This window comes from Qipengyuania vulgaris (genome assembly GCF_009827325.1).
GTDB classification, from domain to species: domain Bacteria; phylum Pseudomonadota; class Alphaproteobacteria; order Sphingomonadales; family Sphingomonadaceae; genus Qipengyuania; species Qipengyuania vulgaris.
The window spans coordinates 111,731-168,863 of record NZ_WTYC01000002.1; the positions used below are offsets into that span (position 1 = coordinate 111,731).

The 57,133-nt window shown below is 57.7% G+C and carries 53 protein-coding genes, 2 tRNA genes and 1 other RNA gene (2 of these 56 cut by a window edge); 20 read left to right on the forward strand and 36 right to left on the reverse strand.

The window, feature by feature from the left end; all coding sequences use genetic code 11:
* The 5 genes from ccmE to GRI69_RS04890 all read right to left on the reverse strand — a co-directional run.
* Positions 1-308 carry the 5' portion of a cytochrome c maturation protein CcmE gene (ccmE, locus tag GRI69_RS04875; RefSeq protein WP_160727153.1) on the reverse strand. The gene continues 154 nt to the left of window position 1, outside the view, so the window shows 308 of its 462 coding nt (coding positions 1-308); its start codon is at positions 306-308; its stop codon lies off the left edge, out of view.
* Entirely contained in the window at positions 305-460 is a 156-nt protein-coding gene (locus GRI69_RS15725) for a hypothetical protein (protein WP_202391854.1), read from the reverse strand. Before GRI69_RS15725 ends, ccmE begins: the two co-directional genes overlap by 4 nt.
* Positions 460-1,182, reverse strand: coding sequence for a heme ABC transporter permease CcmC (ccmC, locus tag GRI69_RS04880; protein ID WP_160727154.1), 723 nt, complete (start codon positions 1,180-1,182; stop codon positions 460-462). The genes GRI69_RS15725 and ccmC overlap by 1 nt, the downstream gene beginning before the upstream one ends.
* A gap of 55 nt (positions 1,183-1,237) precedes the next feature.
* A complete protein-coding gene (locus GRI69_RS04885; RefSeq protein ID WP_160727155.1) occupies positions 1,238-2,302 on the reverse strand; it encodes a Leu/Phe/Val dehydrogenase in 1,065 nt (354 codons plus the stop codon).
* Between the two features lie 53 nt (positions 2,303-2,355).
* Positions 2,356-2,432, reverse strand: a tRNA-His gene (locus GRI69_RS04890).
* Positions 2,433-2,626: 194 nt separating this feature from the next.
* Here GRI69_RS04890 and GRI69_RS04895 point away from each other — a divergent pair.
* Positions 2,627-3,265 (forward strand): prolyl hydroxylase family protein, encoded by a 639-nt coding sequence (locus tag GRI69_RS04895; RefSeq protein ID WP_160727156.1) that lies wholly within the window; start codon positions 2,627-2,629, stop codon positions 3,263-3,265.
* On the forward strand, positions 3,262-3,579 hold the full coding sequence (locus tag GRI69_RS04900; protein WP_160727157.1) for a TraR/DksA family transcriptional regulator: 318 nt from the start codon (positions 3,262-3,264) through the stop codon (positions 3,577-3,579). Before GRI69_RS04895 ends, GRI69_RS04900 begins: the two co-directional genes overlap by 4 nt.
* A 61-nt stretch (positions 3,580-3,640) precedes the next feature.
* Here GRI69_RS04900 and rpmE read toward each other — a convergent pair whose 3' ends face one another.
* From rpmE to pyrH, 10 genes are all read right to left on the reverse strand, one after another.
* Positions 3,641-3,865, reverse strand: a complete 225-nt coding sequence (rpmE, locus tag GRI69_RS04905) for a 50S ribosomal protein L31 (protein ID WP_160727158.1) — start codon at positions 3,863-3,865, stop codon at positions 3,641-3,643.
* Between the two features lie 95 nt (positions 3,866-3,960).
* The gene (fabZ, locus tag GRI69_RS04910; RefSeq protein ID WP_160727159.1) at positions 3,961-4,413 is read right to left on the reverse strand and encodes a 3-hydroxyacyl-ACP dehydratase FabZ; all 453 of its coding nucleotides are present in this window, start codon (positions 4,411-4,413) and stop codon (positions 3,961-3,963) included.
* Positions 4,414-4,438: 25 nt separating this feature from the next.
* Positions 4,439-5,116: an OmpH family outer membrane protein gene (locus tag GRI69_RS04915; RefSeq protein ID WP_160727160.1), complete on the reverse strand. Its 678-nt coding sequence runs from the start codon at positions 5,114-5,116 to the stop codon at positions 4,439-4,441.
* Entirely contained in the window at positions 5,116-7,812 is a 2,697-nt protein-coding gene (gene bamA / locus GRI69_RS04920) for an outer membrane protein assembly factor BamA (protein ID WP_160727161.1), read from the reverse strand. Before bamA ends, GRI69_RS04915 begins: the two co-directional genes overlap by 1 nt.
* A gap of 138 nt (positions 7,813-7,950) precedes the next feature.
* Positions 7,951-9,084 carry an RIP metalloprotease RseP gene (gene rseP, locus GRI69_RS04925; protein WP_237452950.1) on the reverse strand — a complete coding sequence of 378 codons (1,134 nt, stop codon included), beginning with the start codon at positions 9,082-9,084 and terminating at the stop codon, positions 7,951-7,953.
* 1 nt (position 9,085) lies between these two features.
* Positions 9,086-10,234: a 1-deoxy-D-xylulose-5-phosphate reductoisomerase gene (dxr, locus tag GRI69_RS04930; protein ID WP_160727162.1), complete on the reverse strand. Its 1,149-nt coding sequence runs from the start codon at positions 10,232-10,234 to the stop codon at positions 9,086-9,088.
* A gap of 2 nt (positions 10,235-10,236) precedes the next feature.
* Positions 10,237-10,983: a phosphatidate cytidylyltransferase gene (locus GRI69_RS04935; RefSeq protein ID WP_237452951.1), complete on the reverse strand. Its 747-nt coding sequence runs from the start codon at positions 10,981-10,983 to the stop codon at positions 10,237-10,239.
* Positions 10,970-11,653 carry a polyprenyl diphosphate synthase gene (gene uppS / locus GRI69_RS04940; RefSeq protein WP_160727163.1) on the reverse strand — a complete coding sequence of 228 codons (684 nt, stop codon included), beginning with the start codon at positions 11,651-11,653 and terminating at the stop codon, positions 10,970-10,972. Before uppS ends, GRI69_RS04935 begins: the two co-directional genes overlap by 14 nt.
* Positions 11,654-11,679: 26 nt before the next feature.
* Positions 11,680-12,237, reverse strand: coding sequence for a ribosome recycling factor (gene frr / locus GRI69_RS04945; RefSeq protein WP_160727164.1), 558 nt, complete (start codon positions 12,235-12,237; stop codon positions 11,680-11,682).
* Positions 12,238-12,267: 30 nt separating this feature from the next.
* A complete protein-coding gene (gene pyrH, locus GRI69_RS04950; RefSeq protein ID WP_160727165.1) occupies positions 12,268-12,993 on the reverse strand; it encodes a UMP kinase in 726 nt (241 codons plus the stop codon).
* A 2,802-nt stretch (positions 12,994-15,795) separates the two neighbouring features.
* Between pyrH and GRI69_RS04960 the strand changes: the two genes are divergently transcribed.
* From GRI69_RS04960 to GRI69_RS04975, 4 genes are all read left to right on the forward strand, one after another.
* Positions 15,796-16,884 (forward strand): helix-turn-helix transcriptional regulator, encoded by a 1,089-nt coding sequence (locus tag GRI69_RS04960; RefSeq protein ID WP_160727167.1) that lies wholly within the window; start codon positions 15,796-15,798, stop codon positions 16,882-16,884.
* Between the two features lie 304 nt (positions 16,885-17,188).
* On the forward strand, positions 17,189-17,695 hold the full coding sequence (locus GRI69_RS04965) for a TonB family protein (RefSeq protein ID WP_160727168.1): 507 nt from the start codon (positions 17,189-17,191) through the stop codon (positions 17,693-17,695).
* Positions 17,696-18,183: 488 nt separating this feature from the next.
* Positions 18,184-18,660, forward strand: coding sequence for a type II RES/Xre toxin-antitoxin system antitoxin (gene parS, locus GRI69_RS04970; RefSeq protein WP_160727169.1), 477 nt, complete (start codon positions 18,184-18,186; stop codon positions 18,658-18,660).
* Positions 18,657-19,154, forward strand: a complete 498-nt coding sequence (locus GRI69_RS04975; RefSeq protein ID WP_160727170.1) for an RES family NAD+ phosphorylase — start codon at positions 18,657-18,659, stop codon at positions 19,152-19,154. Before parS ends, GRI69_RS04975 begins: the two co-directional genes overlap by 4 nt.
* A gap of 202 nt (positions 19,155-19,356) precedes the next feature.
* Here GRI69_RS04975 and GRI69_RS04980 read toward each other — a convergent pair whose 3' ends face one another.
* The 4 genes from GRI69_RS04980 to rpsB all read right to left on the reverse strand — a co-directional run bounded on the left by GRI69_RS04980 (position 19,357) and on the right by rpsB (position 22,318).
* Complete coding sequence (locus GRI69_RS04980) at positions 19,357-19,788, reverse strand: hypothetical protein (protein ID WP_160727171.1); 432 nt, start codon at positions 19,786-19,788, stop codon at positions 19,357-19,359.
* 142 nt (positions 19,789-19,930) lie between these two features.
* Positions 19,931-20,341: a hypothetical protein gene (locus GRI69_RS04985; RefSeq protein WP_160727172.1), complete on the reverse strand. Its 411-nt coding sequence runs from the start codon at positions 20,339-20,341 to the stop codon at positions 19,931-19,933.
* A gap of 185 nt (positions 20,342-20,526) precedes the next feature.
* The gene (tsf, locus tag GRI69_RS04990; RefSeq protein WP_160727173.1) at positions 20,527-21,453 is read right to left on the reverse strand and encodes a translation elongation factor Ts; all 927 of its coding nucleotides are present in this window, start codon (positions 21,451-21,453) and stop codon (positions 20,527-20,529) included.
* Between the two features lie 115 nt (positions 21,454-21,568).
* Positions 21,569-22,318, reverse strand: coding sequence for a 30S ribosomal protein S2 (gene rpsB, locus GRI69_RS04995; protein WP_160727174.1), 750 nt, complete (start codon positions 22,316-22,318; stop codon positions 21,569-21,571).
* Positions 22,319-22,667: 349 nt separating this feature from the next.
* Here rpsB and GRI69_RS05000 point away from each other — a divergent pair, with 349 nt between their 5' ends.
* Positions 22,668-22,919, forward strand: a complete 252-nt coding sequence (locus GRI69_RS05000) for a hypothetical protein (protein WP_160727175.1) — start codon at positions 22,668-22,670, stop codon at positions 22,917-22,919.
* On the opposite strand, the gene GRI69_RS05005 is transcribed toward GRI69_RS05000, so the two are convergent.
* Entirely contained in the window at positions 22,888-23,730 is an 843-nt protein-coding gene (locus GRI69_RS05005; protein ID WP_160727176.1) for a CDP-alcohol phosphatidyltransferase family protein, read from the reverse strand. The two genes, GRI69_RS05000 and GRI69_RS05005, sit on opposite strands and share 32 nt — an antisense overlap.
* Entirely contained in the window at positions 23,727-24,476 is a 750-nt protein-coding gene (locus GRI69_RS05010) for a phosphatidylserine decarboxylase (RefSeq protein ID WP_160727177.1), read from the reverse strand. The genes GRI69_RS05005 and GRI69_RS05010 overlap by 4 nt, the downstream gene beginning before the upstream one ends.
* 100 nt (positions 24,477-24,576) lie before the next feature.
* Between GRI69_RS05010 and GRI69_RS05015 the strand changes: the two genes are divergently transcribed.
* The gene (locus GRI69_RS05015) at positions 24,577-25,653 is read left to right on the forward strand and encodes a phosphatase PAP2 family protein (protein WP_160727178.1); all 1,077 of its coding nucleotides are present in this window, start codon (positions 24,577-24,579) and stop codon (positions 25,651-25,653) included.
* Here GRI69_RS05015 and GRI69_RS05020 read toward each other — a convergent pair.
* On the reverse strand, positions 25,614-26,756 hold the full coding sequence (locus tag GRI69_RS05020; RefSeq protein ID WP_160727179.1) for a beta-ketoacyl-ACP synthase III: 1,143 nt from the start codon (positions 26,754-26,756) through the stop codon (positions 25,614-25,616). The two genes, GRI69_RS05015 and GRI69_RS05020, sit on opposite strands and share 40 nt — an antisense overlap.
* A 471-nt stretch (positions 26,757-27,227) precedes the next feature.
* Here GRI69_RS05020 and GRI69_RS05025 point away from each other — a divergent pair, with 471 nt between their 5' ends.
* The gene (locus GRI69_RS05025; RefSeq protein ID WP_160727180.1) at positions 27,228-28,166 is read left to right on the forward strand and encodes a HEPN domain-containing protein; all 939 of its coding nucleotides are present in this window, start codon (positions 27,228-27,230) and stop codon (positions 28,164-28,166) included.
* Between the two features lie 14 nt (positions 28,167-28,180).
* Positions 28,181-28,696: a hypothetical protein gene (locus GRI69_RS05030; protein WP_160727181.1), complete on the forward strand. Its 516-nt coding sequence runs from the start codon at positions 28,181-28,183 to the stop codon at positions 28,694-28,696.
* Positions 28,697-28,745: 49 nt separating this feature from the next.
* On the opposite strand, the gene GRI69_RS05035 is transcribed toward GRI69_RS05030, so the two are convergent.
* Entirely contained in the window at positions 28,746-29,699 is a 954-nt protein-coding gene (locus GRI69_RS05035) for a hypothetical protein (RefSeq protein WP_237452952.1), read from the reverse strand.
* Positions 29,700-29,752: 53 nt separating this feature from the next.
* On the opposite strand from GRI69_RS05035, the gene GRI69_RS05040 reads away from it, so the two are divergent.
* Both GRI69_RS05040 and GRI69_RS05045 read left to right on the forward strand, forming a co-directional pair.
* Positions 29,753-30,631 carry a hypothetical protein gene (locus tag GRI69_RS05040; protein ID WP_160727183.1) on the forward strand — a complete coding sequence of 293 codons (879 nt, stop codon included), beginning with the start codon at positions 29,753-29,755 and terminating at the stop codon, positions 30,629-30,631.
* 396 nt (positions 30,632-31,027) lie between these two features.
* On the forward strand, positions 31,028-31,357 hold the full coding sequence (locus GRI69_RS05045; protein WP_237452953.1) for a helix-turn-helix domain-containing protein: 330 nt from the start codon (positions 31,028-31,030) through the stop codon (positions 31,355-31,357).
* Between the two features lie 80 nt (positions 31,358-31,437).
* Here GRI69_RS05045 and GRI69_RS05050 read toward each other — a convergent pair whose 3' ends face one another.
* The 4 genes from GRI69_RS05050 to GRI69_RS05065 form a co-directional block, all read right to left on the reverse strand.
* Positions 31,438-34,260 (reverse strand): TrlF family AAA-like ATPase, encoded by a 2,823-nt coding sequence (locus GRI69_RS05050; RefSeq protein WP_160727185.1) that lies wholly within the window; start codon positions 34,258-34,260, stop codon positions 31,438-31,440.
* A 135-nt stretch (positions 34,261-34,395) separates the two neighbouring features.
* Complete coding sequence (locus GRI69_RS05055; protein ID WP_160727186.1) at positions 34,396-35,466, reverse strand: restriction endonuclease; 1,071 nt, start codon at positions 35,464-35,466, stop codon at positions 34,396-34,398.
* A gap of 153 nt (positions 35,467-35,619) precedes the next feature.
* Positions 35,620-35,964: a hypothetical protein gene (locus GRI69_RS05060; protein ID WP_160727187.1), complete on the reverse strand. Its 345-nt coding sequence runs from the start codon at positions 35,962-35,964 to the stop codon at positions 35,620-35,622.
* Entirely contained in the window at positions 35,961-39,254 is a 3,294-nt protein-coding gene (locus GRI69_RS05065) for a DEAD/DEAH box helicase family protein (RefSeq protein WP_160727188.1), read from the reverse strand. Before GRI69_RS05065 ends, GRI69_RS05060 begins: the two co-directional genes overlap by 4 nt.
* A gap of 690 nt (positions 39,255-39,944) precedes the next feature.
* On the opposite strand from GRI69_RS05065, the gene GRI69_RS05070 reads away from it, so the two are divergent.
* From GRI69_RS05070 to GRI69_RS05095, 6 genes are all read left to right on the forward strand, one after another.
* A complete protein-coding gene (locus GRI69_RS05070; RefSeq protein ID WP_202391856.1) occupies positions 39,945-40,562 on the forward strand; it encodes a hypothetical protein in 618 nt (205 codons plus the stop codon).
* Between the two features lie 709 nt (positions 40,563-41,271).
* Positions 41,272-42,171, forward strand: coding sequence for a hypothetical protein (locus tag GRI69_RS05075; RefSeq protein WP_160727189.1), 900 nt, complete (start codon positions 41,272-41,274; stop codon positions 42,169-42,171).
* Positions 42,172-42,207: 36 nt separating this feature from the next.
* The gene (locus tag GRI69_RS05080; RefSeq protein ID WP_160727190.1) at positions 42,208-42,552 is read left to right on the forward strand and encodes a hypothetical protein; all 345 of its coding nucleotides are present in this window, start codon (positions 42,208-42,210) and stop codon (positions 42,550-42,552) included.
* Positions 42,553-43,045: 493 nt separating this feature from the next.
* On the forward strand, positions 43,046-43,924 hold the full coding sequence (locus GRI69_RS05085) for an MvdC/MvdD family ATP grasp protein (protein ID WP_237452955.1): 879 nt from the start codon (positions 43,046-43,048) through the stop codon (positions 43,922-43,924).
* Positions 43,925-43,932: 8 nt separating this feature from the next.
* Positions 43,933-45,195 carry an HlyD family secretion protein gene (locus tag GRI69_RS05090; RefSeq protein ID WP_160727192.1) on the forward strand — a complete coding sequence of 421 codons (1,263 nt, stop codon included), beginning with the start codon at positions 43,933-43,935 and terminating at the stop codon, positions 45,193-45,195.
* Positions 45,196-45,208: 13 nt separating this feature from the next.
* A complete protein-coding gene (locus GRI69_RS05095; RefSeq protein WP_160727193.1) occupies positions 45,209-47,320 on the forward strand; it encodes a peptidase domain-containing ABC transporter in 2,112 nt (703 codons plus the stop codon).
* A gap of 182 nt (positions 47,321-47,502) precedes the next feature.
* On the opposite strand, the gene GRI69_RS05100 is transcribed toward GRI69_RS05095, so the two are convergent.
* Both GRI69_RS05100 and GRI69_RS05105 read right to left on the reverse strand, forming a co-directional pair.
* Positions 47,503-48,714 carry a tyrosine-type recombinase/integrase gene (locus tag GRI69_RS05100; protein WP_160727194.1) on the reverse strand — a complete coding sequence of 404 codons (1,212 nt, stop codon included), beginning with the start codon at positions 48,712-48,714 and terminating at the stop codon, positions 47,503-47,505.
* A gap of 206 nt (positions 48,715-48,920) precedes the next feature.
* A tRNA-Tyr gene (locus GRI69_RS05105) sits at positions 48,921-49,006 on the reverse strand.
* Positions 49,007-49,162: 156 nt separating this feature from the next.
* On the opposite strand from GRI69_RS05105, the gene rlmB reads away from it, so the two are divergent.
* Together rlmB and GRI69_RS05115 are read left to right on the forward strand one after the other, a co-directional pair.
* Complete coding sequence (gene rlmB / locus GRI69_RS05110; RefSeq protein ID WP_160727195.1) at positions 49,163-49,954, forward strand: 23S rRNA (guanosine(2251)-2'-O)-methyltransferase RlmB; 792 nt, start codon at positions 49,163-49,165, stop codon at positions 49,952-49,954.
* Between the two features lie 25 nt (positions 49,955-49,979).
* The gene (locus GRI69_RS05115; RefSeq protein WP_160727196.1) at positions 49,980-50,828 is read left to right on the forward strand and encodes a hypothetical protein; all 849 of its coding nucleotides are present in this window, start codon (positions 49,980-49,982) and stop codon (positions 50,826-50,828) included.
* Between the two features lie 77 nt (positions 50,829-50,905).
* On the opposite strand, the gene GRI69_RS05120 is transcribed toward GRI69_RS05115, so the two are convergent.
* The 7 genes from GRI69_RS05120 to GRI69_RS05150 form a co-directional block, all read right to left on the reverse strand.
* Positions 50,906-51,178, reverse strand: coding sequence for an HU family DNA-binding protein (locus tag GRI69_RS05120; protein ID WP_160727197.1), 273 nt, complete (start codon positions 51,176-51,178; stop codon positions 50,906-50,908).
* Between the two features lie 211 nt (positions 51,179-51,389).
* The gene (gene lon / locus GRI69_RS05125) at positions 51,390-53,783 is read right to left on the reverse strand and encodes an endopeptidase La (RefSeq protein WP_160727198.1); all 2,394 of its coding nucleotides are present in this window, start codon (positions 53,781-53,783) and stop codon (positions 51,390-51,392) included.
* A 309-nt stretch (positions 53,784-54,092) separates the two neighbouring features.
* Positions 54,093-54,434: a YbaB/EbfC family nucleoid-associated protein gene (locus GRI69_RS05130; RefSeq protein WP_160727199.1), complete on the reverse strand. Its 342-nt coding sequence runs from the start codon at positions 54,432-54,434 to the stop codon at positions 54,093-54,095.
* Between the two features lie 10 nt (positions 54,435-54,444).
* A complete protein-coding gene (locus GRI69_RS05135) occupies positions 54,445-56,304 on the reverse strand; it encodes a DNA polymerase III subunit gamma/tau (RefSeq protein WP_160727200.1) in 1,860 nt (619 codons plus the stop codon).
* A gap of 43 nt (positions 56,305-56,347) precedes the next feature.
* Positions 56,348-56,821, reverse strand: coding sequence for a hypothetical protein (locus GRI69_RS05140; protein WP_160727201.1), 474 nt, complete (start codon positions 56,819-56,821; stop codon positions 56,348-56,350).
* Positions 56,822-56,828: 7 nt separating this feature from the next.
* An RNA gene (ffs, locus tag GRI69_RS05145) (signal recognition particle sRNA small type) lies at positions 56,829-56,923 on the reverse strand.
* Between the two features lie 34 nt (positions 56,924-56,957).
* A protein-coding gene (locus GRI69_RS05150; protein WP_160727202.1) for an ETC complex I subunit crosses the window boundary here: on the reverse strand, positions 56,958-57,133 show its 3' portion. 103 nt of this gene lie beyond the right edge of the window; 176 of the gene's 279 nt are visible here — the last part of the coding sequence; its start codon lies beyond the right edge, outside the window; it ends in the stop codon at positions 56,958-56,960.

Sequence of the window (57,133 nt, forward strand, 5' to 3'; positions counted from 1 at the left end):
ACGCCCGACCCTTCCACGAAAAGATCGGGAAGTATCCCGGCATAGCGCACCGGTATCGCCGAATTCTCGCGGCCGGTCACGGTGAAGGTCACGGTGATGCCGTCCGTCAAAGTCTGCAGGGAGTTCGGTGCCACCATCCCGCCCAGCCGGACCGCCTGCCCGACTTCAGGCGGGTCGGCCTCCATTTGCTCGGGAAGATAGAAATAGCTCGCCTGATTGCGCAGCGCGTAGGACGCCAGCAACGCCGCACCGATCAGCGCGGCGAGAGCAAGCACTACAAGGACAAGACGCTGGTGCTTGGCTTTCATCTATCCGCCTTCGAACCGGAACGCGCCTTGGCGCGGCGGGCTTCGGCGCGCTTCATCGCGATCCAGCTCCACGCGATCATGGCCAGCGTGCCGCCAACCCCGATGGCGTAAGCCAAATAGACGAAAGTCCACTGGTCCAGTGCCTCGCGCATCAGTCCATCTCCATTGCGCGGCGGCGCAGGCGAGCTTCCGCCTGTATGTCGGCCAGCAGCGCTCGCATACGCGCCAGCACCACGCCGCCGAAAATGAGCGAGAAACCGACGACCGCAACAAGCAGTGGGGCGAGGAATATGCCGTCGATCGAGCTATTGCCCAGTGTGATACTCGGCGGCTGGTGCAGCGAGTTCCACCACACGACGCTTCGGTTGATAATCGGAATGTTGATTGCACCCAGCAGGCCGAAAATCGCCGGGATCCGGGCTGACACGCCTTCCCGCTCGGCCGCTTGTGCCAGAGCGATATAGGCAACGTAGAGGAAAGCGAGCACCAGCATCGACGTAAGCCTGCCATCCCATACCCACCATGCCCCCCAGGTTGGACGCCCCCAGACGGAGCCGGTAGCAAGACAGATCAGCGTGAAGACCAGGCCCGGTACGGCTGCGCCCCGCGCGGCAAGCGCCGCGAGCGGGTGCCTCCACACAAGGAATACGAGACTGGAGATCGCAATCGCCGTCCAGCCTCCCATCCCAAGCCATGCTGTCGGGACGTGAATGAACAGGATACGCACGGTCTCGCCCATCAGCTGGTCGGGCGGAACCTGGGTGAAGCCCCAGACAAGCGCTCCGGCAGTCAGCACGAGTCCGCTCACCAACAGAATTGGTGTCAACCAGGCAGCAAGGGCCAGGAAGCGCTTGGGATTGGCGAAACCATGCATGTCGTAAGCCGTCGCTGGTGCCTATTGCAGCCCCAGCGCCCGCCCGCAAGGACGATCAGCGCCCGATGAGTTCCTGCGCCATCTTGTCGGCCACGACATCAGGCGAAACACCGGTCTTGTCGCTTTCCTGCCAGATCTGCTCAAGGCGGCCCGGGATCAGCGCAATCCGCTTGCGAACCTCGTTGATATCGCAGGGCGCCTTGTCCTTGCGGCAGAGATATTCGAGCGTAACAGAAATGATTCCGCCCGCATTGATCACGTAATCCGGCGCGTAAAGGATGCCGCGCTCGGCCAGCATCGGTCCATGTTCAAGACGCTTGAGCTGGTTGTTGGCTCCGCCAGCCACAATCTTGCAGTCGAGGCTTCCGATACCCTCTTCATCCAGAATAGCGCCGAGAGCATTGGGGCTGAAGACATCGCAGGGAACCGACATGATCGCTTCGGGAGCGACGCATTCGGCAGCGAGTTCCTTTGCCAGCGCGGCGCAGCGATCGGCATTGATATCCGACAGGGTAAGCTTCGCCCCGTCCTTGGCCAGCAGGCGGGCGACACCGCCGCCGACGCTGCCCGTGCCCTGGATCGCAACATGGACACCATCCATGCCGTCCTTGCCGAGCTTGTGCTTCACGGCGGCCTTTATGCCGAGGAAGATGCCAAGCGCCGTGAAGGGCCCGGGATCTCCGCCAGCGGCATCGTCACCCTCAACGGGCAGGCCGGAAACATATTGAGTGCGCTCCGCAACGGCAGCCATGTCCGCTTCGGAAATGCCTACGTCTTCGGCTGTCACATACTGACCGCCGAGTGCATCGACGACATCGGCGAAAGCGGCGAGCATTTCCGGGGTCTTGGTGCGGTTCTCGTCGGCGAGGATAACCGCTTTTCCGCCGCCCATCGGCAGCCCGGCCATGGCGTTCTTGTAGCTCATCCCGCGCGAGAGGCGCAGTGCGTCGCGCATCGCGGCATCGGGTTCAGCATAATGCCAGAAACGCGTGCCTCCGGCGCCCGGGCCGAGGTGGGTCGAATGGAGCGCGATGATTGCGGTCAGGCCGCTCTTCGGGTCGCGCACGAACTGCACGAGCTCGTGATCGTCGTAATCCGCTTCGGTCCAGAATGCCGTCATCGCAAGTCACCCCATTTGGCAGGTATTTCGTGACCCGGCGCGAAAGGAGAAAATGGGGCGATCGAGGGGTCTCGAACCCCCGACCTCCGGTACCACAAACCGGCGCTCTAACCAACTGAGCTACGATCGCCACACGCCCCCGGAACGCTGCCGGGAAGGCGGCACATATACGCGAAGAACGAGCCGTCAACCCGCCACGCGCAACGGCGTGCGCCTGTTGCATAACATGGGGAGAATGGGAAGTGAAAAAGCGATTTCGGGTTGGTACGCGCAACTATCTTGCGCGACTTGCGGAGCTATCGCGTCCGGCTATCGTGCCGATCCATGAACGGCCCCGGCGAATCTTCGAGCGAATTGTTGATGTCACGCGCAGGCGTCCAGCGATTGCCTTCCGACAAGATAGAGCTCCTCCAGCTGCGCAATTTCGCAAACCCCGGCTTGTGCCGACGCCTCATCGAACTGATCGAAAAAGACCGCCGTCCGTCTACCCTCGCAGACGCGGGAGACGACCGTTATTTCCGGACCAGCGAGACCTGCGATCTAGAACCGCAAGAACCTGCAGTTCGCGAAATGGAGGCCTTGCTTGCGGCATTGAACGGCATCGATCCCGCACATGGCGAGCCACTTCAGGGCCAGCGCTACGACGTCGGTCAGGAGTTCAAGCCGCATTGCGACTATTTCAACCGCAATGGGCTGGACTGGGATCGATATTGTTCGGTCGCAGGTCAGCGGACGTGGACGTTCATGGTCTATCTCAACGATGTCGATGCTGGCGGCGCGACCCGCTTCAAGGCTGTGAAGAAGACTTTCCAGCCGGAAACCGGAAAGCTGTTATGCTGGAACAACATGCGGCTCGACGGGACAGAGAACCCGAACACGATCCACCACGGAATGAAAGTACGCTCGGGAGTGAAATATGTTATAACCAAGTGGTATCGAGAACTGCCCTGGGGGTGGAAATGACCGACTACAGCGACCTGCAGCAACAACTTCGCCAGCGCCTCGCCGACCTGCTCGATCGCGCCGATGTCATCGAGGATGACCTGCGGCATCCGCTCGACGCCGATTCCAGCGAACAAGCGGTTGATCTCGCCGATGACGAAGCCCTTGAAGGCGTGGACATGATCTTGCGGCAGGAATTGGCCCAGGTGCGCCAGGCACTTCACCGAATAGAGAGCGGCACCTATGGAACCTGCGCAGCTTGCAGCAAACCGATTGCGCGTGCCCGCCTCGAAGCGCGTCCGATCGCGACGCTCTGTATCGACTGCGCCGCCTGACCTGAAATGGAAAAGGGCGGCCCCACGGGACCGCCCATCGAAAATCGTCTGCGCTCCAAGATTACTTCTTGAGCGAAAGACCGCCGAAGCGCTTGTTGAAGGCTGCAACGCGGCCACCTTCCTGAAGCTGCTGCTTGCCGCCGGTCCATGCCGGGTGACTGGTCGGGTCGATTTCAAGCGTCAGCGTGTCGCCTTCCTTGCCCCAAGTCGAACGCGTCTGGAATTCGCTGCCATCGGTCATCTTGACCGTGATCATGTGGTAATCGGGGTGACCTTCGGCCTTCATGATAAAACGTCCTTCTAGCTTCGGAGCGGTTCCGACCGATCCAGCTGTGTTGGGAAAGGCTGCGCCCTTAGCGGCGCTACCGTGGATTCGCAAGGCTATTCGGGTGCATCCGCGATCATGGCGGTGAAGCCCACTTCGCAGGTTAACTTGCCGTCGACCGAAGCCTCGCCCGAGAACTTGCATACGCGCGCGCGCTTCTGAACGAATTCGGCCTTGAGATCGAGCAAGACCCCCGGAGTTACCGGAGCGCGAAATTTCGCGTTCTCGATCGCCATGAAATAGACCAGCTTGCCCGATCCGGCGAGGCCGAGACTCTCGACCGCGAGCACACCGGCGGCCTGCGCCAGCGCTTCGATCTGGAGCACGCCTGGCATGATCGGCGAACCGGGGAAATGGCCCTGGAAGAAATCTTCGTTGAAGCTGACCGCCTTGACTGCGTGGATACGCTCGTCCGGCACGAGTTCTTTAACCCGGTCGACAAGCAGCAGGGGATAGCGATGCGGCAGGCGCTTCAGCACCTCGACGATGTCGAAACCGGTCTCGCTCATGTCCCCTGCTCCTGCGATGCTGCTTTTAGCGACCGGTCGGCTGCGCCGGTTGCTGCTGCGGGGCCGCAGCTTGCTGGCGTGAAGCGGCCACCATCAGGATCTGCTGAACCTGTTGGTAAACGCCGACGGCCTGCTGGCTCGGCTGCCAGTTCTGCGGCGGCGTTGTCTGGACCGATGGCACGCGGGTGTTGAGGGCCGCGACGACCTTCTGGTTGATATTCGCCGCCGGAGCCGACCAAGTCACCGCTTCTGGCGACAGAACGACCTGGATATTGTCCGCCGTGGTCACCGTCTGAAGAGCGGCGCTATATTGCTGGAGGATCTGCTCGATTGCATAGACGCGGGCCGATTCCACTTGGTTCTGAAGCTGTCCGATCTCGCGCTCGAGCGTCTGGATTTGCTGCGCCTGCGGGGCATTTTGAGCTGCCTGTTGTTCGGCCTGGTCGAGATTGCCGTCGCTATTCGTATCCAGTTGCTGAATCAGAGTCTGCGCCTGCTGCTGCTTCTGCTGAATCTGCGTGATCTGCGAGGCATACGTGGTGTTGATCTGCTGATAAGCTGCGCTGAACGCCGAGCTCCCAGCGATGGTCGCGGGAGGATTGACCACGGCAATAGTGCCGTTGACCTGTGCCACAGCGGGGCCGGCAACGAGCGCGGCACCAGCAAGGCTTGCAGCCGCGAAGGTTTTTGAGAGAAGTTTCATTAAAATTGCGTTCCTACATTGAAGGAAAGAGTCTTGGTGTCGTCTCCGCGCTGCTTGATAAGAGCATGGGATATATCGATCCTGAACGGACCGAAGGGCGAGTTCCAGTTCACTCCGACACCGACGGTGAGGCGAGGCGAAATACTGTCCCCGAGGAACAGCTCCTTGTAAAAATCGCCGATCAGCGGATCGTTCGGCGTTCCGTCCGGCGCAGTCGGATCGGTCACGTTGACGAATCCACCCGTCGGTTCGCCATCTTCATCTAGAATAGGCTGGGTAAAGAGCGGTTCGCCGGCCGAGTTGGTCAGCTGCCTGCCTTCGGGATTGTCGACCAGATTCGGCGCGTCGAGCGCGAAGAGCGAACCGACATCTGCCCAGATCGACGGCCTGAGGCCCATCTCGCGCGCGCCGGATCCGAGTGGGATTTCCAGCTCTGCACGGCCAAGATAATAGGCCCGGCCACCGAGGGCATCGGCGAAGCGCCGATTGTCCTGATTCTGCACGTCTTCGAGCGATTCGAGAATGCGGGGGCCCTCCGGATTGTCCGGATCGACGAGATAATTCAGCCGTACGATACGAGGGCCGACGCCGCGAATGTCGAAACCGCGGAATTGCGGCTCGCCCAAGAAGAAGCGGTCCGTAAGACGTACATCGTCGAATCCCGGCGTAGGATTGTCCTTGAGCGCTTCGATCCATCCACCTTCGGCATTGAGCGAAAAGATGAAGCCGCTGCCGAGGTTGAACCACTTGCCCATGCGCGACCGCATACGAAGGTACTTCACATCGCCGCCCAAGCCGGCAAATTCGCCCGTCAGGGAGATTGTCTCACCCCGCGTCGGTCGCAATCGGCTATCTAGTGTGTCATGATTGACGGTAAGCCCAAGGATCGAAGCTGTACGCTTGCCCACCGCTTCGCAAATAAAGCGCGAGGTGATACATTCCTCCACGCCGTCGCCATCCAGATCGGCAAAGTCGCTGCCCGCAATCGAGACGTTCTCGCGATTTAGGGTATAGCTGCCAATCAACGACATATACTCGCTGAGCGGCACACCGGCACGCAGCGAAAGGCCCGTGGTCGCCTGTTCGTAGGTCGAAAATCCGCTATTGAAGTAATCGTTATCGACCTCGCGGTGATAGACGTCCGCACCGAGCGAGATATTGCGGTCGAACACATAGGGTTCGGTAAAGCTGATCTGCGCCGACTTGGAATAGCCCGAATAGTTCAGGCTCAAGCCGACGGTCTGACCACGCCCGCGGAAGTTGCGCTGGCGGATCGAACCGGAAAGAATGAACCGCTCCAGCGACGAGAAACCGGCGGAAAGCTGGAGTTCGCCCGTCGGCTGCTCTTCGATATTGGCCTCCAGGATGACGCGGTCGGGCGCACTCCCTTCGACCTGCGTGATCTCGAAGTTCTCCTGAAAATAACCCAGCGACTTGATACGCGCTTCCGAGCGCTTGATGGCGAGGCTGTTGAAAGCATCGCCTTCCGCCACGCGGAATTCGCGGCGCACGACCTTGTCTTGCGTTAGCGTGTTGCCGTTTACGTCGATCCGTTCGACATAGACGCGCGGCGCCTCGCGCAGGACGAAGGTAACATCCATCGTGAGATCTTCGGGGTTGCGGCTGAATTGGGGCCGCACATCCGCGAAAGCGTAGCCGAAGGTCCCGGCCAGGTCGGTCATCTGTTCGACCGTATCTTCAACCAGCTTTGCGTTGTAGAAGTCACCCGTCTTCATAGCCAGGCGCTGGGTCAGTGCTTCACTGTCGAAATCGCGCAACTCGCTCTGCACCTCGACGTCACCGAATTTGTAACGCTCGCCCTCTTCCACCACATATGTGATGATAAAGTCCTCCTTGTCGGGCGTAAGCTCGGCCACAGCCGAAACGACGCGGAAGTCGGCATAGCCTTGCGTAAGGTAGAATGTGCGCAGATTCTGCTGGTCGAAAGCGAGCCGATCGGGATCGTAACTCGTGTTTGAGCTGAGGAAACTGAGTAGTCCTCCCGTTTCCTCAGTTACCATCTCGCTCTTGAGCTCGCCATCGTCGAACTGTTGGTTGCCGATGATGTTGATCTGGCGGACCTTCGATTTCGGCCCTTCCTCGATCTCAAACACGATATCGACGCGGTTCTGGCTGAGCTGCACCATCTGCGGCTCTACCGTCGCGGCGAAGCGGCCTTGCCGCTTGTAGAGCTCAATGATGCGCGCAACGTCGGCGCGAACCTTCGAACGGGTGAATATCTGGCGCGGCGCAAGCCGGATTTCCGGAACGATCTTGTCGCTCTTGATCCGCTCGTTGCCTTCAAGAAGGATGCGGTTGATCACCGGGTTTTCAACCACGGTGATGACGACATTGCCATCGTTGTTCGTAACGCTGACATTGGAAAACAATTCGGTCGCGTAAAGGTCCTTCAGGACCTCGTCGCCGGCAGCCTGCGTATAGGCATCGCCGGGGCGCAAACGGATGTACGACAGGATCGTCTGCGGCTCGAGACGCTGCGCACCCGATACGGCGATCGTGCGCACGACGTCCTGCTGCTGAACCGCTGCCGGCTGAGTGGCTTCCTCTTCTGCGGAAGTTTCCTGCGCCAGCGCCATTGTCGGCAGGCTGCCCATGATCGTTCCAGCAAGCAGGCCGGCCACGAGACGCGTGGTCCGCGTATTCCTATTGCCCGCGGCAATCGCAAATCCAGTCATCGACAAGGGGGTTCCCGTCCTTGAAATAGTACCTTGCCCGCCACATGCAGGCAGCCGATTGGCCCCCTGCCCGATGCGGGCTCCACGATCAAGCCGTGACGCGCCGCTTGAGGTTTGCGCAACACGGCCTGTCCCCGCCTAATTCCCGAAGAAGGGAAGTTTGGCGATATCGATGAAGGTGACGAAAACCATCAGTGCGAGCACAAGGGCCACACCGGCCCGGTAGGCCACCTCCGTAGAGCGGGGACCCAGCGGTTTACGGCGGATTGCTTCTGCCGCATAAAAAGCCAGGTGCCCGCCGTCGAGGGCGGGGATTGGCAGGAGGTTGATGAATGCCAAGTTAAGCGAGATCAGGGCGGCGAAATTGATGAAAGCGAGCGGCCCCATGCTCAGTTGCTCGCCTGCATATTTGCCGATCGTGACCGGTCCGCCGAGTTCCTTGACCGAGCGATCCCCGACGATGATCTGCTTGATGCCGGTGACCATCATGTCGACCAGATTGGCGGACTGCACGAAAGACAGGCTGACTGCTTCTCCAATCCCGACCGGTTCGAAAGCGAAGCCGGTGGAATAGATGCCGAGCCGCCCGACTCGCGAGGAATTGCCGAACCGATCGGTTTCCACGCTGTCGGCGATCGTGACGGGTATCGTCACCATTTCACCATCGCGATCGACGTTCACTTCGATCGTCTCGCCGGGGAACATCAGGACGCGGTCCTGGATGTCCTGGAACTGGCTGATCCTGTCGCCATCGATGGCGACGATCCGGTCGCCCTCCTCCAGTCCAGCCTCGCGCGCGGCGGATTGTTCTGCAAAACTCTGGATCACGTTGGTTTCGCTGGGATCGGCCGAAACCGGCTTCCCGAAGAACGCGAAGAAACTCGCGAAGATCGCCAGCGTGATGATGATGTTCATTGCCGGGCCGGCGAAAACTATCAGCGCCCGCTTCCACAGCTCAGCATGCTGGAAACTGCCGTCCCGCTCCTCGGGCGTAGCCTTGTCCGCCTCATCTCGATGGGGGATGCTGGCCGGGTCCATGTCGCCCTTGAACTGGACATAGCCGCCCAGCGGCAGGGCGCAGAGTTTCCAGCGCGTCCCGCGCTTGTCGGTCCAGCCGACCAGTTCCTTGCCGAAACCGACCGAAAAGGCCTGCGCTTTCACGCCGAACCACCGCCCGACGAGATAGTGGCCAAGCTCGTGCAACGTCACCAGCGGTCCCAGCAACAGGGGGAAGCCGACGATATACAACCAGAAGGGAATCGAACCGTCCAACTCAGGCAGTCTCCATTTGCGCCGTCGCCAGCCTGCGCGCCGCCTCGTCGATCACGAGCACGTCATCGAGCGATTTGGGCGCAGGCGGAAGGTTTCCGGCATTCAGTACGGCTTCCACCATTATCGGTATGCGGCTGAACTTTATCTTACCAGCGAGGAATGCCGCCACTGCGACCTCATTCGCGGCATTGAGCGTGGCCGGGGCTGACCCGCCTTCTTCCGCCGCCTGCCTCGCCAGCTTCGTCGCGGGGAAGCGTTCTTCATCGGGCGGGAAAAAGCTGAGTTCGCCGATACCCGCGAGGTCCAGCGATTCCATCGGCGTCTCCATCCGCGCAGGGAAGGCAAGGCACGAAGCGATCGGCACGCGCATGTCGGACGGCCCCAGCTGGGCCAGCGTGGAACCGTCGCGATATTCGACCATCGAATGGATCACGCTCTGCGGATGGACCACGATCCGCAGGCGGTCGAGACCGACCGGGAACAGGTGGTGCGCCTCGATCAGTTCGAGGCCCTTGTTGAACATGGTGGCGCTGTCGACGCTGATCTTGGCGCCCATGTCCCAGTTGGGGTGCGCGATGGCCTGTGCGGGGGTGACCGCGTCCAGATTTTCGACCAGTCGCAGCGGCCCGCCACTGGCAGTAAGCGTGATCGTCCGGACTTCGTCGATCCTGCCGCCCTGCAGGCATTGGAAGATCGCATTATGTTCGCTGTCGACCGGCAGCAGCGTCGCGCCGTGCTTCTCGACCGCCGCGGTCATCACCTCGCCGGCGGAGACCAGAGCCTCCTTGTTGGCGAGCGCCACTGTGCGTCCCCGTTCGATCGCGGCCATGACCGGACCCAGCCCCGCACAGCCGACGATCGCCGCCATCACGATGTCTGCGGGCCGCGCCGCGGCTTCGCACAGGGCTGTGCGCCCGGCTGCCACTTCCACATTCGAGCCAGCGAGCGCTTCCTTGAGTTCGGCGTAGCGGGATTCGTCGGCGATTACGGCAAGCCTGGCGCCGAATTCCCGGGCCAGCTTGGCGAGGTCAGCGACGTTGGAATTGGCCGTCAGCGCCTCGATCCGCCAGCCCTCCGGATTGCGCCGGACCAGATCGAGGGTGGATGCGCCGACCGATCCGGTCGCGCCGAGGATGGTGATGCTGCGCATAATTAGGGGTGGACCTGATACCACAGGATGCCCGCTGCCAGTACAACGGGAAGAATACCGTCGACACGGTCGAGCACGCCGCCATGGCCGGGAATGAGGTTGGAGCTGTCCTTCATGCGGGCACGCCGTTTGAGCCAGCTTTCGAAAAAGTCGCCGCATTGCGCCAGGACTGCCAATCCGGCACCCACGGCCACGGCGCCCAGCCCCATCGGCGAGAACGCCCGCTCACCGACATTGGAATAGAAGAAGCCCAGCGATACGAGCCCCGCTGCGGTCATCCCACCGAACAGGCCCGCCCAGGTTTTCGACGGACTGATGCGGGGCGCGATCTTCGGCCCGCCGATGCTGCGCCCGCTGAAATAGGCCCCGGTATCGGTTGCGATCACTACTGCAAGCACGCCCATGACCACCGTCATCGGGAAGCCCATGAGGATGAAGGCCGCGACAGCGATATAGCCGAGACCGAATATCAGCCCCGCGACCCGCCAGAGCGGCGATTCCGTGCCGCGCCAGACCAGCCGCGAGAATTCGAACAGGCTTGCCGCCGCCACCGTGCCGACAAACAGATCGAACCAGAATCCATCCAGCCAGGCAGCAAGACCGGCGACCGCCAGCATCACCAATGCCGATGCGACCCGCACCGGAAGATCGGATGTGCGGACCGACAGCGGCACCGCCATGTAGCGGAGCGCGCGGTCCCTCAGCACATCGCGCTTGCGCGATACCTGTCCGGCCTCACCTTCCCCCAAAACGTCTCTCCCTGCCCGCAAACTGGACCAGTGCATCCTGCAGGTGCTCCAGGGTGAAGTCGGGCCACAAAACCTCGGTGAAGATCATTTCCGCATAAGCGGATTGCCACAAGAGGAAATTCGACAGGCGCACCTCGCCGCTGGTGCGGATGAGCAGGTCCAGCGGCGGCAGGTCGGCGGTATAGAGGTTCGCCGCGATGCTTCGTTCGGTGACCTCGCCATTCGCCGCGGCCCTGGCTGCAGCCTGTGCGATTTCGCCCCGCGCGCCGTAATTAAGCGCGACCGCCAAAGTGCGCGAACCCTGCGCGGTCTTGGCCAGTGCATCCTCGAGCATCTTCACGATATCGGGCGCAAGCGATTGCCAATCGCCGATAATCTTCAGCCGCACGTCATTGGCGATGAATTCCGGCAGGTCGGATTTGATGAACTTGCGCATCAGATCCATCAGATCGTCGACCTCGTCTTCGGGCCGGTTCCAGTTCTCCGAAGAAAAAGCGTAGATCGTCAGGCACTCGATCGAGGTGTCCTTGAGGCCGCGCACCAGTTCGCGCACGGCTTCCACGCCCTTGCGGTGCCCCATGGCACGCGGCAAGTGCTTGCGCTTCGCCCAGCGACCATTGCCGTCCATGATGATGGCGACATGGCGCGCATGCTGGGTTGTTTCGGTCATTATCGAAAGACTATCCCAAAAGCCGGTTACTGGCTCAGGATTTCCTGTTCCTTCTTGGCGACCAGCTGGTCCGTCTCGGTCACGTATTGATCGGTCAGCTTCTGGACTTCGGTCTCGCCGCGCTTCTGGTCGTCTTCCGAGATTTCCTTCTTCTTCTCATCTTCCTTCAGCGCTTCCATACCGTCACGGCGAACGTTGCGGATCGCGATCTTGGCCTTCTCGCCATATTCGCCAGCGATCTTGGCGAGCTGCTTGCGGCGTTCCTCGGTCAGGTCGGGCATCGGCAGTCGCACGTTCTGGCCGTCGATCATCGGGTTGAGCCCCAGATTCGCCTTTGCGATGCCCTTCTCGACCGCAGTGACGTTGGCCTTGTCCCAGACCTGCACGCTCAGCATGCGCGGTTCGGGAGCCGACACGGTGGCGACCTGGTTCAGCGGCATCATCGAGCCGTAGACATCCACCACCACCGGATCGAGCAGGCTGGTGTTGGCGCGGCCCGTGCGCAGGCCCGAAAGATCGCCCTTCAGGCTGTCGATCGCGCCTTTCATCCGGCGTTCGATATCGGCTTTGTCGTATTTTGCCATGGTCGGCTTCCTCGTCTTTTCTGTCGTCTTTTATGCGGTGTGGTCGGTCACGATAGTCTGCACGCCCTCGTTCGAGAGTACGCGCGCCAGATTGCCCTTCTCGCGGATGGAGAAGACCACGATCGGAATATCATTGTCACGGCATAATGCCACGGCACTGGCGTCCATGACTCTGAGATTGTCCGCCAGAACCTTGCCGTAACTCACGGTTTCGTAACGCTTGGCGTCGGCATTGTGCTTGGGATCGCTGTCGTAGACGCCGTCGACGCTGGTTCCCTTTAGCAGCGCATCGCAGTTCATTTCCGCGGCCCGCAGAGCCGCGCCGCTGTCGGTGGTGAAATAGGGTGCGCCCACCCCGGCGGCAAAGATCACCACGCGGCCCTTTTCGAGATGGCGTTCGGCCCGGCGGCGGATCACGGGTTCGCACACCTGGTCCATCTGCACCGCGCTCTGCACGCGGGTCTGGACGCCAATCTGCTCGAGCGCGCTCTGCATCGCCAGTGCGTTCATCACCGTGGCGAGCATGCCCATGTAATCGGCCTGCGCACGGTCCATCCCCTGCGCCGCTCCGGCCATGCCGCGGAAGATGTTGCCGCCGCCGATGACCAGGCAGATTTCGAGGCCGGTTTCCTTGGCCGCCTTCACTTCCTGCGCCAACTCCAGCACGAAGGCCGGGTCGATCCCGAACTGCTGGTCCCCCATCAACACCTCGCCCGACAATTTCAGGAGGACGCGGTTCATCTTCGGGAGGGTCATGCGGGCTTGTCTCTATCTGCAGGGTTTGCGGCTCCTTAGCCATGAAGGGCTTAAGGCGCAAAGGGAAAGGCCGCGGGAGGGCGACGAGCACTTCGCAAGCGGCAAGCAGGCATGCAAAAACATCCGGCGGCGAGCCCGGACCGTAACGCCGGGGGAAGCACCTGCGCTCAAGCAGCCCGAAGGGCGGTAGCGCAAAGAAAAGGACGTGCTCTCAAGTAGCGCAAAGCGCGGTAGAGCAACAAAAAACAGATCACGCGGCCGGGCGAACCTTGCGCGAGGCGAGGCGTAGCCCCCGAGAGCGAGAATGACGGGGACCTTTTGCAGATTGCTCTGCTAAAGACCCCGCGGGCGGATGCCTGATCGGCGCGGTTCGGGTGGCGGCCCCGCCGGATCTTCATGCACTCAAGGCGGTCCGCCTCTGGCATCTGACGCGCACGATCAAAGCGACAAAAACGGGGTGGAATGCCGACTTCAGTAGCCAACCGCCATCAGTGTGCAGGCTCCGAACATTGGAGATAGATAAAAGTCTTCGTTTTGGGATCAAACTCGATCTGTAGGGCAGTGCAATCTCTTCCTGCTACAGCCGGATAGTCTTCAAACTTCACCCATCGGCGATTGCCCGGTTGAAGGTCGGCGACGGATGGGCACGCGACTGGCCAAGAGTTGCCGTCCAACTCAGCCTCCTCGCATCCGTAATCGATCGGTCTCCGCTCTTCTATTTTAGTTGTGTAAGCGGCGTGAATCGATCCGCTATATTCGGTGTAGTAACGGGCATAGCGTTGTATGGGTAACGCGCCCACTGGCAAGATTATAGAGCTTTCGATTTCATCCATCAGTGCTTCATGGCGACCTGACTGATTTGAAGCGCAAGCCGACAGTGGGATAAACAATAATGTCGCAAATACTGCTCGCATAACGCATGCTTCGCACGGGCCTCCCCCGTCCGCAACGTCGACGTTACGGGAAGGTGGTGAACACTGCGCTGGATCCAAACGGCAAGAGCGGGTTGGAGTGCGGACCTACCCTTTGTCGTAGAATGTATGCCCTCGGTTGACGGGCAAGAATGCTTTCAGAAAAGACGCCTGCAATACTTCTTCGGCTTCCAGTTCAAGCTCAGCGATACCATCACGCATCCACCCAGTTTGACTATCTAGATTAGTGAAAACGCTTTCGCAGGCCTTCCATGTAGCCGCCTGTCGGTCGGACGCGAGCACATATCTGTGGCAGTACAGGCCAGCTGGCTGACTTACGTCCCGGTCATCCTCAGATGGTTCGATAATCCATCGTAATCGTCCATGGACCAAGACGTAGAAACAAAGCATTCCTCAAACTCGCCCAATTCACCGACATCTGCAATGACGCTAGCTGTTAGGCTGCTTTTGGCCCAGACCCCGCACCGTTCTAACGCCACATTCTGGGTGGATTGCGGCCATTGTCCCGAGACTACACAGGACACTGTCGACCGCGCCCGCTGCGGCGGCAGAATGGCGGTGTGCTCTGAGTCGACTCAACGTCCAACGCACTAAGCGCGACGAATACACCGCTTGACCCAGCAAGAATGCCCAAGGACCGTTCCACGGCCGCGTAAGCGTTTCGGTTTGGAGCGGAGACGGTCATCCATGGAGCGATAGCGCGGTCATCAGTGGAGTAGTGACAGGTAATCCGCTCAACTTTGCTTTCGCACCACTTCCAATACGAAACGCACACGGTTTGAACGCAAGCGCGGTTCATGATCGCAGGGTCAAGTTCCGTCACATTATCCGACGACAACTGTATCTCGACCGTCCCTTCGCCAACCTGAGCAGTTGCCCAACGAGCTATTGAGTGTGGTTCACTTACACTGACACTATGCACGTCCGTCATGCACAGGCTTGCGATGATCAGGAGGCATGACATGCCCTATTGCTCGCACGATGCTCAGTTAGCTGCAATGCGTTGTCGCTAGAAAGGCAGTTTACGGTGAGCGTCGTGCCGGGCCGAAACGGCAAATTCGGGGTGGATAGGAGACAGTGGCTTGCTAAGCTGTTCTTATGAATAATCGGATCACGCTCACGATTTTGTTGTTGGCAGGCTTGGGGGTTAGCGGGTGTGTCCAGAAACAGTTGAGCGCGACATGTTACGATGGCTGGACTACGGATGAAGTGGGGACGTCCGAGGTATTCCAGCCTGCCGACGAAGAGAGAAATCGGATACTAGAAGCGATTGGTCCAGCATCGTCAGTGACGTGCTTTCACGCTCTTGCGCGGGGCGACATCAAAGTCGTGTTTAGTGATCGCTCAACTGCGACAGTTCGAAAAACCCCGGATGGGTACAAGCTTGTGGAACGAGGCAAGATAGTTTCGGTGGACTAGCTCTCTCGATGTTCGCAATGTGAACGCTAGCGCAGGGTCCGCTTCTGTCCTCACTAATGCGCAGCAAAAACGGCAAGTTCGGGGTGGGAAGCTTCCGGTCCGCTTTCAGGAGGCTAAGCCGCGAAAGCCGCCGTCGAGGCGAGTACCAAGCTCCGGCAGCAACGTGCCTTAGTTCCGGACAATAGGGTCGGTAAAGTACGAGCCCGAAAGCAGCCGCTTGGCTCTGATGGTACTTCCTCGCATCGAATGTCCTCGTTGAGGTCATCCCATGACGATGGGGCCAGGGCAGTTTTCGGGAGCGGCAAGTCTTTGACGACGAATAGTTTGAGAGTGTCGTCCGTCTAGGGCGCATGGCCATCGGTCTGTTGCCGTTAGAGATACATAACCAAATCGGTAGCTGATTTCTCGAAGTGAACGTATACAAACCGAGGGAGTGCTGTCGAGGAGCAGCATGATGAGCATAGATGAGGGGATTGCTGCCTTTATCGGTCGTATCTACGAAAATGCGTTCGATGCTGACGCGTGGGACGCATGTGCGCGGGAACTAATGCAGCTAACCAGCGCGCACTTCCTTTTTTTCTCTTCGATCGATGCTTTGAATCCGGGATTCAACTTTCTGAGGCCTTATGGGCCAGATGACGCCGCGATGGACAATGGCGTTCAGGAGTATACTCGCGATGGTTACTACCTCGACGACCCAACGCTCCATTTCGCACTGAGCAACCCAAATGCGCGATACTGTAGTAGTGATGATGTCATACCGATGGACGGCTATCTGGCCAGCCCGTACATTAAGTGGACGAAGAGCAGGTTCGGCTCGACACACTGGCTGGTCGGGTTCAGCAAAGAAAACGACGGCATTTCGTTCGCGGCATCGCTTCATGCGCATCATTCGGTCGGTCGGTTGCCGGAGCGCGACGAACGCCTGTTCAAGATATTATTCGAGCATATGGAGCGGGCGCTGAGACTTGCGGCCCGACCGCCTTCGCTGGTCAGTTTCAATGAGGCGATATTTTACGTAGACCGAGCAGGCAAGGTTTTGGAAATGAGCCCCGCAGGGGAAGCAATTCTTGCCGAAAACGATGGCCTTGCTCTCGTCTCGGGCTTGCTTGAAGCAGCTACTCTGACAGACACCCTGCGACTAGAGCGAGCAATACGCTCGGCAATCGATGCTCTCATGACAGGAGGTTCGGGGGGAGCCGTCCGATTGCCAAGGCCTTCTGGCTGTCGCGATCTATTGCTCGTGGTAAGCCCTTTTCCCCGCTCTCTGTCTCTTTCCGCCGCTTTCGAGCCAGCAGCGATAATCCGGATTAAACAGGCTGCACGTTCCTGCGCCGCTATGAGCGCCCATCAGGAATTGTTTGGCCTGACAGCACGCGAGACGGAGTTGGCCGGCATGCTTCTCCTCGGACACTCGCTCGAGAGCATCGCAAGTTGTCTGGAGATCTCCCTCAACACTGTCCGCGTTCATTTGCACGCGATCTTCAGGAAAACCGGCACGAATCGGCAGTCTGATTTAGTGCGTATGCTCATCACCTGATCCAGAGCCGCTGCCATAGGAAGATCGCACAAGAATTCAGAGTGCTAGAGGAGCCAACTTACGCACTAAAACTCGGTTAAGAGACCGGTGAGCGGTCGCAATGGAAGACACCGACCTAATCCGTTCAAACTATATGTAGCGGATCTACCTAAGTGCTACATCGTGGTTGCCGGATCGCCCGCAGGCTCCGGCAGCTTGATCGACCACTGATCGTCTTCGCTAACAACAAAACATGGCTCGCGGTCAATGCGTAACCCTCTGCGGCCGATCATTCGCTTTTCATTTCGAAAAAAGGATGATCACGATGTATAAAATTCTCGCATTAGCACTCGCAACTACGGTTTCGGCAGCCCTACTTGCTGAACCCGTTCTTTCCCAAAGCATCGTTGTTACACCTGATGTTTCACATCAAGAGTTTGTCGAGAAGGTCACCCGCGATCTCGATAGACAACTGGATCGAACGAATGTTTTCGCTTCACAACCGAGCGGAGAAGGCATCTCCATCGTTCGATTTACCCGAGCCAGTGACGGCAGCGTCAGCAACGTGAAAATCTACCGAGAGTCTGGAAAGCGGGCTTTCGACCGCATCGCGATGCGAGCCGTGAGCCGACTACGCTCATTGGAAACTCTCCCCGCTGGCGTGAGACCAGACCAGCTTTACCAAGCAAATATCATCTTTGCGGAAGATGGTTGGGGCATTCACGATATGGAGCAACAGCTTGCTGCCGAGGAGTCAGCACGAAGAGCTTCGAACCTTTCTGAAAGGAAGGTTTTCGCCTTCGGTAGCGCCGCATCCCATCCTACGTCCTGACCGGGGCTTCCGTACCTAGTCAGCAACGCCCGACTAGGAGCACCCGGCGATGCGACCACTTGCGGGACAGTCGTGTCGCCGGGTTTCTTCTGCCTCTCGTGCCAGGTCGAAAAAAGCAGCTCTACAGCGACAACTTCCGCACAAATTGGAGTTAGAAATTTCGGGAGCTTGAGAGTTGATTGTAGGGGCAGCGGGCAGTCCGTCTGCTTCCGCCAAATCCACTTCCGGCCCCAATTGGCTGAAGCGCATAGGCTGAGACGACGGCAGGCATCGGGAAGCAGGAGGCTGTTTCTTGGCCGCTTTGGCGTCGGCAGCGGAAGGTCCGGATTTGACGAACATCACAGTAGGCAGAAACGGCAAGTTCGGGGTGGGGAGCGGACTGTCTGGTATTAGTTGCGATGTGCGTTGAAGCGGACATTTGGCATCCGACTAATTGACAACACCACCCTTTTGCGCCATTTGTCGCCCCAGAAACGACAGGTGGCGCAATGACGGTAGTAATTGAAAAAGACGACGAAACGTTGGTTGTCCGCACCGGCAAGCTGCTGGGAGGCCGAGCGACATTTAAGCGTGCCTTGCGCACCAGGCTCGATGCGCATGAAGTGATCAAGCAGGGATTCCCGGGAGGGACTCTTATCCGCCTATCCCAGAATGTGACGATGCTTCAGCGCCCAGAAGCGTTCGAACAAGCGCTTGGGGTCAGCCTTCGCACGTTCCAGAGGCGTAAGAAAGATGCGTCGGCCAAGCCCCTGAGTGCAGAGCAGAGTGGGCGGGCTTGGAAATTTGCAGAACTACTTGAACAAGCGATTGAGGTCTTCGGAACGCAGGAGGAGGCGGAAGCCTTTTTCGAACGCCCTGCCATCGGACTTGATCAGCGCCGTCCCATCGAGCTTTTAAGCACGCCAGCGGGCATCGAACTCGTCGAGACTCATCTCGAGCGCCTCAAATATGGCGTTTATACATGACGCCTCTCCCCGGCCCACGAGGCTCCGGAGAGATTAAGGCATGGCGACTCGATCAGGAACGATTTGCCAGTACATGGGACAGCGGCGAAGGCGCCTTCCAACTTGGGGGACGCTGGAATACCAAGGGTGTGCATGCAGTCTACTGCGCCGTCGACCCGGCTACCGCGATCTTGGAAGTGGCGGTGCACAAGACCTTCCCTGTGCTCGACACTGTACCGCACGTCATTACCTCGCTTCGGCTAATTGACCCAGCCGACGCGCATGTCATCCAGCCTGGCGACGTGCCCAACCCGAATTGGCTTCGTCCAGGCATTCCCAGCAGCGGACAACAGGTTTTCGGCAACGATCTACTCGGCGCGCACCTCTTTGTACTTATCCCGAGCGCCGTATCGAGTTACAGCTGGAACCTCATTTTTGATCCAATTCGCGCTCGTGGACATTACACGATGTGCAGCCAAGAGCGCTTCGCTCTCGACACTCGACTCCACCCATAGCCTGAATTCAGTTGAGCACGAGACAACGGCGGCCGTTTAGGGCCGATCGGAGACAGTGGCCAGCCACGCTGATTATTGGCGTCGTTAGCCGACCGGCAGCTTTGTTTGAGATGTCCCATTAAAAACCTGTCAGGTTTAGGGAACGTCCAAGCAGCGCCCTGACGGCCGAAACGGGGTGGAGAGCGGACGTTTTTAGCAGCTACTAATCGCTAATCAATTTCATGAATAATAGATGGTATTGTCCTTGGCCACGCTGCGTCTCTGCCACCGTGATCTTCATTGTTTCTTTCTGGTTTCCGGTTCGGGCGCCGCTCAGCGTAGCCTTCCTCTCGTTCAATTCGCTGCTCTCAAGCTGCCAACCTTTCTCAAGGAACTGATCCTCATAAAAAGACACAATTTCCGAGAGGTTGTCATCTGTTTGTATAGTTAGGCTCATGCCGTCCATTAGCGAGCTCGTTACTTCTGCGCCGGGGTATAGGTCAAAGCCATAACCGGGCTTGGCGTCAGCAGCCTCATCGCCAACTCGAATGCTCTGTGCAATTTCGGTAGTCAGCTCATCTTGCTCAGACTGCACGCTGCACCCCGCAAGAAGAAAGCCGATCACCGTCCAGAGCCAACCCGTATTGCCAGCCATAAATCTTTCTTGCTCCCATTCCCACTTACTAGCGCACTCTCGTTTCATTCGTTTTATTGCGAGGATGTCTGCAACGGCGTCGTCCTCTATCGGTCCGCTTCTGGTCGCATCTATGCGCGAAAAAACGGCAAGAACGGGGTGGTTAGTTGCCGCCGCCGTGCGCTCTTAGTCGGACGTGCTCGCAAGTCGCTAACAGGTTCGCTCCGATTGCTGGCTCCATCTCGATTAAAGTAAGTTCGCCAGCAACAACGGCGCTGATCTTTCTGTCACGAAGAGACGCATATTTCTCATGATACTCCGCCGAAGCGCTCATATGTGGTGGAGTATACAGTCGCTCAAGGTTGGTCAGGTTACTCGGAGCTTCGCGCGTTGTCGTGCCGAAGAACACAACCATGTTGCCCTCCCGGAAGTCGTCCATCTGCAATGCGTCGACACCGCCTAGGTGAACCTCGCATCCGCTGCCATCTGTCCTACTGAAGAACATTGTGCAGCCTTTGCCTTGCAACACGAGGCCATCAAAGGTGGCGTCATGGAGGGGAAGCTCTTTCTTCATTTGCCCCGATTACACGCCGAGCGCCTAGTCTGCTATGGCGTCGTTAGCGGAATGTCCGGTCCCAATCCCAGTTTGCCGCCCAGACGAAAGATAGCGCTGCCCCGGTCGTCAACCAACTCCCGCCCACACGAAAAAGGCCGCCGAAGCGAACTCCGGCGGCCCAATTCTGTAGCAAGCGCTTTCGCTTAACCGCCGACGGCAGCGGCGACTTCTGCTGCGAAGTCGCTTTCTTCCTTCTCGATGCCTTCGCCGAGCTGGAAGCGGACATAGTCCACCAGTTCGACCTTGGCGCCGATGTCCTTGCCGGCCTGCTCGACGACCTGCGAGATCGGGGTCTTGTTGTCGATCACGTAGATCTGGCTGAGCAGCGCGTTTTCCTTGGCATATTTGCCGATCGCGCCTTCGACCATCTTTTCCTGGACGTTTTCGGGTTTGCCGCTTTCGGCAGCCTTTTCCTGCGCGATGGCGCGTTCACGCGCGATCACTTCGGCGTCGAGGCCGTCTGCGGTCAGCGCCTGCGGGAAAGCGGCGGCGATGTGCATGCCGAGCTTCTTGCCGAGGTCTTCCAGCTTGGCCTTGTCGCCTTCGCTTTCGAGAGCCACGAGGACGCCGATCTTGCCGAGGTCGGGGGCAACCGCATTGTGCATGTAGGGCACGATCACGCCGTTGGTGACCGAAACGGTCTTCATACGGCGGATCTGCTGGTTCTCACCGATCGTGGCGACATTGTCGGTCAGCTTTTCGGCAACCGAACCGCCATCGGGATAGCCCGCAGCCTTGAGCGTATCGACATCGTCACCATCGGTGCCGAGCGCGACCTGCGTGGTCTTGCGGACGAAATCCTGGAACTTGTCGTTCTTGGCGACGAAGTCGGTTTCCGAGTTCACTTCGACCGCAACGCCCTTGGTGCCTTCGACGGCGATGCCGACGAGACCTTCGGCCGCGGTACGGCTCGACTTCTTCTGGGCGGTGGCGAGGCCCTTGGCGCGCAATGCGTCGACCGCAGCTTCGATATCGCCATCGGCGGCTTCGAGCGCCTTCTTGGCGTCCATCATGCCCGCGCCGGTCTTTTCGCGCAGGGCTTTCACGTCAGCGGCAGTGAATGCAGCCATGATAAATTCCTTTTCGATTCTATGTGCGGGCACCGGGCCTGCTGTGATCAGCGGCCCGGCGCGTACTCCGCTTGTATGACGGGAGCATGGCGCTCCCGCCTTACGAGGATTGGCTTCAGGCCGCCGCTTCTTCCGGCGGATTCTCCATCGCGCCGACATCGCGTCCGCTGTCGGTCACGCCTTCGCCCTTGCCCGAACGGGCCGCATTGGCAACCGCATCGCAATAGAGCTTGATGGCGCGGGCCGCATCGTCATTGCCCGGGATCGGGAAGGCGATGCCGCTCGGATCGACATTGGTGTCGAGTACGGCGACAACGGGAATGCCAAGCACGTTGGCTTCCTTGATGGCGAGATCTTCCTTGTTGGCGTCGATCACGAACATCACGTCCGGAATGCCGCCCATGTCGCGGATGCCGCCAAGCGAAAGTTCCAGCTTGTCACGCTCGCGCGTCAGCTGGAGGATTTCCTTCTTGGTCAGGCCCGACATTTCGCCGCCAAGCTGCTCGTCGAGCGTCTTGAGACGCTTGATCGACTGCGAGATCGTCTTCCAGTTGGTGAGCATGCCGCCCAACCAGCGGTGGTTGACGAAGTGCTGGCCCGAAGCGAGTGCCGCTTCGCGGATACCGTCCTGCGCCTGGCGCTTGGTGCCGACGAACAGCACCTTGCCGCCCGAACGCGCGGTCTGGCTGATGAAGTCGAGTGCGCGCGCGAAAAGCGGCACGGACTGCGACAGGTCGATGATGTGGATGCCGTTACGCGCGCCGAAGATATACGGCTTCATGCGCGGGTTCCAGCGGTGGGTCTGGTGGCCGAAGTGTGCGCCGGCCTCGATCAGTTGCTGCATGGTGACGGTAGGGGCCGCCATGGTCATTTCCTTTCCGGTTGTACCTCTGGAAGGCTGGAACCCGAGGATAGCGGAGCTTCCCGCGATCGGGCACCGGTATGAGCGCCTTCCATGTGGATTTGCCCGCCGTTCGAAAGGGCCCGAATTGGCCGATTCAATGGCGAACGCCGCGCGCATAGCGGGCTTCGCCGGACAAATCCAGACTCAATTCATCGCGAAAAAGGGGAATCCGGGCGCGAAAAACGCTTGACAGGTGAGAACAAAAAGAGAACACTGTTCCCATCGCCGGAACCTCCGGCGGCATTCCGGGGTTTTCCCGTAAATTTACCCCGGCTGTCAACAGCCTTGTGCACAGGCAGCCGGGCAGGAGATGACCGATATGTTCGCGATTGTTCTCATTGCCGCCCTCGCCCTCGCCAGCATGGCGACGGTCCTCGTGCTCGCCGATAGCGGACTGCGCTGGTGGTCCGCCTTCGGCCTGCTGAGGCAGCGGATGAAGACCGGTTATGCGACTGCCGGTAGCGGACTGCGACCCGCGACCGTCGGCAGCAGCGCCGCCGCTTTCGAGCGCCAGCAGCGGACCTACCCCGTCATTCGGCAACCGGCACAGCGCGCCGCTTGACCCGCGAATAACGCAAATGCGTAAATGGCAGCATTGCCAGATAGCCGATACCGATTGCGCTGAGCGTCCACCAGGGTTCGACCAGTAGCGCCGCGAACAACAGCCCCGCGAATGCCAGAACCCACAGGCGGATGCCCTTGCGCGGCCGCAAGGATGTCCAGCTCGGCGTCGCCATGTTGGAAATCATCAGCAACGCGGTCGCCACCAGCCAAGGGGCGACGAAGACCGGCTCGCGGAAGACGTCGAGGCCTGTCGCCGACCAAAGATAGAACGGCATGAAGGCAAGGCCTGCTCCCATCGGTGCGGGAACTCCGGTCAGGAAGCCCAGCGACTTGTGGGGCTGTTCTTCCATGTCGATCTGCGCGTTGAACCGGGCCAGCCGCAGCGCGCAGCAGATCGCCAGCGCCAGCGCGGCGAACCAGCCCCAACTAGGCTCCGCCGAAAGCGACCACAGATAGATAATAATGGCCGGCGCGGTGCCGAAACTTAGCGAATCGGCAAGGCTGTCCAGTTCCGCGCCAAAACGCGATTGTGCCTTGAGCAGCCGCGCGATGCGGCCGTCCATCCCGTCGAGTATCCCTGCAACGATGATCGCCACCGCCGCGGCCGCCCACTGCTCCGAAATGGCGAAACGGATGCCCGTCAGGCCCGAACACAGCGCCGCAGCAGTAATCGCATTGGGCGCCATCGCGCGCAGGCTGAGCCCGCGGGACTTGCCCATCATGGGTTTCTCGTCTTCGGCGGACTTGGGGCCAAGACGGGCACGTTCTTCCGGTTCGCGCCGCGGTTCGGGATCTGTCAGCAAGCTCATTGTGCGACTCCTTCGAGCAGCGGCTGGCTGCCCACTGCTGCGATCACGGTTTCTCCCGCGACCACTCTTTGCCCGACCATGACGTACGAGCCGGTGCCGGCGGGCAGGTAGATATCGACCCGGCTGCCGAACCGGATCATCCCCACCCTCTGGCCAACACCTAGCGTATCCCCGGGTTTTACGAAGGAAACGATCCGGCGCGCAACAAAGCCGGCTATCTGCGTGAACCCGACCTTCAGCCCATCGGCGCGTTCGATCAGGATATGCTGGCGTTCGTTGTCCTCACTCGCCTTGTCGAGGTCGGAGTTGAAGAACTTGCCGGGAACATAGACGACCCTGCGCACCACGCCCCCGATCGGTGTGCGATTGATGTGCACATCGAGCAGCGACAGGAAGATCGAAACGCGCGTCACCGGTTCAGTGGCAAGTCCGGCGACGCCGCTGCCGTCATCGACGGTCAATTCGCGCGGCGGCTCGACCTGTTTGATCTGAATCACCTTGCCGTCGGCCGGCGAGACGATGAAACGCTCGTCCTGCGGCACGACGCGTTCGGGGTCGCGAAAGAATGCAAAGATGCCGAGGGACAGGAATGCCACCGGCCAGGCCAGTGTTTCCCAGGCCAACCATGCCAGAACTAGCGAAATCCCAAGCGCTGCGAGACCGAACTTTCGCCCTTCCGGATGTATCCGCGGGAGGCTGGAAGGCACTTCCCCGCGTCCCTGATTGTCCTGTAGGTCTCCTGCCATAGACGTCCACTACGCGGGGAACGTCGCTCTCACAAGCTTGCGGCACGCAATATTCGACCGGTTAGAATTTCCTTCACCAAAGCATGGTAAACACTGGGTTATGAAACAGCTGGCTGAGATCACGCGCCGTTGGTGGGGCGAAGTTCCGATCTACCTGTACGCACTCGGTTGCGGCGGGGTCGTCCTGTACCTGTGGTCCCGTTTCGATATTCCCTACGAGGGAGCCGGCTCCACCACCAGTTTCCAGATCATCTACACCGTGGCGATCGCGTGGTTCTTCTTCGATATCATCTACCGATTGATCCGCGAAAGGCCCGCCCGGCCGCTGGCGTGGGCGAAAAAAAGGTACCTAAGCGCCGGCTCGCTGGCCGCCGTGATCGCCAGCGCCCCGGCCTTGGCCATGTGCGCAATCCTGATCCCCGTCTTTTCGAGCCTCAAGGCGATGATCCCCCTGTTCACCCCATTCGATTGGGACGTCACGTTCATAGCGTGGGAACGCACCCTTTTGTTCGGGAACGATGCCTGGCAGGTAATGCAGCCGATTCTCGGCTATCCCCTGATCACCGCCGCAATCGCGGTCTTCTATCACCTATGGGTATTATTGCTTTATCTGGGCGTAACCGTCGTAGCGCTTTCGGGCTCCGTCAATGATGACCTGCGGCGCCGCTTCTTTCTGAGCTACGCGCTCGCGTGGTCCCTTGTCGGCGGCCTGCTTGCGACCATGCTGGCCTCGGTCGGCCCGGTATTTGCCGAACCGATCTTGGCAATTCCCGATTTCGCGGCGCAAATGGAATATCTGCACTGGGCCAACCAGCAGGTGCCTGTGATGACCATACCGGTTCAGGACACGCTGCTCGAGAGCTATAATACCAACGACAATGGTCTTGGGAGAGGCATCAGCGCCATGCCCTCGATGCATGTTGCGGTTTGCGTGCTGTTCTGGCTGACGGCCCGCGAAGTGTCTAAAACGGCAGGTCGTATCTTCTTCTGGTTCATGGTGCTGATCTGGATAGGTTCGGTGCACCTCGCCTATCACTATGCGCTGGACGGTCTGGTTTCGCTCGCCGCGATCTGGGGGATCTGGAAGCTCGCTCCGCAGGTCTTCAAGGCATGGGACGCGCTGCCACTGCCCTGGTCTCAGCCAGCCCTTCGGACGAACACGGTTCCGGCCGAATAGCCGGCCCCGAAACTGCAGATCAGGCCGGTATCGCCTTCGGCAAGATCTTCGCTGTGCAAGTGGAAGGCGATGATCGAGCCCGCGCTCGACGTGTTGCCATAGGTATCCAGCACGGTAGGGCTTTCGTCCTCGCTCGCTTCATGACCCAGAACCCGATGCGCGATTAGACGGTTCATGCCGGTATTCGCCTGATGCAGCCACAAGCGGCGCAAACCTGCAGGATCGATCTCGAGCCGCGCCGCTTCGTCGACGATCATCTGGGCGACCATCGGCACGACTTCCTTGAACACCTTGCGGCCTTCCTGAACGAACAGCTTGTCCGGTCCGCCTGCTTCATCGGGATAAGCGCGATTGAGGAAGCCGAAATTGTTGCGGATGTTGTTGGAGAAAACCGTTTTCAGTTTCGTCCCCAGGATGTCCCAATGCTCTTTCGGAGCTATCCCGGAATCCTCGACTAGGACGGCGGTTGCCACGTCTCCGAAGATGAAATGGCTGTCGCGGTCGCGCCAGTTCAGGTGGCCGCTGGTGATTTCCGGGCTGACGACAAGCACGCTCTTCGCATTTCCCGCACGGATGTAATCGGCCGCCGTCTGGATGCCGAACGTGGCCGATGAGCAGGCGACATTCATGTCGAAACCGAAGCCATCGATGCCCAGCTCCTGCTGGATTTCGATCGCCATCGCGGGATAGGGCCGCTCCATATTCGATGCCGCACATAGGACAGCATCGACATCTTCGGCCTTCCGCCCTGCCCGCTCCAGCGCCTGACGCGCGGCCTTCACGCCGATTTCCGCGAGGATCGAAAGTTCGTCATTGGATCGCTGCGGCCAGCGCGGCGCCATGATTTCCGGGTCGAGCACAGGCACTTTCGCCATCACGTGGCGGGCCTTGATCCCGCTGGCCTTTTCGATGAACTCGACCGAGCTCTCGGTCAGCGGCTCGATCTCGCCAGTAGCGATCGCTTCGGCATTCGCCTCGTTGTGCCGCCGCACGTATTCGTTGAAACTGGCGACCAGTTCCTCGTTCGAGATGCTGTCTTCGGGTGTGAACAGCCCCGTCGCGGAAATGACGGGGCGGCCGGTCAATCGGGCAATATCGGTCATCGGATTTGCCTAGTCTCACGCTTGGCGAACGGCAAGTGAGAGCGTAGCGATCATGAAAAGTGGGTGGTGGCAGGGCTTGAATCGAACTTCGAAAATAACGTTTTGAAATCAATTTAGTACTCAGGGTCGGCGTAAACGCTCCCCCACACTCTCCCCCACATTTTTGTTCATATAAGCCTTGTTCGATTCAGCTTTTCGGCAATCAAGCTGAATATTCTGGGCTTTCGCGATGTACACACATGCGATTTTCGAGGTCGCTCTAGACCTACCGAACTCCACCTAAAGGCACTGCTCCCAGCCGTCGAGCACCTGGCTACAAGTTCGGCCTGAGAACTTAATTCAGCCCCCTCCCCAGTTCTTGGTATTGACATACTAAACTCACACTGACTCAACGAGTCCAATGAGAAGACATTGCGGACGAAATGTGATCGACAGGTGCAACCATTCCAGCACCTTGCTAGGTGTCGGATAATGAAGACCGACCTTGATCATCTGCCCCCGCAAAAGCAGCGCGAGCTTGAGCGCGTGGTGCAGCTGGTGTTCGAAGAGTTCGAGGATGCCTTTGCGCTTGCAAAGCACGAGTGGAAGAAGGCCGGGCGCATACTCAAGGTCATTCTTTATGGCAGCTATGCGCGCGGCACCTGGGTCGACGAGCCTCACACCGCGAAAGGCTATCGCTCGGATTATGACCTGCTCATTATCGTCAACGACAAGCGGCTGACCGACCGAGTGAAGTACTGGGCCAAGCTCGATGACCGGCTGATGCGCGAATATGGCGTCACCGGCACTCTCCAGACCCCGGTCAACTTCATCGTCCACACCCTGCAGGAGGTGAACGACGGGCTGGCGCATGGGCGGTATTTTTTTATGGACGTGAAGGATGACGGTGTCGCGCTTTACCAGTCCGATGACACCGAGCTGCACACACCCAAGCCAAAAACGGCGACACAGGCGCTGGCCATGGCCCAGGAGTATTTCGAGGAATGGCTACCCAGCGCTCAAAGTTTCATGCGCGGATACGGCCACGCCCTTGACGATGGAGATCTGAAGAAGGCGGCGTTCGACCTGCACCAAGCTTGCGAGCGCCTATACCATACGGTCCTTTTAGTCTGCACCTTCTACACGCCACACGTGCACAATCTGGGCTTTCTGCGCACCCAGGCCGAGCGCATTGATGCTCGGCTAACCTACGTATGGCCGCGCGACACACGCCGCGATCGAGCTCGCTTCGAGAAGCTCAGGGAAGCCTACGTCAAGGCTCGCTATTCCAAGCACTACCGCATCACCAAGGAAGAGCTGGAATGGCTCGGTGAGCAGGTCGAGGAGCTTGGCCGCGTCGTGCACGAAGTCTGCTCCGAGCGACTTGAAAAGCTGAGAGCCGATGCAAAAGCCAAGCCTGACAAGCGGTAGGCGATGGAGCAAATGTGCCGATTAGTGAGAATGCGGGGGCGAGCGCGGTGAAATCCCCCTTTGACGATCTACAAATCGATGCAGCGTTGGTCTGTGAATTTTTCGGGGTGTTCGGGCGGTTCGAGTACGCGATGAAGGCGACGATCTACTGCACTGGTGATCGATACGGAAATGCCCTTCCACATTGGCACGAGCTAAAGGACAGGCTTGGTCAGCCAATTTTGGACGTTGAGACAGATCGAGTTGCCAAGGCGATCGCCTACCTTCTTGAAGAGCCACCGAAGGTACAAATGTTTGTCCACGGTCGAGCGGAATTCATGGAGCGCGATCTGGATGGAGAAAACTCGGGCGTGAAAGCCATCGAGGCCGCAAAGCGAGTACGTAACAACCTCTTCCACGGCGGCAAGCACACCCCGCACTCTCCACCGGAACGCGATACACGCCTGATCCAAGCGTCGTTGGCAATCATTGAAGCATGCTTGTCTGTCGATGAAGCACTTAAGACCGAATTTGAGCAGCAACTCATCTAACTGGCCATCGCGCTTCTTAAGTGCCGCATCTCAATAGATGTCACCGAGGTCACGGTGCGGGAGCATCGCAGACACCACAACGCCGATATCCCTCAGGAACTGGCGTGCCGCACTCCTTGCATCTTGTTTCTTTGATCTTAGCCTTCCCAAGCACCCGATCATATCGCCAACCAGGCTCACCTGAGACGTCGACATAGACATCAGCGATCTTCATCGCGCCTCCGACGATGTTCGGCCCCTCCAGAAGCGTGGTTCCACCGGGAACATGGCCCAGTATCTCTTGATTGCCCGACCGATCGATCACGACACTCTGCACGCTCGATCCCACTGATGCCTTTCGGTCGTCCTGGTAAGCCACGTCTTTGACCGTCTTGACGACAAGCTTGCGCAATACCTTGGCCGTCGCACCCTTTTTGATCGCAGGAACCAGACGTCGTTGAATCTTTGCGGGGTGACGCGGCGTCGCACCAATCGCTAGCACGAGGAACGGATGCTGGGCTCCGCTCCGCCAGCTCATCTCTCGCCCGCTAACTGAAAGCACGGGATCGGCGTCCGCACGCTCTGGGCCGTCGATTGAATCATAGTTCGAGATTAACAGCGCAAACGGATTGCCGCGCTTAAATCCACCCATCACAAAACTGTGTCGGACGTTGATCCCTTGGCGTGCAATCGCGGCAAGCCGTGGCTCCGCGTCCGCCTTTAGGGCAGCTGCTGCGTCATCAATGGAAAGTCGGCCAAGGTCTGGGATTTCTGCAATCCAGTCGCTAGGCGTTCGCTTGCGAAAGTCACTTCCAATGCCGGTATAGGTAACAAAACCATGCCCATCAGCGAATTCGAGAAGAGTGAGTTTGTTAGACCGTTCAGTGACGATCTTGCCCTTCGGCGTTGTCAGCCTCCGATCGACCGCACAAATCGCGAAATCTCGTGTCAGAACGGATAGGTTGAAGGTCATGCCCAGCCAGATGGCGACGCTCCACCGGGTTGGCAATTGCTGGCCAAACATTGATCCAAGTAACCCGGTGCGCTTCACCGCATGAACGGTGCTAGGGTGATCTCATGAGCGACAAAGGACCCAAGATCACGTTCGGTGGTCGTCAGGCACGCGCCCTATGCAACATGAGCCATGCAGCCCGCCTCGACTTCATTGCCGAGGGCCTGCCTATCATTCTGCAAAGCGCCCGGGGCTTCTGGGACGCAGCAGAAGCGATCAAAACCAAGCCGCGGGAAGCAGCAGTGCTCACAGGCCTCGCTGAGGAAGAGTCAGCGAAGGCCCTTATCCTAATCGATCTGGTGCGGTGCCCGGTGCCCGAGGTTGGTAAGCGGATCGGTCGGATCGTTAAGAAGACGCTCTACGATCATCTCTCTCGTATGATCTATGCCAATGCTCAGTCATGGCGGCCAACAAACACCGCCCAGCTTCAGGAGTATGTCGACAACGAGCGACAAGGCCACCTTCTCGACGGAGGTATGAGCGAATACATCGTTCCCAATTGGTCGCTCTACCTTCGTGAGAGCACAATGTATGCCGACATCGAGGTCCACGAAGAAGGGATACCGCAGTGGAATGATCCCAATCGCTGGGGCGGATCCACTATGGCTATCCGCCCCATCGCATTGCAGATTGTCGAAGCCCTTGAGGCTCTGGGGGTTCTAACCCGTGCAGGCCTTCAAGCTACCAGTGATGTCTGGGGTAACGTCGACTTTGTACAAGAAGAAGGGCCGGTCGAAGCGCGCGAGCTCACTAAGCAACTTGGCGCTCGCCTAGACTCGGAAGGTTTGGTCACGGACCTCGCCACCGAGCAGCACGCGCGGCTCTTCTACGACTACTGGCAGCTTCCGATGTACAATCTCAAATTCGATATGATCGACGTACCGCTGGAACGGCTGGAAGCACAGCGAGAGGCCGCGTTCTGGAACGAGGCGGGCGAATACTAGCCTGCAAACCACGCTGTCATAGTGAAAGAATTCAGTGTCCGTGATTGTCTGAAAAAGGAGAAGGAATCGAGGGCGAGATAAAAGCAGCGCCGTCGGTCGGGCTGCAGGTGGTTGGTTTTGTTGCGTAATATGCGACGGCACCGTAAGATACCGTGCGGCGGCATTTGGAAAATCCCGTTTCTTTTCAATCTAAATAGCGATGGCGCTTAGCCGAATAGCACACCACACGGTCACGACATGCTTAAGAGAACTGGTCCGCGCTAGTCCGCAAGGATGTGTGCAGATGCATACATCCCAACCTATTTCACGGGTCGGCGCAATGGCGCGAAAACGGCGGCCCTTGCGTAGAATTGTCATGTGGCGCGTTCGGGACCCGATCACCGATAATTGGTCTCGATGGCGGGCCTGACCTGCTCCCCCTCCATGTCCCCAGGTCGGTCCGTCATCACCTTAAAGATGAAAGGACCGACCGGCATGTCGATATCAGGCGATAACGACCAGCGAGCAAGCCCGAAACGTCGAACCGACATCGAGCCGATCGCGATGCGTGTTCCCGAAGCCTGTCGCTATCTCGGGATTGGACGCAGCACCCTTTACGTACTGATCGGCGAAGGCGAGATCGAGTTCATCAAGCTTGGTAGTTCCACCCTGGTGCTAACTGAGAGTTTGAAAAGTTTAGTCGAGCGCAGGCGCGACGGTTTTGATGATAGCGAGAACGTAAAATAATGAACGCTCATCCAGGCCATGTTGACGCGATCACGCCGGATAACCTCACTAAGGCATCCCAGCGGGATTCTGGTCCACTCTCAATATCCGTACTTATCCTGTCTATCTTTGAATGCCTTCTCACCTCCCTCCATGGTCGAGGTGATCACGTCGCAAATCTCCGGCGTATCGATCGCGCCAGCACACGCGACCTTTCGCTCACCACTACTATCAATGTCTAGATAGGTAACGAGCTCACTCGCGCCATTGACGACGATATTTGCGTTGTGGCTCGCAAAGATGAGTTGGCGCTTCTGTTTTGCACTATGCAGCTTTTCCGTGAGATCGGTAATGATCTTATTATCAAGATCGCCCTCTGGCTGATCGATGATCAACGGCCCGCCCGGTTGCTCTAGCAGCATAAAAAGCAGAGCAGCGGCACGTTGTCCCTCCGATGCTTTCTCGAAAGAGATTTGCCTATCGCCATCGCAATAAGAAAGCTCAATTGATGGCTTCGGAACAGCTGTGCTGATTGCCTCCACGCGTGCCGTATCGATGCGCTCGCTGATCGCCATGTGTATCCGATCCGTATTGCCAAGCATATTCATCAGATCAGGACATTTTGGCTGCTCTTCGCCCGCCGCTGCACCAATTTGCCGCCAATAGAGAAGCGAAAGGCAATCAGTCCGGAGATTGTCAATTACGTCGATTGCGGCGTCAGCCTTCAAAGCATCGTCTAGCCCCTTGATGCGTGTGCCCTCCTGTGATCCCGTCTTGCTGGCAACATAATCCAGAGCCTCGGTGATCTCGGAGATATCTCCATTCTGATCAACGACAGCACGGATCTTGCCGCTCGACAGGGCTTCAATCTCTTTCGCCCAATCCTGGGTGCGTTCAGATCGCTGGCGACTTGCGTCTTTCAAGCCAGTTACGGCCTCCTGGAGTTCTTTTGCCGGATCACCAATGACCTTCAGCTCCGCTTCAAGATCATCAATCTGAGCAATGAGCTGGGTAATCTCCTCCCGCAGCTTGATGATTTGGGCAGTCACGGTCTTATGCTCACCAAGCTTTTCCAGTACTGCATCTCGGGCTTGGCGAGCCTTCTTAAATTCAGCTGCCCATTCGGCCTCTGCTCCGGCCATCACATTGCGTTTGGCGAGCATCTCAGACTTGAGCTTCTTCACGCCCTGACTGAACGCGCGATAAAGATCACGATATGCCGCGCGCACATGCTCGGTATCATCGGCAAGATCAGAGCTAAGGTCGCGATCGTTCAGTAATTCGCGTTCCATCGCGACCAATTCCGAATTGATTTGGTCGGCGTGCTTGGAGGCTTGAATGCGCTTCAGGTCAAACTCGTTGGCCTTGTCGAAGTATGCAACAGTTCTCCGATCCTCCTCCGACTGTTTTGGGAGAGTTTTCTCAAGAGCCTGAGCGCGCTGAGACAGAGAGTCACGGTTCGTCTTCAGTTGGCGCAGTTTCGCCTGCTTTGCCCAGTAGGAGGCAAGGTGCTCAATGCCATCTTTGACCTTCGCCTTGGCGGTCTCGATATCCTGCGCGAGGCGGTCATCCTCGCGCTTGTAGTCTAGGTTAACAAACTGAAGCAGATCGGCGAGCTGGGCCTTCTTACCCGCCTGCTTGCCAATCTCAGAAAGTTCGCCCTGGCTATAAACCACAGCCGGAAACAGCGCGCGCAACTCCTTGACCGTTACAGTTTGCGTTTCACCGTTCGGGTAAGTGACCTGCGGTTGGTATGCGTTCGCTTGTCCACGCTCGACTTTGAAAACTGCATTGTCCTGCACGAGTGTCAAGGTCACCCGCCCACCTTTGGAGATGAAGGTGTCATTGAGTAAGTCACCCAATCGCTCCGTTCCTGAATAATGGTTTCTTGGGACATCATAGCAGCTTCGTCCCAACCCGAATGAGAGGTATTCGAGTAGAGAACTCTTGCCGCTCCCCCGCCCGCCAATCGCCGAGACCAGCTCGGGGCTGAACGGAAGGCTCGTCTTTTGAAGTATGAGCGAGCCTTCGAAATCTAAAGAACCGACAACCAACGTCGGAATCTGAGGGGGTTCAATTCTTATGCGTGAGCGATGACCAAGAAAGGCCTGACGAATTCCTTCCGCCGTAGGTTCAGCGAGCTTGATCCAAGCGTTATTCTGACCAAGAGCATTGTAGTCGGCAGATCGGCTGTCAGAGGTGGGAAGAGGATAGATCTCGCGTGTTGACCAATTATTGTCTTTTCCAGACAGGCGCTTCCGGTTCTTTGTTCCAAGCGTGTTGATAGTCTGGCCGTTATCTAGGTATCCGCCAACATAGGGCATCCGCCGGAAATCTGCGTGTGAACCGTCGATCAGGACGGTATGATTGTTCCCTTGGGAAACGTTCGGCAAAATTATGTAGCGGCCCTTGAGACCAACTAGTGTATCAAGCTCGCTCGCGATGTCGGCATAATTGCAAGTAAGCTGTTGGACTTTTGGACTCTTGGCTGCTTTCTCGTCGAGGTCGGCATAGACGATCCCTAACTTGCCCTGTGCTTGCCTCTGCCAGTCCTCTGACAAGTCTGCATCGAATAGAATGAGGCACTGTTTTCCGCCGCTTGCAGTCAGCTCCATACCTGGAAAAAGCCACAGATCGAACCCGGGATCAACATTTCGGCGGTTGGCAATTTCCTGCTGAATGTATGGGATCATGACCATCTCGTGATGATCGGTGACAGCGATTGCCTCCAAACCTTTATCAGCACAAGTAGCAACGAAACTTGCCGCCCATTGCTGTCGTGAGGCATCTACGTCCGAGGCTTCAGCCTTCTTACCTGTTGCCTTGATTTCTTCAGAAATGCCGATTGGCCTTCGACCCGTCCAGTTCGGGTCGCGCGGCGTATGGACCTGAAAGTCGCACTTCCTCCAATAGGCGAAGCTCATTAACTGTCTCATTTTGAATTCAACGTTAGCGGGAATACCAGAGTAACGAAGGGTCGCAGTTTTTGCCAATATTTGCTTCATTTAGGCCGACGAGACTTCTACAAGCAAAAGCTGGAAGCAGATTGGCGAGAAATTTCAGTTCAAGCACTTTTGAAGTAGCTGCTTGAAGTCGGAAAAATCCTTCAGGCTCATCCGGTATTCGAGCTCTTCCCTCAACATCTCGGCGCCTGTCGTGAAACGGGAGGTCGTAAGAACAATCCCAGACGTTGCGCGACCAAGCTCGACAACCCCGCTGAGAGCCCGAACAACACCGACACCTACCGGCCTGTCTGGAGCATAGCGTTTACACTCAACAAAGGAGAGCATAGTGCCAAGATCATCGCGTTTAGCGATTATCAGGTCTTTGCCGCCATCCTTCTGGGCAGGCGTCAGGGTAACGTTATAGCCGAGCCGCTCAAACATCTCCGCGCTCAACTCCTCAAAGCGGCGAGGTTCAAGTTGGAAAACAATCTCAGGATCGCGACTGACAACTCTCAAAATTTGGTCATTGATCTCACGTACATCGGTGATGAATGTTCTACCCGATCGGGTCTTTGTGTTCACCGGACGTCCCGACGTATCGACCAATCCTGACTGAGAAAACGATGATAAAGACTCAATCATTTCAGCAGTGCTGGCATAAGTTTGGGCAAGCCCGCCGAGCAATGATGCTAGAAGTGCATTGCCGCCAGCGAGAGAAATTAACTCTGTGGGTGGCAAGCCCTGCAATCCCGCTTGTCGGCGGATGATTTCTGCAATTCGGTCGTCCGACATAGGTCCGATCTGAAGGCGATCATACTTACCGGTTTCTGGGATTGGTCGCGAAACAATAAGTACGTGAAGTTTAGGGTCGTGCTTAGCTGCGTCCTCCAAATGACCTAGAGCCCATTCGCGCCCCGGCCAAACCTCGTCCAATCCGTCGAAAACAAGTAGCCTCGGCAGATTATCAGCCTTTGTCTTAAGAACGCGATCAGGCTCGCCAGTGCCTGTGCAATACTCGATCCCGCCAGGATACTCATCAGCGAAAGCTCGCGCGTATTGAGAAGCCAACGTGGTCTTGCCGCTACCCGGTATGCCTTCAAGCACCAGCTTTCTCGTTTGGCTGCCAACCAATCTACGTCGAAGCTCTGACAATTCTTGCGTCCGTTCGACCTCAGACTCGCTCATCTTCTGGTCCCACTGTTCATGCAATGCCCGCATAACGGCCCTCTGATTAGACAGGAATGATGGCTGAGATTTGGTCCGCTTCAAGGAGCGACGGCAATCAATCTGGAACGCAAGAAATCCAAACACTGCGCTCCCAGCCTACTTTGGCCCCAACTACAATGAATCGAGATTGGGTCGTTCCATTCCTTCCGCAAAAACACGTCCCTCTACCAATTCCCGCCCGTGGTGCGCCAACTGGAATACCAGCAGTTCTTCAGCCCAGGAAGATCGGATTGCGCCTTCTTTTTCAAGCAATTCGATCAATTGCCTCATCTCGGCACGTGAGGTCCGAAGGCCGAGCAGATCAAGTGCAACTACCATTAGATGATCGTTAGCGGATCCGCGTAGGACATCGCCATCAAGCAGCCGCAAAATGGCCATTGCTTTGTGGGCTTGGACGGCCTCAGCGATTGCATCTTGGCTGTTGGCAAGCAGCTTAGCGGGACTTTCGACGCTCATGCTGAGAGGATCACCCTCAAGTTGGCTTCCGACGTTTTCTTCAAATACAGTTCGGTTGTTCCGAGCAGTTTCAGTGCGTCTTCCGTTATGGTGGCTATTGAAGCACCTGGCTGTACAAGGATCATCTCAAACTCCAACCGCGCGCGGCGCGCTTTGTCTTTGAAATACACTAGCTGCTTAGTGTCGCCCTTGAGAAATCTGCTCGCGCCTTCCCGCATCCAAATGTCCTGTCGGCGCTTAAGATCATGATAAAGAGAATTCATGCCTGCATGCTTGACCGTGACGCTTTTCTGAGCCTGACCGCAGACAGTGTAGAAGTTACGAATGTCGCGTGAGATCACTCCGCCATGCGCACCCTTGCAATGTATAAGGCAGAGCCTGATCGTCGTGTCGTCGACATCCTTTAGGCAGACAAGATCAGCGGCCTCGCCGCTTCCATCGTCGTTGAACACGATATCATACTCATCGGCGACTTGAGTGAACGTGCGGTATTGGATCGAGTCTTGGTTGCCAGCCTTGTGCATTGACTCCTGGTTGAGCGGAATTCCAGCCCAATCCCAGCTTTCAAGCCGGTCTCGGTCGAAGCTGCCAGCGTTAAGTGCGATGGGTATATGATAGCAGTTGTAAGAGTATGTGCCGTCAACATAGCGCACCAGGAAGGGGTCCTTCGCAAGGTACTCTTCGAGTGCGATTGCAGGTTCCTTGCCCTTCTGAAAGGTGAGGCGCGGTCCTGAGACGTGCTCGTGCAGGTAGCCACCCGGATGGCTTATATCGATGCGCAGCCGATATACCGATACAAGACCATTGCTCGAGATGCGAAGCAGTATCGAGCCATCATCCTCGGTGCCTTCGATCTCAAGGTCGACAAGGAACAGCGGGATCATGGAGTTACCGAAGCCGATGAATTGACGATCATTCAGACGAAGCTGTGCTTGCTCGCCCCATTGCAACGCGATCGGAGCGGACCCCCAAGGCTTCTCGAGGCGTTCAGGCCTTAGGAAGTCCCGAGTGATGTTAGTCTCTTCTGAGTGTGTGGCTGTTACCTTGCTCCAGGTGAATTTGACCCAGTCCAGCCACTCCGCAATTGAGCCACCTTTCTGCTGCCATATTTTGCCTCGGCGCTGAGTTCCTCCCCACAGCACGCGTTCGCCGTTCTCGTAGCCGAGGCAAGCGATGTTATTCAGAGAGGACTCCGCTTTTTCAATGCTTGCGAGTCCGTCGGTTACATTTGGTCCAAAATAAGAAGTGAAGCTGATCGCACCGACGCGCGATGAGCCTAGACTTTTAACAAGAGGCAATTCCACATTGTTCAGTATCTGAAAGATAGACTTGCCCGTGACCAGTTCGGTCTGATCGTCGGTCACTGCTCTGGCCATGGTTTCGGAGCGGAGAGCGGAATAATCACTAGCATAAAGCGCAAGGACCTCTTTCTCCTTGTCCCACCTCATAACTAAGAGATCATGCACGACGTCGATGACGTCTTGGTAGTTGCCCCACGAAACTTTTCCAGAATGCTGAACTACAGCGACCAGAACCTCTCCGTCGTCATCATATGCGTACCAACTCTCGGCACCCTTTGGGAGTACAGAAGTGTAGGCGCGGGGATTCCATGAGGCACACTTTGTCCGGAAGAACTGCGTCGATAGTGCTGGCCGGAGGTTCCAAAGCGATAAGTGCGCATGGAGGTCACCTGATGCGCGCAACTTGTCGACGACATCCTGAAGTCGCAGTTCCTCCTCGATCCGCTCCTCGCTCAATCGACGGATGAGCTTATCCCAATCCGCACCTTGCGCATAAAGATCGGCTAATCGCCTTTCGGCCTCTGGATCGGCGATGTTCGTAACCACCGTTGCCTCGCCAATGCTTCCGGGATCTCCTTTGCGTGTAAATCGACCGATAAACTGCAGAGTTATAGCGAGCGATTTGTGGGTGTCATGAAGCGCCGCCACTTTGAGGTTGGGAAGGTCGAATCCCTCCCCGAGCATATCAACACAAATAACGATCCGAGCGCCATCCGGACCGCGATCCAAGAGTTGGGCCAACGCCTCGCGGTTCGGAACGGTGCGCCCCGAACCCGAATAGACCATGACCGGGCGCAAATCTGACGCAAGGCGGGAGTAAAGTTCGTGAAGCTCAGCAGCGCGTTCCTTTGTGCGGGTACGCGCCATCAAAAGGTGATCTAGGCCCAACGTCTCGCGATCTCGACGCAAAGCTTCCAAGGCAGCCGATGCGATCTTATGATCGCGCCTGATTTGCTCGCCATATTCTTCGACCGCGATCAAGTTGATTGGTCGATAGTATCCTGCGGCTTGGGCGTCGCCCAGCTTGAAATTGAAGATAATCCGCCCATCGATCCGTTGGCTGTCGCGTCGAAATGGCGTCGCTGTGAATTGAACAACACGCTTCTCTGAAAAGTTGTCGCGAACTGACGACCACGTAGAGGCGGTGATATGGTGTGCCTCATCCACCATTAGATCGGTGCAACCTTCCAATAGAACTCGTCGAGCCACCGGTTCGCAGGCCTCCAGAGTGTTCGGCAGCGCAACGACCACGTTGGCCTCGCGCAGCAGGGTCTCCGCTTCTTCGATGGTGCGCAACCCAGCAGAGAGCGCAGCAACGCGGGGGCGCGCGACTTCCTGAGGCACTATTCCCGCATCCGGTAACACGCCAAGAGACAAGAATTTTCCAGCAATCTGAGATCGAAGCGGAACGCTCGGGACCAAAACGAGAGTGCGTCGAAGCCTTCGATAGACCAAGGTCGCCAGCATCGTTTCGGTTTTGCCTGTACCGGTCGGAAGCACGACGGTTGCTGGCTCAAACTGCGATCCAACAGCGAAATGCGCTGAAATAGCGTGAAGCGCTCCTATCTGGGGCGCTCTAAGTCCTGCTATACCTGCCTCTTCATCCTCGGTCGCGAATTGAAAGGTCCCGCTCCAACTGCGTGTCACAGCTTCCGGCGAGGATGCGTAGTCAGCCAACTCGTTCGCTTTGTCCCATGCCAGCTGTACAGCGGGCGGAAACTCTTCCGGCGCAGTACCGTCTCCAATGAGCACAGCCATCGAACCATCAATCCGTCGCGCGCCCTTCCGGCGGATGAGCAGCCTGTCGAATGGAGCGGCGAGATTCGTCTCGATCAAATCGTGGCCGGCAACATCGCTTGTTTTGATGGTTGCAGATGTAGTGGCCCCCAGAAACGGGGTTTGCTCGACTGCATTATTCCCGACATTGACGCGGCGTCTTGGCAATGCGGGAATGTCCAACTTCCCATGCCAAAGTGTAATCAATGACACTATGAGCTCCTAGATACTCGGAGGGCGACAAAGCAGCCGCTAGCGAAGGTGCTGTCTGACAAATTTCTGGATCGCTTGAGTGGGAGCTAAGGACGTCAAAGGCAGCCTCGCTTCGAATTCTCCCACACTCACGCGACCGCGCTCAAACGCTCGACCACCTTCGCCGCGTCCAATTCTAGGATTCGCCTCGTAGACATTGCGCCATTGCCCATCTTGCCAACTACAGTCGAGCCCGAGGCCATGAGGGTTAGCTGGCCGCCATACTGCAACGTCATGACCGCGATGTCGGACAAATCCGGTTTCGATTCCGTGCTCGAGATCGGTCACTCGATCGGACACAACTCGCAGCAGTGGAAAGCTAGAACTATCGAGGTAAACTCTCTGCCGTTGCGTCGTCACTGGGAGCTCCTGCCGAAACCTATTGGTTGTTGCATAATGAGAACTAACAGAGAACGAAAGGGCGGCTGGCAGTTTATCCGCAGACGGTAGCGGCCCGCAGATTTTAAGAGACTGAGTGTTCCCGACTTGGGACAACTAAGCACTTCGGGATCGTTCTGGATTTCGCGATGGCTGCTGCTCCGTGTCTTGCTTCACAACGCCGCTTGTATGTGCGATTGTTGTTGCGCGTATCGACCGAAAGTCGCGGCGCGGTAGCGGAAGCTGCAATCTCCAACGAAATTGGAACAGAACATGACTCAAACTCCATCTTACTCAACGCTATTTTCATGCCTTTATGACGAACGAGAGCCAATCGGCTACGTTGGCCGTGGCACACATTATTCAGTCTTTCGAAGTGTCGAATGGCTCGATGTCGAGCGAAAGCAACTCGCCAAGCCCCAGATTCATGACTTCGCTGTGATCTGGGACGAAGACCATGATGAGCGGATAATCGATGTCATCGAGCGCATCTACATGGCTGGCTTTCTCTCGCCGGTTCAATTCATTGGCGAACGCAAGGGTGGGCTGTCGATCGTGCTAGCCGCAAGGTATTATTGCGGATCGAGCGACGATTTTCGTGGCGAGGAGTTCTTCAGGCAGATTGAGCCCATCGTTTCAAACGTGAATGGCGACTCATGGAATCTAGAGATTGGTAGTTTCGATCGTCACGATACGAGTGCGCGGGGACACCAAACAGAATTGCCAAGCATCATTCAGGATAATGATGAGGTGGCTTTCACCTACCTCAAGAACATCGATAATTTGTGGCGGCTAGGAACCAAAGATTGGAGTCCGAAAGCGATCTACAACGACCCAATATCGGTACCATTTCCACCGGTCTCCCCCGACCCACTGCGAGAAACGGTCTAGGCCATCCTCGACGGAAATTAAGGGCTGCCCTGTGGGCGACCTGCTCTATCCGCTGCGCGGACCGGGCCCCTCGTCCCGGCCCATTCGGGTGACGATCAGGAGCAGTGGAAGTGGAGCGGGAGTTTCTGAAGGACGCGCTCTGTCCCGCACATCTCGCGATGTGCTCCTGAGGGCGCGGCGTTCTTGAGCTAACCCGCAGGCACTCTTGCCTCTCTCATTGCCGGACGCCCGCTGGCGCACTGATCGCGCGCGCAGGACGCCCGGCGGCTTCGCGCCGCCGCAAGGGTGCCGTTTCTTGTGCGGATCGCGGCTGCGATCCTTGCGCGGGAACGCCAAGGGCTTTGCCCTCTCGTTCCCGAAACCGCAAACAGACGCCCCCGGGTGGCGGGCTGACGCCCGCTGGCCCGCGCCAGGGCATCGGTTTGCGGTTTTCCCTCCCCCTCCCATCCTCGCCGGAAGGCAGGCGGCATGGCTTGGGCCATGCGCTGTAGCTCAAAGAGACCTCGCTATATTAAGGGAAGCGCTAATCAGTTGTGCTGCGCCTAATCTTCGTCCGTCACTCGCCAAGTTTCAAGATGACCGAAAATGAATAGCGGTAACGCTGACAGATTTATCTCTACAGGGTTAGGCTCCGGGGAAGCAACTTGCTCTAAGAGTGCCTGTTCGTTAGACAATATACAGAAAGAGGGAGCGAGGATCTGTGATAGCAATGTCAAAGCTGCTGTTATGCGGAACAATTATGCTACTGGCTTCGCCTTCGTTAGCCACGCAAGAGTCTGAACCCGTCAATGATCCTGAAACCATTGTAGTTACCGGACAGCGTCAGGCTGATGTTGAGGCGATACGCGAGGGCATTGATCAGATTTCACCATCTCTCGGTCCGACAGATCCGATTGCACGTTTTATTGATCCGATTTGTCTCGACTTTGCAGGACTTAGCCCGTCGCAGGAAGCTACGTTTCGTAAACTTATAACCTTTCGCGGCCAGAATGCCGGAGCACGCTTTGCGAAGACTGATTGTCGGACGAATGCATTGGTCGTAATCGTCGACGACCCCAAGTCATTCTTAGATGAAGCAAGAGAAAAGCAATCTAACTTAGTGAGCGCGAGCGACTATCGGAAATTAGAAGCATCGATTGCGGATGGTGATCCTGTAGTTGCAGTGCGTTCACAGGAAGTTCGCACGGCTTTGGGTAGGCCTGCGCCGCATACCGCTACGATCCCAGGTTTGACACTCCCCATGGCGGCATCGACAAAGGTCAACACGGACGCGCGTGCGCGCAGGGTAGGCCTCGAACAGAGCGCAGCCTTAGTTAACTCGATCGTTATCTTTGACGCGACAAAAGTCGCAGGACTTAACCTTGTCCAACTTGCCGACTATGCGGCGATGCGACTGCTGATTTCGAGCGACGTTAGTCCAGCTTGGCAAGGTGGCCGACCTGATTCCATACTTAAACTATTCTCGAACTCCACAGATGATATTGAATCCTCAATGACGGTGTTCGATGAATCCTACTTGGCTGCAGTATATGGCCTCCCACTAAATGCTGCGCCTTCCAGACTAAAATCACAGGTATTGGCGGGGTACCTGGAACGATCTCAGAACTAAAAAGAATATGCAAATTATGTCGGGGAGGATTCGGTAATGTCAAAACCGGTGCGTACTTATCGCATGGTGGATCTAGACGAAAGTTTAGCTAGGATCGAATTCGCCATCACGGTCTATACTGTTCCGCATTGTGGTAAATGCGACCGTGTCGTTTCTCACCTCGCGGAGACGGATCTTGGTCTCAGCTTCCATCTATTTCGTTGCTTGATGGATAAACGAGACGCAGGTCAAATGTTCAAAAAGTTGGGCAGCCTAGATCTTCCTATCGTTTCGCTGCATGCCAATGGCAAACTCGTGCACATCTCCCCTTACGGTGAGGGGCACAAACTTTTCCAAGCACTGGAACTAATACAAAAAGAAAGGGTCGCCGACTTCACATGAAGTTGGCGACCCTTCTCTTGAATTCAGCCGTCAGTAGGCTTCAGTATCACACATTTCTCCGCAGCCGTACACTTTTGTATAACGACCGCCCGCGACTTGCTGAAGTTCGTCTTGGGAAAGCTCCCGGGCCATGCGCCTCTGAGCCAATCTGACGGTAGTGCTTTTTGCTGATTGTTTTGACATAGGCTTCTTCTCCCTAGTTAATGCTCTCTTGGAGCGGCATACACACTAGCTAGCAAGCGCTGACTGTCAATCGCTGAGCCTCTGAGCGAGATTTTACATATTCTAAAGGGACAAAAAATTGCGGTTACTCATTATTTCCCTTCCAATAGATCAACACTCTACAATTGCTGCGTATCATTTATCTGAGATGGGCTTCGATGTGAGGTTTTGGTGTCCTTCAGATCTACCGAAGCGAACCACAGCTTCTATATCTATTGGAGGAGGAACCCGCGTATCCTTGGGAGTCCATGGTGACGAACCTGCAGAGACGGTGCTTTTTCGCAAGTGGAGTGGGCCAGTCCTGCCTGACGATCTTCATCCGGCAGATCGAGATATAGCATCTCGTGAATTCGAACATTTCGGAACTGGGATACTCGATGCTCTGCACCCCGCAGCACGCTGGATCAACGCTCCACGTTCGGCACGTATGGCAACAAAGATCCGGCAACTACAGGTTGCCGAAGCTGTTGGGTTCAATATTCCGCGCACCTGCATTTCAAACAATCCTCAAGATATTCGCGCGTTTGCTGAGGCTGCGAATCAGAAAGTCGTGTTCAAGTCATTCACTCCAGCCGTCTGGGAAGACCTGAGCGAACGCCAGTACGTCACCATGACTTCGAGAGCTGATCCAGAGCTGATGTCCGACGATCTCGCGCTCAGCTATTCTCCAGCAATATGGCAAGAGGAAATTGCGAAGGCTTTTGAGCTTCGGATTACCATGTTCGAAGATGAAGCCGTAACCGTTCGAATCGATAGCCAACGGACTGATCACGGTACGGTAGATTGGCGAGCCGCAGGACATGATATCCCTGTCGTCGACCACCAACTGGACATAACCAACTACAATCTTTGCCGTGAATTGATGAGAAAGCTGGGTCTGGCCTTTGGAAGCATCGACGCGATCGTCGATCATTCAGGAAAGCTCTGGTTCCTTGAGGTAAATCCGGCTGCGCAATTCTTGTGGATTGAGGATATCAACCCCGAGATCAAACTCTTAGGTCCATTCCTTAGTATGCTAGCCGGAGAGGATGTCCGCGACAGGACACCAACATTGAAGGAAACCTTGGCCGACAGTGCGTATCTCCATTACGAAGCGGAGTTGCGAGATAGCCATGAACAAGTCATGTCCTCTTTCAAAAGTTATGAGTAGGGCAGAATTTGGGCGGGGACGAAACGATTGAACGTTCGGGTCAAAACCGAGACACTGGTCTATTTCGCACGGAAGTCTTCGAAGCGCGCAAGGCCAAGAACGACGGCCGCGTCAATTTACTACCGTCAGTCAGCTGGCACGTCATTACAGCAATCTTGCTGGGATTGTTTTTAGGAGGCGTAGCGTTCGTAGCACTTGTACCGCTAGCTCGAACGGAAACAGTAGACGGTGTCATCTGGCCTCACGGAAAACCAGTTTCTTTGGATAGCCCGATTTCCGGAACAATTACCTCCATTTCGGCAGGTGAAGACGATTTAGTCGATGAGGGTGAGTTGCTCGTTACTGTGGCTGATCGCACCGCTATCGGCTTTGGTGAGGACGCCGCAAAGATTGTTGAGAGAGGAATTGAAGCAAGGCGTTTGTTGGTCGCGAATGAGATGGACGCTGCGCGGAGAGACAACGAACTCGCTATTTCGGAACGTCGATCGAGGATCGGCGCTCTAATTTCTTCGAAAGCAGCTACACAAAACCAGATTACACGACAGCTTGAGCTGTTGGCCAGCGCGCGGGAAGATTTCGAGATAGCGCAAACCGTGGCTGTAGGCGGCTTTATCAGTCGCCAAGACTTAGCGAGACGTCAGGAGGCAGTTCTTGCTCGCGAGCAAGTACTTGCGCAATTGAAGCAGGAGATTGTCGACATCGAATCTCAGATCGCCATTGAAAGGGCCGGTATCAAGCGAGACACCGAGTCACTGGCAACCCGTCTGGCCTCCTTAGAATCGACGGAAGAAGCCTTCGGTCTGGAAAGCGCTCAAGCAGCCCGAAACTCAAGTGTTGCTCTGCTGGCGCCGGTTTCGGGAAGAGTTGGAGCGCTGAGACGAACACCCGGGCAGCGGATCGCTGTGGGCGAAGAGATTTTGTTGATTGCCAATGATAAACTCGAATGGCTGGTCGAGCTCCAGGTACCTTCTAGCGCCATATCGCGTGTCCGCGTAGGAGGCGCCGTAGAGTTACGCGTGGCTTCTCTCCCGTACCAGCAATACGGAACCATTGAAGCGACGATAACCAGGATTGCGACAATCCCAGAACAGCGCAGCGATTCAGATGGTTCATCCACTTATTATAGGGTGAACGCCCGCATGAACCCATCCTCAGAATTAAGTGCCTCCCTGAGCTCAGTACAAGGGCTACCGGTCGAAGTCGTCATGCATATCGGACGTGCGACTATACTCGAACAGATTTTGGCTGAGCGCACCAGAGTCCAACTATGAGCCTCGCGATAAGATGAAGATTGATCTGGGCATTTTCCCCGGCGAGAAAATGAAATTGGTCCGACAAACCGAGATGTCGGAATGCGGTCTAGCATGTGTGGCGATGGTTGCGTCTCATTGGGGCGTGGATCTCGATATGGCGAGCCTCCGGCGACGATTTTCCATTTCTCAGCGAGGGGCAACCATAAACACCCTGATAGTCGTAGCAAATAAGCTCGGTCTTTCGGCACGACCTCTAAAGGTACCCCTAGAAGAGCTCCAGTACGTTCGGTTCCCTGCCATCCTCCATTGGGACCTCAATCATTACATTGTTATTCAGAAGTTGGAGCGCGGAATAGCTACAATTTTTGACCCGGCGGCATCCATCAAGAAGCTGACGCTAACTGAACTCTCTGACCACTTTACGGGCATCGCCCTCGAACTCTCTCCTGTCGAAAATTTTCATCAGCCTGAGCCGTCCCCGAGATTGCGCTTTTCTCAGCTTTGGCGCGGTGTTTCCGGTCTTAAACGGACGCTTTTACAGATTGCGGTACTAACGGTCGTCACACAGGCTTTTATACTACTCTCTCCTTATTTTCTACAACTTGCTGTTGACCACGTCATACCGGCTTCTGACTTGCCATTCTTGCTAATTTTGAGTCTCGCGTTCGGTATTTTTGCCATAATTTACGCGATGTCATCGTTTCTCCGTTCATTTGTATTTTTATCATCAGGAACATTACTTAGCTTCGTCATGGCGAGCAATGTCGGAAGGCAACTCTTCCGACTGCCGGTGGCCTGGTTTGAGCGCCGCCATGTCGGCGATATTCTTTCGCGTTTTCAATCACTACAACCGATCCAAGACCTTTTGATCAAGGGCTCCGTTGTAACGGCTCTCGATGGCGTTCTGGCTATCGCGATCCTCATCGTGATGTTTCTTTACAGTGCTCTCCTCGCATCCATCTCTCTTGCCGCCTTTTTACTTTACCTATTAGTACGCTTGGTTCTGTTCCGGTTTGAGCGGAGGGCAACTGAAACCGCCATAGCGATGCGGGCGAAAGAGCAGTCGACATTGATAGAAAGCATCGACGGGATTGTACCGTTGCGCCTCTCAAGTAAGGAAAGTGCACGTTTTTCGTTATGGCAGAACAAGTTAAATGATAGTTTGAACGCCGATGTATCCGAAGAACGAGTACGCATCTGGCAGGAAACTTCGAATATCCTTATCCTACAATTAGAGACCATTATTGTCGTTGCGTTTGCGATAAGCTTTGTTCTCAACGAGCAATTTTCTGTGGGAATGGTGTTTGCTTACTTGGCTTACAAAACGCAGTTTTTACAAAGTGCCTCCAAACTCGTCGACAAATTCATCGAGTTTCGGATGCTCGGTCTCCATCTTGAGCGGATCTCGGATATCGCCCTAGCGACAAGAGATATCAGCTTCGACTATCCGGGAAATGATGAAAACAAACTGAAGGGAGCTATTGCCCTAAATGACGTTGATTTTAGATTTTCGGATGCCGATCCTCTAGTCCTAAATTCGGTTTCACTATGTGTCGCGTCAGGCGAGCACGTGGCAATCAAGGGGCCGTCGGGGGGCGGCAAATCGACATTGGCTAAAATTCTGCTCGGCCTCCTTGAACCGACATCCGGAGATGTCACAGTCGACGGCGTGCCAATCCGCGATTTCGGCTACCAGCAATACCACGACAGTGTCGCTGCTGTGCTTCAGGACGATGTTCTGTTTTCCGGATCGATTGCCGAGAATATCGCTCTATTCGAACCCGGCGCAGACCTAGATAGAATCCGCGAAGCCGCTAAGGCTGCAGCTATCTCGGATGACATCGAAAAAATGCCGATGAAGTACGAAACGTTCGTCACTGAAAGGGGCTCCAACCTCTCGGGCGGGCAAAGACAGAGACTCTTGCTTGCGCGCGCGCTCTTTCGCAATCCCCGCCTGCTACTGCTGGATGAGGGGACCTCAAGCTTGGACACTTGGCATGAGCGTAAAATCAACGAGGCAATTAGAACGCTTCGAATCACTAGAATCGTCATCGCCCATCGGCAGGAAACCATTGATCAGGCGAATAGAGTATTCGAAATGAAAGACGGCTCACTCACTGAAATAGCGCCAAGTCCCCGCTAAGGCCGTGATACGCAAATTGGGTTTATTCGTTCTAAACCTTGGGAAATTTTACCAATCGCCAGTAAGAATAATCGGGCCGTTCCCATTATGTTGAGTCACCGATGAATTCGAAAGCGAAGTCGTAAATAGGCAGTCTGGCGCCACGTTTATCTTACAACTATAGGTGCACGATTCGGTATGCGTTAGGCAATAATCGCGGTATACTCCTGACCGTTCACTGTGCCAGAGCAGTAAGCGCCCCATGCTTCCATCAGTTTCACCCGCGCCCCCGGCTTTTGCTTAGTTCCTAAATACGTTGTGCGGCGATAAGCAGCTTGCACAGCATCGGGCGTCTTGTGCGCCAGGGCGGCCTCGACCACGGGATTGGGGAAGCCTTCATTTGCTGCCCAGTCCGTGAAGGCAGAGCGAAAGCCATGGACGTGAAAGGGTTCCTGCATGTCGCGCAGCACCTTGAGCAGTGTCATGTCGGACATCGCTTTGCCCGTTGCCCCAGAAAATACTACTTCAGCCCCCTCGACGCGGAACGCATCCGCCTTCGCGAGGACTCCCAGTGCGGCCTTGGAGAGCGGGACCACATGTGCCTTACTTCGTTTCATGTGTTCGGCGGGGATCGTCCAAAGGCGTTCTTCCAGATCGAATTCTTCCCACTTGGCGAGTCGGATCTCCTGCGAGCGCGTGCCGGTCAGGATAAGGAGATCGAGCGCGAAACGTCCGAAGGATGGCTTGCGCCTCAGTGCGGTCAGAAACGAAGGAATGGCGACATAGGGCATCGCTTTGCGGTTCTGGGTTTTCTTGATCTGCCGTGGCAGGCCCCTCCCTGCTTTCAGGCTACTATTGCCCGATGGCGCTTCGGTCGACCGCCAGCCTTTGGCATGCGCATAGTCCAGCACGGCGCAAATCCGATTGCGAACCTGGCGCGCGGTTTCAGGGATTTCCTGCCAAATCGGCGTGAGTACATCGATGATGTCAGTTGCGGCGATACTGCCAGTCGGCATGTCACCAAGCTTGGGGAAAGCATAGTTCTCCAGACTGGCGAACCACTGGCGCGCGTAGACGGCGCTCTTCCAGCCCGCCTCGTTTTCGGAGTGATACTGTGTGGCGGCTTCGCGGAAGGTCACCTTGGCGGCCGCCTCGTCCCTGCGCTCAGTGAGAACATCGCGCTTTTCGATCTTCACGGCCTTGCGCAGTTCGTTGGCTTTCTCGCGGGCCTGCGCCAGTGTGACCAGCTTTGCGCTCCCCACTCCGATGTCTCGTCGCTTCCCGTCTTGCTGGAGTCGGAGCAGCCATGAAGCCGAGCCGGTTTTCCCAACTTTGAGAAAAAGACCGTCACCATCCTGATACGTGCCGGGATTCGCTAAAGCTGCCTTTACCGCTACCGCCGTGAGCTTGCCCATTTCCTTCCCCACATTTCCGCAGGCCGTTCCGGAAAATACAAGTGTGGGGAAGAGTGTATCTTTCCCCACACCTTCCCCACACTAGGCCTCGGATGCGGGTGGATCGCGACGGCTGCTAGGGGACGGAATAGGGGCATTATACCGCAGAAATTCAAGGGTTTCCATGGATTTCTGGGGATGCAGATAGATGCTGAAAGAAAGAGCGGTGGTGGACAGGGCTGGATTCGAACCAGCGTACGCTTGCGCGGGCAGATTTACAGTCTGCTGCCTTTAACCACTCGGCCACCTGTCCACACCGGTTCGCCATCTTTCCCGAAAAACGGGCGAAAGAGCGGGGAGGCTCTGGGCCATCCCCTGCCGAGAGGCGCCCCTTTGGCGAAGCGGCGCTTGCCTGTCAATGCCCTCGCTGGCAGGAGCGCGACGCAATCTCGAATACAGGACATGAAGCATGGCAAAAGGCGAACGCAAACGCGCATTGAGGGGCCGGGCCGGCCGCATGAAGGGCGGTCGGGGAAGCGGCCGGGCGAGTCCTGGACAGGTCCGTCTGTGGGGACGCCACGCGGTCGAGGCGGCGCTCAAGAACCCGGACAGGCAGCACCGCAAGTTGTGGGCGACACGCGAAGGCGTAGCCTCGCTGGACGGCGAATTGCCGGAAGATTTCCCCGTCGAATATGCCGACGTCCAGGACCTCGCCCGCCTCGTCGCCAAGGATGCCCCGCATCAGGGACTGGTTCTAGAATGCGCGGCGCTGGAAGACCGCTTCCTCGACGAAGTTCTCGACGGCGATCCGGCGCGTCCGATCATCGTGCTCGATCAGGTAACCGATCCGCACAATGTCGGCGCGATCATGCGCTCGGCAGTCGCCTTCAATGCGGCCGCCCTCGTCACGCAGGACCGGCACGCGCCTCCCGAAGGCGGGGTCATTGCCAAGTCGGCGTCGGGCGCGCTCGAAACGCTGCCATGGATCCGCGTGGTCAACCTTGCCCGCGCGATGGAGGAAATGGCCGATGCAGGGTATTGGCGCATCGGTCTGACCGGTCACACCGAAACCACCTTCGGGGATGCGCTGCCGGCCGGACCCGTGGCGATCGTCCTGGGCGCCGAGGGCGAAGGCATGCGCCAGAACATCGAAACCCATTGCGATGCGCTGGCGAAATTGCCCATCTCTAACGAAATCGAAAGCCTCAACGTGTCCAACGCTGCGGCAATCGCGCTATATGCGGTGGCTACCAGGGGCTGATTTCTAACGGGGGGATTTTGCTGTGATGAATATTTCGACGAAGCTGCGCGCGTGCGGACTTGCGATGGCGAGTTCGCTGGCGCTCACGGGCTGCCTGCTTACGCCGGGTGCCTTCACCAGTGAGCTGCAGCTGATGCAGGATGGCACTTTCAGCTACAGCTACGATGGCGAGATCCAGATGCTCGCGCTTTCGAAACTGGCGCAGATGGCCGACCAGCCCGAAGAATTTGAAGCCGAATGCTGGGACGAGGACTACGAAACCCGCAAATGCACACCTGCCGAAGTCAACGAGCAGCGCGCCGAATGGGATGCGAATGCCAGCGAGCGCGAGGCCGAAAGCAAGCGCGAAGCCGAACAGATGAAGGCGTTCCTAGGCGGGATAGACCCGTCGAACCCCGAAGCGGCGCAGGAACTCGCCGCAAAGCTCGAACGGCAGCGGGGCTGGGAAAAGGTTGCTTATATGGGCGACGGGCTGTTCGACGTCGACTTCCGCATCAAGGGCCGGACGACGCATGACTTCGCCTTTCCGGTGATCGAGAAGATGCCCATGGGCAATATGTTCGTGACCGTGGTGCTGCGTGACGAGGGGCAAATCCGCGTCGATGCGCCCGGCTTCGCTGCGCAGGGCGGCGGCAATCCCATGCAGGGCATGATGTCGGGCATGGCTGGGATGGCGCAGATGTCTGAAGAAAACGGGGAGGACCTTGGCAAGGTAGTCGTGCCGGACGGCACCTTCACCATCGTCACCGATGGCCGTATCCTGGCCAACAATACCGATGAGGGTCCGACTGCCAACGCGCGCGGCCAGGCGCTGGTGTGGCAGATCAGCCCGCGTACCGAGCAGGCACCGACCGCCCTCATCGCGTTCGACTGATTTCCAGAACCTACAAACGAAAACGCCGCAGCGGCCCGAAGGCTGCTGCGGCGCTAAAATCGTGAAAGGGGCGCGTCTTAGTTGACGGCGTCCTTCAGGCCCTTGCCGGCCTTGAACTTGGGCTGGTTCGAAGCAGGGATGTTCATCGGTTCGCCGGTACGCGGGTTACGGCCGGTCGAAGCCTTGCGCTTGGCAACCGAGAAGGTGCCGAAACCGACCAGGCGAACTTCATCGCCCTTGGACAGCGACTTGGTGATGGCATCGAACACGCCTTCGACGGCGCTCGACGCGTCGCTCTTCGACAGGCCGCTGGTTTCAGCGACAGCACCGATCAGATCGTTTTTGTTCATATTCTTAGAACCCCCTCATTCGAGTTTTGATTTGTGGTCCGGTGAATCGCTTCACCCGAGAGGCGGCGAATTGAGAGGCTTTTGGTCCGCGTGTCAAAGGCAAAATCCGCAATAACCGGCGGTTTTTGGCCTTGAAAACCCGTTTCTGCGGCAAAACGGGCATTTGTTGTGCCGCAGCGAGACATCTCGCTGCGGCGCAACAAATCAATTGTTAATGGGCAGTGGGCGAAGCGCCGCCGACATGCGGATGGCCCGGCTGGCTGGCCAGATCGTCCGCCTCTGTCCACTCGATCGGATCGGGGAGCGACGTCAAAGCGTGTTCGAGCACTTCGTCCACATGGGAAACCGCGACGATTTCGAGCCCCTCCTTCACGTTTGCAGGAATCTCGGCGAGATCCTTCACGTTCTCTTCGGGGATGAGGACCTTCTTGATGCCGCCGCGCAAAGCCGCGAGCAGTTTTTCCTTCAGGCCGCCGATCGGCAGAACCCGGCCGCGCAAAGTAACCTCGCCGGTCATCGCCACATCGGGCCGCACCGGAACGCCCGATAGGGTCGAGACGATGGAGGTGACCATGCCGATACCCGCGCTCGGCCCATCCTTGGGCACCGCGCCTTCGGGAAGATGGATATGGATGTTCTTCCTCTGGAAGATGCTCGGCTTGATGCCGTAATGCGGAGCGCGCGCCTTCACGAAGCTGAAGGCCGCGGCGACGCTTTCGTTCATCACCTCGCCCAGCTTGCCGGTGGTCTTGATCTCGCCCTTGCCCGGCGTGGTGACGCTTTCGATGGTCAGCAATTCACCGCCCACCTCGGTCCAGGCCAGCCCGGTAACCGCGCCGACCTGAGCTTCTTCTTCGCCCATGCCGTGCTTGAACTTGCGCACGCCAGCGAAGTCCGAAAGGTTTTCGGGCGTGATCGTGACGCTTTCCGCCTTCCCTTCGAGGATGCGGCGCAGGCTCTTGCGGCATAGCCGGGCAAGCTCGCGCTCCAGCGTGCGGACGCCCGCCTCACGCGTGTAATAGCGGATCAGGTCGCGCAGCGCCTCATCGGTCAGCTCGAACTCGCCGTCCTTGAGGCCGTGATCCTTGACCTGCTTGGCGAGCAGGTGGCGGGTCGCGATCTCGACCTTCTCGTCCTCGGTATACCCTTCCAGGCGGATGATTTCCATGCGGTCGAGCAACGGCTGTGGCAGGTTGAGACTGTTCGCCGTGGTGACGAACATGATGTCCGAAAGGTCGAGGTCGAGTTCCAGATAATGGTCCTGGAACTTGTTGTTCTGTTCGGGATCCAGAACCTCAAGCAAAGCCGAGGCCGGATCGCCGCGAAAATCTTGGCCCAGCTTGTCGATCTCGTCGAGCAGGAACAACGGGTTGATCTTGCCCGCCTTCTTGAGATTGCTGACGATCTTGCCCGGAAGCGAGCCGATATAAGTACGGCGGTGGCCGCGGATTTCGGCCTCGTCGCGCACGCCGCCCAGCGACTGGCGAATGAATTCGCGCCCGGTCGCCTTGGCGATGCTCTTGCCGAGGCTGGTCTTGCCGACACCCGGAGGGCCGACGAGGCACAGGATCGGCCCCTTCAGCTTGTTGGTGCGCGCCTGCACGGCGAGATATTCGATGATCCGGTCCTTGACCTTCTCAAGCGCGTAATGATCCGCATCGAGGATTTCCTGCGCCTTGCCGATATCCTTCTTGACCTTGCTCTTCTTGCCCCAGGGCAGGCCGAGCAACACGTCCAGATAGTTGCGGATGACGGTCGCCTCGGCGCTCATCGGCTGCATGGCCTTGAGCTTCTTCAGCTCGCTTTCCGCCTTAGCGCGCGCTTCCTTGCTGAGCTTGGTCTTGCCGATCTTCTCAGTCAGCTCGGCGATCTCGTTGCCGCCGTCCTCGTCACCGTCGCCCAGCTCGTTCTGGATCGCCTTCAACTGCTCGTTGAGATAATATTCGCGCTGGGTCTTCTCCATCTGCCGCTTCACGCGGCCACGGATGCGGCGCTCCACCTGCAGGACAGACAGTTCGCCTTCCATGAAGGACATCACCATTTCGAGGCGCTTCAGGGGATCGGTCTCGACCAGCAGGGACTGCTTGTCGGAAACCTTCGCCTGGATGGCGGCGGCGATGGTATCGGCCAGCTCGCCCGCATCGTCGATCTCGCCGAGCTGTTCGGCGGCGTCATCGCCGATCTTCTTGTTGAGCTTGGCATATTCGCCGAACTGCTCGATCACCTGGCGCATCATCGCGCTGATCTCGGTGCCCGCAGCTGTCGGTTCCTCAATCATCGACACGTCGGCGGCGACATATTCGCCGACCGTACGCAGCTCGTGCAGCTTGGCACGTTCCTGCCCTTCGACCAGCACGCGGACCGTACCGTCCGGCAGCTTGAGCAGCTGCAGGACCTGCGCGATCACGCCGGTGTCGTAGAGGTCGCGGCCCTCGGGATCGTCACAGCCCGGATCGAGCTGCGAGAGGAGGAAAATGTCCTTCGAACCTTCCATCGCGACTTCGAGCGCCGCCACCGACTTGTCGCGCCCGACAAAGAGCGGGACGACCATGCCGGGGAAAACGACGATGTCGCGCAGGGGAAGGAGGGGAAAGGTCTCGGTCATATAATCAGTCCATTTGCGGCCCGGCACCGGGCCTGCGTCTCGCGATGGAATATGGGTAGCGGACCGCCCGGGCGCAATGTCCGCCCCGGGTTAAGCTGTGCACAGCGCGATCCGTTCAGCTTCTGCAGCCGCAATCTGAGACATGGACCACATGGACCACTGTCCAGGAGGCAAAAACCTGACAACTTGTGCAGCGGGAGACTCGAGGGCCGAGCCAGCTCGAAAACAGGCATGCCATCCGGCGCTAGCATCGGGTCACCGATGTAGGACAGCCGCCCATCCCGCCACCCCGAAAAGGGGCAGCAGCGTTTACCCAAATCCGGGAATATTCATGCCCGGCGGAAGGCCCATGCCGCTCTGGACCTTTTCCATTTCCTCGGCCGACTTGCGGTCCGCCTTGTCGCGCGCATCGTTGAAGGCAGCGGCGACCAGATCTTCGACCATCTGCTTTTCTTCCACCTTCATCAGGCTTTCGTCGATCTGCACGCCTATAATGCGGCCGCGCGCCGTGGCACGCACCTTGACCAGACCGCCGCCTGCGGCGCCTTCGACCTCAATGTCGTCGAGCTTGGCCTGAACATCGTTCATCTGGGTCTGGATCTGTTCAGCCGCCTTCTGCGCGGCAGCGATCATTTCTTCCATCGACTTCATAGGATCGTCCTCATGCTCTGCGGTTCCAGGGAACCTCGCGCCGGATCGGGGGGAGTTCGGCGCCGTCTTCGATTATTTCGGCATCGGGAAAGGCAGCTTCAACCGCTTTCACCATGGGATGCTCTCGCATGGCCGCTTTTGCAGCCTCGCGCTCGGCCTTTTCGCGCTCTACCATCGAGGGGCGCGCCTGCTCCGGATCGCCCGTTTCGAGCTGCCAGCGGGTCTCCGTCACCGCATAGAGTGCATCGCGCAGGACCGGTTCGATAGCATCCGAATATTTCGCGTCGCGGGCGTAGACCAGCCTGCCCATCTCCACACTGATCGGGCGGATCTGCAGGCGCATGATGCTTTCGGCCTGCAATTTCCCGGCGGCAGAGACCTTTTCGACCAGCTCTTCCCAATCGAGCGAAGCCGTCGGAGCGCTCGCCCCGCCTTCGCCCGCCTCGCTTGCAGGGGCAGGTCCGCGCGCTGCGAGTTCCTCGATCTGTTTGGCCAGCTTGCCGGGATCGGGCATGGCCGAAGCGTGCAGCACGCGCAGCAGGGCCATACGCGCCGACACCAGCGGATCGGGCGCCTGCCGTACTTCTTCGTGCCCCTTGAGTAGGAGTTGCCAAAGACGGTGGACCTGGCCGACGGAAAGGCGTTCCGCCCATTCGGTCAGCTGTTCGCGTTCCTCGGCGGTGGTCGCATCGGCTTCCCCGCCCGAAACCTGTGTCAGCGCGATGCGGTGCGTGAGATCCATCAGCGATCGCATCAGCGCCAGCGGCTCGACGCCCAGCGCATACTGGTCGTCCACCGCCGTCAACGCGGCCTTCGCATCGCCGCCCAGAATGTGCGCGAAAAGCCGCCGCTGTGCGCCCCTGTCGGCGAGGCCCAGCATGTCGCGCACGCGCTCCGCCGTGACCATGCCGCCGGCATCCATGTCGGCATGGGCGATGGCCTGATCGAGGATCGACAGCCCGTCACGCACCGAACCTTCGGCCGCATTGGCAACAATGTGGATCGCCTCATCCTCCGCCTCGACGCCTTCCTTGCGGCAGATTTCGGTAAAATGCGCCTCGAGCAATTCGACCGGAATTCGCCGCAGATCGAACCGTTGTGTCCGGCTGAGCACCGTGACGGGCAGCTTTTCGACCTCGGTCGTGGCGAAGAGGAATTTCACATGCGCGGGCGGTTCTTCCAGCGTCTTGAGCAACGCGTTGAAGGCGTTGCGCGAGAGCATGTGGACTTCGTCGATGATGTAGATCTTGTAACGCGCACTGACCGCAGCATAGCGCACAGCCTCGATGATCTCGCGCACGTCGTCGACGCCGGTATGGCTGGCCGCGTCCATTTCGATCACGTCGATATGGCGGCCCTCGGCAATTGCCGTGCACGGCTCGCACACGCCGCAGGGGCTGATCGTGGGACCGCCCTTCCCGTCCGGCCCGATGCAGTTCAGCGCCTTGGCAATGAGGCGCGCGGTCGAGGTCTTGCCCACCCCGCGAACGCCGGTCATCAGGAAGGCATGCGCCAGCCGGTCGCGCGCGATGGCATTCGCCAGCGTGCGTACCATGGCGTCCTGCCCGATCAGTTCGGCAAAGGTTTGCGGGCGATACTTACGTGCGAGCACGCGATAAGGCTGTGCCGGTTCGGCAGGCGCTACTGCAGGGGCATCGGTCGGTGGCGGTGCTGCGCTGGCGGGTTCATTTGCCGGTTCCTCGGCAGGAGCGGGATCGGTAGCAGGCGCCTCGCGCTCGGCCTCAGCCTCGGGCGCATCGCCGAACATCGAATTCTGCCCCGCCGCCTCCAGTTCGGCAGCGCTCGGCGCATCCTCTTCCGCATCGGTCTCCCAGGGAAGGCCGTCAGTACTGTCCGGTGAATCACCCATGCAGGATTAGGTAGGCGCAGACGCGGCGAATGTCATGCCGAGGCTAGTGGAAAGATGTGCGAGTATCCTCGATCTTTCCTACGACCTCGATCTGGGGGTCGTTCAGACTGAGAAATTCCACGCAATCATTCCCGGTCACGAGCAAATAGGAAGGGCGATCCCCATTCATGAAGCCGCTCACCGTGCGGTGCAGTTCGGAACCGATCAGCCGATAGGTCGATGATCCGGTTTCATCGGCCCACTGGTCGACCTGCTCGAGGTCATGCTCGTCATGGATACGAATAGTATTGGCATCGGACTGGATACGATAAACTGTGCCATCTTCTTCATTGAAAACGATTATTTCGCACTCATCGTGCATCTCTGTGAATTCGGAGAAATCGTAGTGGGGTCCGTTAGCATAGCTCACGAATGCCTCCGACGGATACGTCACGCGCAGCAGATGGAGTCGATCGGAATCGACGTTCTCGAAAGGCGTTGCCCAACGGCTCGCCACGACGCGCGGTTTGTCAGTCATCTAAGGAGTATAAGGAGCCGAGCGACCCGCCGCAATTCACCTGGGCTGCTTCCTTCCGGACCTGACCCGGTGAGCGAACGCAAACGTCCACCCGACTCCCGGCGCGCCATATGGCGACGTGGGAGCTAGAAATCAATCACCGAAAGTTATCGGCGTAGGCCTGGATCTTGAGAGACTTGGGCGGCGTGGCGTGAACGCGTGCGAAAATGCCGTATTTTTCGGCATAGGCTTTCGCCTCTTCCTTGGTCGGAAACGTCAGCAACACCTGCGCCTGCGTATCGCTGCTGCCGGTCCAGCCCATCAACGGGTCTG

Bases quoted from the DNA above. Each gene is read 5' to 3' on its own strand.
- GRI69_RS05025 (WP_160727180.1), top strand. From the start codon at position 27,228: ATGAAGACCGACCTTGATCATCTGCCCCCGCAAAAGCAGCGCGAGCTT.
- GRI69_RS04900 (WP_160727157.1), top strand. From the start codon at position 3,262: ATGACCGACTACAGCGACCTGCAGCAACAACTTCGCCAGCGCCTCGCC.
- GRI69_RS05010 (WP_160727177.1), bottom strand. From the start codon at position 24,476: ATGGCAGGAGACCTACAGGACAATCAGGGACGCGGGGAAGTGCCTTCC.
- dxr (WP_160727162.1), bottom strand. From the start codon at position 10,234: ATGCGCAGCATCACCATCCTCGGCGCGACCGGATCGGTCGGCGCATCC.
- GRI69_RS05050 (WP_160727185.1), bottom strand. From the start codon at position 34,260: ATGAGCTTCGCCTATTGGAGGAAGTGCGACTTTCAGGTCCATACGCCG.
- GRI69_RS05005 (WP_160727176.1), bottom strand. From the start codon at position 23,730: ATGAGCTTGCTGACAGATCCCGAACCGCGGCGCGAACCGGAAGAACGT.
- GRI69_RS05095 (WP_160727193.1), top strand. From the start codon at position 45,209: ATGAAGATTGATCTGGGCATTTTCCCCGGCGAGAAAATGAAATTGGTC.
- ccmC (WP_160727154.1), bottom strand. From the start codon at position 1,182: ATGCATGGTTTCGCCAATCCCAAGCGCTTCCTGGCCCTTGCTGCCTGG.
- GRI69_RS04960 (WP_160727167.1), top strand. From the start codon at position 15,796: ATGATGAGCATAGATGAGGGGATTGCTGCCTTTATCGGTCGTATCTAC.
- GRI69_RS05045 (WP_237452953.1), top strand. From the start codon at position 31,028: ATGGCGGGCCTGACCTGCTCCCCCTCCATGTCCCCAGGTCGGTCCGTC.
- GRI69_RS04965 (WP_160727168.1), top strand. From the start codon at position 17,189: ATGTATAAAATTCTCGCATTAGCACTCGCAACTACGGTTTCGGCAGCC.
- GRI69_RS04975 (WP_160727170.1), top strand. From the start codon at position 18,657: ATGACGCCTCTCCCCGGCCCACGAGGCTCCGGAGAGATTAAGGCATGG.
- GRI69_RS04895 (WP_160727156.1), top strand. From the start codon at position 2,627: ATGAACGGCCCCGGCGAATCTTCGAGCGAATTGTTGATGTCACGCGCA.
- bamA (WP_160727161.1), bottom strand. From the start codon at position 7,812: ATGACTGGATTTGCGATTGCCGCGGGCAATAGGAATACGCGGACCACG.
- GRI69_RS05015 (WP_160727178.1), top strand. From the start codon at position 24,577: ATGAAACAGCTGGCTGAGATCACGCGCCGTTGGTGGGGCGAAGTTCCG.
- GRI69_RS05115 (WP_160727196.1), top strand. From the start codon at position 49,980: ATGAATATTTCGACGAAGCTGCGCGCGTGCGGACTTGCGATGGCGAGT.
- uppS (WP_160727163.1), bottom strand. From the start codon at position 11,653: ATGACCGAAACAACCCAGCATGCGCGCCATGTCGCCATCATCATGGAC.
- GRI69_RS05140 (WP_160727201.1), bottom strand. From the start codon at position 56,821: ATGACTGACAAACCGCGCGTCGTGGCGAGCCGTTGGGCAACGCCTTTC.
- GRI69_RS05135 (WP_160727200.1), bottom strand. From the start codon at position 56,304: ATGGGTGATTCACCGGACAGTACTGACGGCCTTCCCTGGGAGACCGAT.
- tsf (WP_160727173.1), bottom strand. From the start codon at position 21,453: ATGGCTGCATTCACTGCCGCTGACGTGAAAGCCCTGCGCGAAAAGACC.
- fabZ (WP_160727159.1), bottom strand. From the start codon at position 4,413: ATGAGCGAGACCGGTTTCGACATCGTCGAGGTGCTGAAGCGCCTGCCG.
- GRI69_RS05000 (WP_160727175.1), top strand. From the start codon at position 22,668: ATGACCGATATGTTCGCGATTGTTCTCATTGCCGCCCTCGCCCTCGCC.
- GRI69_RS04915 (WP_160727160.1), bottom strand. From the start codon at position 5,116: ATGAAACTTCTCTCAAAAACCTTCGCGGCTGCAAGCCTTGCTGGTGCC.
- pyrH (WP_160727165.1), bottom strand. From the start codon at position 12,993: ATGACCCTCCCGAAGATGAACCGCGTCCTCCTGAAATTGTCGGGCGAG.
- GRI69_RS05075 (WP_160727189.1), top strand. From the start codon at position 41,272: ATGTCAAAGCTGCTGTTATGCGGAACAATTATGCTACTGGCTTCGCCT.
- GRI69_RS15725 (WP_202391854.1), bottom strand. From the start codon at position 460: ATGCGCGAGGCACTGGACCAGTGGACTTTCGTCTATTTGGCTTACGCC.
- GRI69_RS04985 (WP_160727172.1), bottom strand. From the start codon at position 20,341: ATGAAGAAAGAGCTTCCCCTCCATGACGCCACCTTTGATGGCCTCGTG.
- rpsB (WP_160727174.1), bottom strand. From the start codon at position 22,318: ATGGCGGCCCCTACCGTCACCATGCAGCAACTGATCGAGGCCGGCGCA.
- GRI69_RS05035 (WP_237452952.1), bottom strand. From the start codon at position 29,699: ATGTTTGGCCAGCAATTGCCAACCCGGTGGAGCGTCGCCATCTGGCTG.
- GRI69_RS05080 (WP_160727190.1), top strand. From the start codon at position 42,208: ATGTCAAAACCGGTGCGTACTTATCGCATGGTGGATCTAGACGAAAGT.
- GRI69_RS05070 (WP_202391856.1), top strand. From the start codon at position 39,945: ATGACTCAAACTCCATCTTACTCAACGCTATTTTCATGCCTTTATGAC.
- rlmB (WP_160727195.1), top strand. From the start codon at position 49,163: ATGGCAAAAGGCGAACGCAAACGCGCATTGAGGGGCCGGGCCGGCCGC.
- GRI69_RS05100 (WP_160727194.1), bottom strand. From the start codon at position 48,714: ATGGGCAAGCTCACGGCGGTAGCGGTAAAGGCAGCTTTAGCGAATCCC.
- frr (WP_160727164.1), bottom strand. From the start codon at position 12,237: ATGGCAAAATACGACAAAGCCGATATCGAACGCCGGATGAAAGGCGCG.
- GRI69_RS04980 (WP_160727171.1), bottom strand. From the start codon at position 19,788: ATGGCTGGCAATACGGGTTGGCTCTGGACGGTGATCGGCTTTCTTCTT.
- rpmE (WP_160727158.1), bottom strand. From the start codon at position 3,865: ATGAAGGCCGAAGGTCACCCCGATTACCACATGATCACGGTCAAGATG.
- parS (WP_160727169.1), top strand. From the start codon at position 18,184: ATGACGGTAGTAATTGAAAAAGACGACGAAACGTTGGTTGTCCGCACC.
- GRI69_RS04885 (WP_160727155.1), bottom strand. From the start codon at position 2,302: ATGACGGCATTCTGGACCGAAGCGGATTACGACGATCACGAGCTCGTG.
- GRI69_RS05055 (WP_160727186.1), bottom strand. From the start codon at position 35,466: ATGAGCGAGTCTGAGGTCGAACGGACGCAAGAATTGTCAGAGCTTCGA.
- lon (WP_160727198.1), bottom strand. From the start codon at position 53,783: ATGACCGAGACCTTTCCCCTCCTTCCCCTGCGCGACATCGTCGTTTTC.
- GRI69_RS05060 (WP_160727187.1), bottom strand. From the start codon at position 35,964: ATGAGCGTCGAAAGTCCCGCTAAGCTGCTTGCCAACAGCCAAGATGCA.
- GRI69_RS05040 (WP_160727183.1), top strand. From the start codon at position 29,753: ATGAGCGACAAAGGACCCAAGATCACGTTCGGTGGTCGTCAGGCACGC.
- GRI69_RS05120 (WP_160727197.1), bottom strand. From the start codon at position 51,178: ATGAACAAAAACGATCTGATCGGTGCTGTCGCTGAAACCAGCGGCCTG.
- GRI69_RS05020 (WP_160727179.1), bottom strand. From the start codon at position 26,756: ATGACCGATATTGCCCGATTGACCGGCCGCCCCGTCATTTCCGCGACG.
- GRI69_RS05130 (WP_160727199.1), bottom strand. From the start codon at position 54,434: ATGAAGTCGATGGAAGAAATGATCGCTGCCGCGCAGAAGGCGGCTGAA.